The organism is Nocardiopsis sp. TRM 82005 (assembly GCF_056312425.1).
In genome coordinates this window covers 1-47,570 of sequence record NZ_JBWDTQ010000039.1, presented here as the reverse complement: position 1 = coordinate 47,570, position 47,570 = coordinate 1, and the positions used below count along the sequence as shown (strand labels likewise).

The 47,570-nt window shown below is 71.5% G+C and carries 42 protein-coding genes; 19 read left to right on the top strand and 23 right to left on the bottom strand.

Annotated elements, in window-relative coordinates; translation table 11 throughout:
- The first annotated feature begins 317 nt into the window (after positions 1 to 317).
- Entirely contained in the window at positions 318 to 1,043 is a 726-nt protein-coding gene (locus tag AC0T5L_RS25535) for a polyamine aminopropyltransferase (RefSeq protein WP_476168035.1), read from the top strand.
- A gap of 33 nt (positions 1,044 to 1,076) precedes the next feature.
- Here AC0T5L_RS25535 and AC0T5L_RS25530 read toward each other — a convergent pair whose 3' ends face one another.
- Complete coding sequence (locus AC0T5L_RS25530) at positions 1,077 to 1,787, bottom strand: HAD family hydrolase (RefSeq protein ID WP_476168034.1); 711 nt, start codon at positions 1,785 to 1,787, stop codon at positions 1,077 to 1,079.
- 267 nt (positions 1,788 to 2,054) lie between these two features.
- Entirely contained in the window at positions 2,055 to 2,909 is an 855-nt protein-coding gene (locus tag AC0T5L_RS25525) for a universal stress protein (protein ID WP_476168033.1), read from the bottom strand.
- Between the two features lie 376 nt (positions 2,910 to 3,285).
- Between AC0T5L_RS25525 and AC0T5L_RS25520 the strand changes: the two genes are divergently transcribed.
- From AC0T5L_RS25520 to AC0T5L_RS25510, 3 genes are all read left to right on the top strand, one after another.
- Positions 3,286 to 4,200: a VTC domain-containing protein gene (locus tag AC0T5L_RS25520; protein ID WP_476168032.1), complete on the top strand. Its 915-nt coding sequence runs from the start codon at positions 3,286 to 3,288 to the stop codon at positions 4,198 to 4,200.
- A 55-nt stretch (positions 4,201 to 4,255) separates the two neighbouring features.
- The gene (locus AC0T5L_RS25515; protein WP_476168031.1) at positions 4,256 to 4,942 is read left to right on the top strand and encodes a DUF4956 domain-containing protein; all 687 of its coding nucleotides are present in this window, start codon (positions 4,256 to 4,258) and stop codon (positions 4,940 to 4,942) included.
- Between the two features lie 79 nt (positions 4,943 to 5,021).
- A complete protein-coding gene (locus tag AC0T5L_RS25510) occupies positions 5,022 to 6,554 on the top strand; it encodes a CotH kinase family protein (protein ID WP_476168030.1) in 1,533 nt (510 codons plus the stop codon).
- 58 nt (positions 6,555 to 6,612) lie between these two features.
- Here AC0T5L_RS25510 and AC0T5L_RS25505 read toward each other — a convergent pair whose 3' ends face one another.
- From AC0T5L_RS25505 to AC0T5L_RS25485, 5 genes are all read right to left on the bottom strand, one after another.
- Positions 6,613 to 8,079, bottom strand: a complete 1,467-nt coding sequence (locus AC0T5L_RS25505) for a sensor histidine kinase (protein ID WP_476168029.1) — start codon at positions 8,077 to 8,079, stop codon at positions 6,613 to 6,615.
- Entirely contained in the window at positions 8,076 to 8,807 is a 732-nt protein-coding gene (locus AC0T5L_RS25500; RefSeq protein ID WP_476168028.1) for a response regulator transcription factor, read from the bottom strand. The genes AC0T5L_RS25505 and AC0T5L_RS25500 overlap by 4 nt, the downstream gene beginning before the upstream one ends.
- A gap of 179 nt (positions 8,808 to 8,986) precedes the next feature.
- A complete protein-coding gene (locus AC0T5L_RS25495; protein ID WP_476168027.1) occupies positions 8,987 to 9,196 on the bottom strand; it encodes a hypothetical protein in 210 nt (69 codons plus the stop codon).
- 215 nt (positions 9,197 to 9,411) lie between these two features.
- Positions 9,412 to 9,924: a pyridoxamine 5'-phosphate oxidase family protein gene (locus AC0T5L_RS25490; protein WP_476168026.1), complete on the bottom strand. Its 513-nt coding sequence runs from the start codon at positions 9,922 to 9,924 to the stop codon at positions 9,412 to 9,414.
- Positions 9,925 to 9,984: 60 nt separating this feature from the next.
- Positions 9,985 to 11,244 carry a multidrug effflux MFS transporter gene (locus AC0T5L_RS25485; RefSeq protein WP_476168038.1) on the bottom strand — a complete coding sequence of 420 codons (1,260 nt, stop codon included), beginning with the start codon at positions 11,242 to 11,244 and terminating at the stop codon, positions 9,985 to 9,987.
- A 522-nt stretch (positions 11,245 to 11,766) separates the two neighbouring features.
- Between AC0T5L_RS25485 and AC0T5L_RS25480 the strand changes: the two genes are divergently transcribed.
- Complete coding sequence (locus AC0T5L_RS25480; protein ID WP_476168025.1) at positions 11,767 to 12,099, top strand: hypothetical protein; 333 nt, start codon at positions 11,767 to 11,769, stop codon at positions 12,097 to 12,099.
- A 119-nt stretch (positions 12,100 to 12,218) separates the two neighbouring features.
- A complete protein-coding gene (locus AC0T5L_RS25475; RefSeq protein WP_476168024.1) occupies positions 12,219 to 12,836 on the top strand; it encodes a YHS domain protein in 618 nt (205 codons plus the stop codon).
- 21 nt (positions 12,837 to 12,857) lie between these two features.
- Here AC0T5L_RS25475 and AC0T5L_RS25470 read toward each other — a convergent pair whose 3' ends face one another.
- Positions 12,858 to 15,896 (bottom strand): ATP-binding protein, encoded by a 3,039-nt coding sequence (locus AC0T5L_RS25470; protein WP_476168023.1) that lies wholly within the window; start codon positions 15,894 to 15,896, stop codon positions 12,858 to 12,860.
- A gap of 208 nt (positions 15,897 to 16,104) precedes the next feature.
- Here AC0T5L_RS25470 and AC0T5L_RS25465 point away from each other — a divergent pair, with 208 nt between their 5' ends.
- Complete coding sequence (locus tag AC0T5L_RS25465) at positions 16,105 to 17,178, top strand: hypothetical protein (protein WP_476168022.1); 1,074 nt, start codon at positions 16,105 to 16,107, stop codon at positions 17,176 to 17,178.
- 93 nt (positions 17,179 to 17,271) lie between these two features.
- Here the strand turns inward: AC0T5L_RS25465 and AC0T5L_RS25460 are convergent, their stop codons facing one another.
- From AC0T5L_RS25460 to AC0T5L_RS25445, 4 genes are all read right to left on the bottom strand, one after another.
- Positions 17,272 to 17,904 (bottom strand): MBL fold metallo-hydrolase, encoded by a 633-nt coding sequence (locus tag AC0T5L_RS25460; RefSeq protein WP_476168021.1) that lies wholly within the window; start codon positions 17,902 to 17,904, stop codon positions 17,272 to 17,274.
- Positions 17,901 to 18,986: an S-(hydroxymethyl)mycothiol dehydrogenase gene (locus AC0T5L_RS25455; RefSeq protein WP_476168020.1), complete on the bottom strand. Its 1,086-nt coding sequence runs from the start codon at positions 18,984 to 18,986 to the stop codon at positions 17,901 to 17,903. Before AC0T5L_RS25455 ends, AC0T5L_RS25460 begins: the two co-directional genes overlap by 4 nt.
- A 102-nt stretch (positions 18,987 to 19,088) precedes the next feature.
- Entirely contained in the window at positions 19,089 to 19,964 is an 876-nt protein-coding gene (locus tag AC0T5L_RS25450; protein WP_476168019.1) for a LysR family transcriptional regulator, read from the bottom strand.
- 85 nt (positions 19,965 to 20,049) lie between these two features.
- Positions 20,050 to 20,811, bottom strand: coding sequence for an SDR family oxidoreductase (locus tag AC0T5L_RS25445; RefSeq protein WP_476168037.1), 762 nt, complete (start codon positions 20,809 to 20,811; stop codon positions 20,050 to 20,052).
- A gap of 101 nt (positions 20,812 to 20,912) precedes the next feature.
- Between AC0T5L_RS25445 and AC0T5L_RS25440 the strand changes: the two genes are divergently transcribed.
- On the top strand, positions 20,913 to 24,092 hold the full coding sequence (locus tag AC0T5L_RS25440) for an ATP-binding protein (protein ID WP_476168018.1): 3,180 nt from the start codon (positions 20,913 to 20,915) through the stop codon (positions 24,090 to 24,092).
- 47 nt (positions 24,093 to 24,139) lie between these two features.
- Here AC0T5L_RS25440 and AC0T5L_RS25435 read toward each other — a convergent pair whose 3' ends face one another.
- From AC0T5L_RS25435 to bla, 6 genes are all read right to left on the bottom strand, one after another.
- Entirely contained in the window at positions 24,140 to 24,628 is a 489-nt protein-coding gene (locus AC0T5L_RS25435; RefSeq protein ID WP_476168017.1) for a hypothetical protein, read from the bottom strand.
- A gap of 111 nt (positions 24,629 to 24,739) precedes the next feature.
- The gene (locus AC0T5L_RS25430) at positions 24,740 to 25,186 is read right to left on the bottom strand and encodes a MarR family winged helix-turn-helix transcriptional regulator (protein ID WP_476168016.1); all 447 of its coding nucleotides are present in this window, start codon (positions 25,184 to 25,186) and stop codon (positions 24,740 to 24,742) included.
- Between the two features lie 121 nt (positions 25,187 to 25,307).
- Positions 25,308 to 26,117 carry a peptidoglycan recognition protein family protein gene (locus AC0T5L_RS25425; protein ID WP_476168015.1) on the bottom strand — a complete coding sequence of 270 codons (810 nt, stop codon included), beginning with the start codon at positions 26,115 to 26,117 and terminating at the stop codon, positions 25,308 to 25,310.
- Between the two features lie 324 nt (positions 26,118 to 26,441).
- Positions 26,442 to 27,473 (bottom strand): phosphatidylinositol-specific phospholipase C domain-containing protein, encoded by a 1,032-nt coding sequence (locus AC0T5L_RS25420; RefSeq protein ID WP_476168014.1) that lies wholly within the window; start codon positions 27,471 to 27,473, stop codon positions 26,442 to 26,444.
- 140 nt (positions 27,474 to 27,613) lie between these two features.
- Positions 27,614 to 27,964: a DUF3817 domain-containing protein gene (locus AC0T5L_RS25415; RefSeq protein ID WP_476168013.1), complete on the bottom strand. Its 351-nt coding sequence runs from the start codon at positions 27,962 to 27,964 to the stop codon at positions 27,614 to 27,616.
- A gap of 152 nt (positions 27,965 to 28,116) precedes the next feature.
- On the bottom strand, positions 28,117 to 29,037 hold the full coding sequence (gene bla / locus AC0T5L_RS25410) for a class A beta-lactamase (RefSeq protein WP_476168012.1): 921 nt from the start codon (positions 29,035 to 29,037) through the stop codon (positions 28,117 to 28,119).
- A gap of 200 nt (positions 29,038 to 29,237) precedes the next feature.
- Here bla and AC0T5L_RS25405 point away from each other — a divergent pair, with 200 nt between their 5' ends.
- Together AC0T5L_RS25405 and AC0T5L_RS25400 are read left to right on the top strand one after the other, a co-directional pair.
- Positions 29,238 to 30,128, top strand: a complete 891-nt coding sequence (locus AC0T5L_RS25405) for a LysR family transcriptional regulator (protein ID WP_476168011.1) — start codon at positions 29,238 to 29,240, stop codon at positions 30,126 to 30,128.
- Entirely contained in the window at positions 30,125 to 31,033 is a 909-nt protein-coding gene (locus AC0T5L_RS25400) for a serine hydrolase (protein WP_476168010.1), read from the top strand. The genes AC0T5L_RS25405 and AC0T5L_RS25400 overlap by 4 nt, the downstream gene beginning before the upstream one ends.
- 73 nt (positions 31,034 to 31,106) lie before the next feature.
- Here the strand turns inward: AC0T5L_RS25400 and AC0T5L_RS25395 are convergent, their stop codons facing one another.
- A complete protein-coding gene (locus AC0T5L_RS25395) occupies positions 31,107 to 31,973 on the bottom strand; it encodes a TIGR03620 family F420-dependent LLM class oxidoreductase (RefSeq protein ID WP_476168009.1) in 867 nt (288 codons plus the stop codon).
- 94 nt (positions 31,974 to 32,067) lie between these two features.
- The gene (locus AC0T5L_RS25390) at positions 32,068 to 33,036 is read right to left on the bottom strand and encodes a LysR family transcriptional regulator ArgP (protein ID WP_476168008.1); all 969 of its coding nucleotides are present in this window, start codon (positions 33,034 to 33,036) and stop codon (positions 32,068 to 32,070) included.
- A gap of 73 nt (positions 33,037 to 33,109) precedes the next feature.
- On the opposite strand from AC0T5L_RS25390, the gene AC0T5L_RS25385 reads away from it, so the two are divergent.
- From AC0T5L_RS25385 to AC0T5L_RS25370, 4 genes are all read left to right on the top strand, one after another.
- Positions 33,110 to 33,733 carry a LysE/ArgO family amino acid transporter gene (locus tag AC0T5L_RS25385; protein ID WP_476168007.1) on the top strand — a complete coding sequence of 208 codons (624 nt, stop codon included), beginning with the start codon at positions 33,110 to 33,112 and terminating at the stop codon, positions 33,731 to 33,733.
- Positions 33,734 to 33,960: 227 nt separating this feature from the next.
- Complete coding sequence (gene rhaI, locus AC0T5L_RS25380; RefSeq protein WP_476168006.1) at positions 33,961 to 35,139, top strand: L-rhamnose isomerase; 1,179 nt, start codon at positions 33,961 to 33,963, stop codon at positions 35,137 to 35,139.
- Positions 35,127 to 37,226 (top strand): bifunctional aldolase/short-chain dehydrogenase, encoded by a 2,100-nt coding sequence (locus AC0T5L_RS25375; protein ID WP_476168005.1) that lies wholly within the window; start codon positions 35,127 to 35,129, stop codon positions 37,224 to 37,226. The genes rhaI and AC0T5L_RS25375 overlap by 13 nt, the downstream gene beginning before the upstream one ends.
- Positions 37,223 to 38,734: a rhamnulokinase gene (locus AC0T5L_RS25370; RefSeq protein WP_476168004.1), complete on the top strand. Its 1,512-nt coding sequence runs from the start codon at positions 37,223 to 37,225 to the stop codon at positions 38,732 to 38,734. Before AC0T5L_RS25375 ends, AC0T5L_RS25370 begins: the two co-directional genes overlap by 4 nt.
- Before the next feature lie 364 nt (positions 38,735 to 39,098).
- On the opposite strand, the gene AC0T5L_RS25365 is transcribed toward AC0T5L_RS25370, so the two are convergent.
- The gene (locus AC0T5L_RS25365) at positions 39,099 to 39,884 is read right to left on the bottom strand and encodes a hypothetical protein (RefSeq protein ID WP_476168003.1); all 786 of its coding nucleotides are present in this window, start codon (positions 39,882 to 39,884) and stop codon (positions 39,099 to 39,101) included.
- A 211-nt stretch (positions 39,885 to 40,095) separates the two neighbouring features.
- On the opposite strand from AC0T5L_RS25365, the gene AC0T5L_RS25360 reads away from it, so the two are divergent.
- Complete coding sequence (locus tag AC0T5L_RS25360; RefSeq protein WP_476168002.1) at positions 40,096 to 41,340, top strand: PP2C family protein-serine/threonine phosphatase; 1,245 nt, start codon at positions 40,096 to 40,098, stop codon at positions 41,338 to 41,340.
- A gap of 94 nt (positions 41,341 to 41,434) precedes the next feature.
- Here the strand turns inward: AC0T5L_RS25360 and AC0T5L_RS25355 are convergent, their stop codons facing one another.
- Positions 41,435 to 42,238: an SAM-dependent methyltransferase gene (locus tag AC0T5L_RS25355; RefSeq protein ID WP_476168001.1), complete on the bottom strand. Its 804-nt coding sequence runs from the start codon at positions 42,236 to 42,238 to the stop codon at positions 41,435 to 41,437.
- Positions 42,239 to 42,431: 193 nt separating this feature from the next.
- Complete coding sequence (locus tag AC0T5L_RS25350) at positions 42,432 to 43,988, bottom strand: MDR family MFS transporter (RefSeq protein ID WP_476168036.1); 1,557 nt, start codon at positions 43,986 to 43,988, stop codon at positions 42,432 to 42,434.
- Positions 43,989 to 44,151: 163 nt separating this feature from the next.
- Between AC0T5L_RS25350 and AC0T5L_RS25345 the strand changes: the two genes are divergently transcribed.
- The 4 genes from AC0T5L_RS25345 (at position 44,152) to AC0T5L_RS25330 (ending at position 47,230) form a co-directional block, all read left to right on the top strand.
- On the top strand, positions 44,152 to 44,742 hold the full coding sequence (locus tag AC0T5L_RS25345; RefSeq protein ID WP_476168000.1) for a TetR/AcrR family transcriptional regulator: 591 nt from the start codon (positions 44,152 to 44,154) through the stop codon (positions 44,740 to 44,742).
- 29 nt (positions 44,743 to 44,771) lie between these two features.
- Positions 44,772 to 45,389: a creatininase family protein gene (locus AC0T5L_RS25340; RefSeq protein ID WP_476167999.1), complete on the top strand. Its 618-nt coding sequence runs from the start codon at positions 44,772 to 44,774 to the stop codon at positions 45,387 to 45,389.
- A 77-nt stretch (positions 45,390 to 45,466) separates the two neighbouring features.
- Positions 45,467 to 46,123, top strand: coding sequence for a hypothetical protein (locus AC0T5L_RS25335; RefSeq protein ID WP_476167998.1), 657 nt, complete (start codon positions 45,467 to 45,469; stop codon positions 46,121 to 46,123).
- A gap of 648 nt (positions 46,124 to 46,771) precedes the next feature.
- Positions 46,772 to 47,230, top strand: coding sequence for a transposase family protein (locus AC0T5L_RS25330; protein WP_476167997.1), 459 nt, complete (start codon positions 46,772 to 46,774; stop codon positions 47,228 to 47,230).
- The last annotated feature ends 340 nt before the right edge of the window (positions 47,231 to 47,570 follow it).

Below are 47,570 nucleotides of genomic sequence, written 5' to 3'. Positions count from 1 at the left end.
ATCACCGGCCTCAACGAGCCCAGCGCGCATCTGCACCAGGAGCTGTCGGGCACCCTCACCGGCGGACACTGACCCCGTGGACTCCGGAAAGCACCGGATCGTCACCGAGCGGCCCGTCGGTGCTCCGACGGGCCGCTCCCGTCCTCGGGGCCGCCCATAGGCTCCTTCTCGGACGCCGGAGGCCGCGGTGCGTCGGTGACGAGGAGTCACGGAGACCCTCGCGCGACGTTAGGGTGGGCGCGGAGTTCTCAGGGCCCCGGACGACGTGTACGGCCATGGTCAGCGCGTCCCGAGCGAATCGACCAGGGAGTATACGGATGGGTCTTCATTTCCAGGAGCTGGACTGGCGGGCGACTCCCATGGGGGAGCTCAGCCTGCGCCGCCGCCATGACCCCCTCTTCCGCAAGGAGGTCCACGAGATCAAGCTCGACGACGACTTCCTGATGTCGAGCCTGTTCACCGCGGCCGAGGTCGAGCTGGCCCGGTTGGCCCTGGCCGAGCTCACCGGAACCGGCCTGCGCGTGGCCGTGGGCGGCCTGGGACTGGGATACACGGCGCAGACGGTGCTGGAGAACCCCGGTGTGGGCTCCCTCGTCGTGGTCGAGGCACTGGCCGAGGTCATCGACTGGCATCGCGAGGGGCTGATCCCCGCGGGTACGGAGCTGGTGGCCGACCCCCGCTGCCGCCTGGCGCACGGAGACTTCTTCGCCACGGTCGGCGCCGGTTCGGGACCCGCACCGCAGATGGGGGCGGACCGGTTCCACGCCGTGGTCGTCGACATCGACCACTCGCCGAGCCACCTGCTCCACCCCGCCCACGCGGGCCTCTACACACGTGAGGGGCTGAGCCACCTCGCCGAGCGTCTTCTCCTGCCCGGAGGCGTCTTCGCCCTGTGGTCCAACGACGCGCCGGACGAGGAGTTCACCGCCCTGCTCGGGGAGGTGTTCGAGAGCGCGCGGGCAGAGGTCGTGAGCTTTCCCAACCCCCTGCAAGAGGACGACGCATCCAACACCGTCTACGTCGCGGTGTCCGCACGGCCGTGATGACGGGCGGGCCGGGCACCTGCCTGGTGCCCGTCACCGGTCCGGTCGCAGCATCTCCACGAGCTCGGACAGAGAGGTGACCTCGGCGTCGGCCCGCTGACCGGAAGGCAGGGGCCTGCCAGCGCGGTTGACGTGGACCGTTCTCATCCCCGCACGTCCGGCGGCGGCGACGTCCTCCTCGGGATGGTCCCCGATGTGCAGGACGGACGCGGGCGGCAGGCCGAGGAGCCGGGCCGCGTGGGCGTAGATGCGGGGGTCGGGTTTGAACAACCCGCACTCGGCCGAGACCACGCGGTGGGCGAAGTAGCCGCCGATGCCCAGCCGCGCGGGGTCGCTGTTGCCGTTGGTCACCAGAACGCAGTGGTAACCGCGGTGCAGTTTCCCCAACACGTCCGCTGTCTCCGGGTAGAGCCGCATCGCGCCGAACCGCTTGCGCATGTACGTGTCGTAGACCTCCGTGACGAGATCCCGGTCGTCTCGCCCGCAGCGCCGGACCGCGCGTACGAAGGACTCGCGGCGGATCTCCTCCATGGTGCCGCGTGCGAACCCGGGTTCACCGGCGACCTCGTCGCGCAACGTCGCCAACCACTCCGCTGATACCGCTCCCGCCTCATGGGCCAGGCCCTCGCCGTGGAGGAGGGCGGCGGCGTCGACGAGTGCTTGGCGCATCGCCGCACGAAAGTCCCACAGTGTCTGGTCGCCGTCGAAGGAGAGGGCACGGATCGAGGAGGGGGCGAAGGCCATGCGGCTGAACTCTCCGGTCTCGTTCGCTGCTTGCGGTACGGACCACTCTGGCAGGGAGGAGGGGCGGGGCCCTCACGGGGCCCGCACCCGCTCCCGTGCGCCCTCGGCCTCATCCCCGGGGACGCGATGCCACCGTGGTGGCCGTGGGCGTGAGGGCACCCGTCCACTCGTCACGGAGCGTGCACATGAGGCACGTGCCCGGACGGGAACAGCGAACGCGGGGGACCAGCGCGTCCAACACCGTTCGGGAGTGATGGCGGCCGTCCGTCAACGGGCGTGAACGACCGTGACCGGGCAGGGAGCGTGGTGCAGTACGCCGTGTGCCGTCGATCCGAGCGCGAAGCGCGCCAGCCCGTGCCTGCCGCCTGCTCCCACCACGACCAGTCGTGCGTTCTCCGCGGCCCGTACCAGCGCCGGAACGGGCCGGGACTCGACCACCTCGGTGTGGACCGGTACCGAAGGGTACCTGGTGCGCAATGGGTCGACCGTTCGCTCCAGGAGATCCTCCTCAGCCGAGAGAACCGAACTGACACCCGAGGACCACGAGAACATTCCCGACACGGGCGGAAATGGCGGATCCCACGCCCGCACGGCGTACACGCGGCCCGGACCGGCGCTCGCGGCCTCGAAGGCCGCGGTGAGGGCGTCCGCGCCGTGCGCCGACTCGTCCACACCCACGACGACGTCCGCGCGGTCGCCGGTCACCGGCCCGGGGCCCACCACGGTGACCGGCGTCGGGGAGTGCGCGGCCACACGGTAGGCGACCGAACCCACCTTCATCCCCGGGAAACCTCCCCGGCCCCGCATGCCGACGACCACCATGGCCGCGTCTCGGGCGTGGTGAAGCAGTGCGTGCGTCGGGCTCTCCACGACCACGACCCTGTCGACGCCGACTTCGGGGGCGACAGCGTTCACCCGTTCCTCCGCTCCGTCCAGGACGACACGGGCGTGCTTCCTGATCTCCTCCTCCGGCCAGACGAAGGCCGACTCGGGCGAGGGCGCGGGGTAGGCCATCAGCATGGAGAGGCGGCAGCCGCGCCGGTGCGCCTCCGCCGCGGCCCAGTCCACCGCCGTCGAACCCGTCTCGGAACCGTCTACACCCACCAGGACGGAGCGCTCCATGACAACCTCCTCGTGTCGCCGTACCGCCGTCGTGTCCACCATCGTTCCCGATGCGTTCGGCACCGTCACGAACAGCAGGACTCCGAGACGTCCGCGCAGGTCTCTCCGCGGCGGCCGTAAGCGGGTCGGACGCTCCCCGGTCGGGGGCGCGGGCTCCCCCTCCGCATGCCCGGAGGCCTGTCGGTTCGTTCCCCGTGGTGCCGCGTTCCGCGCCGGGGCCCCGCGTTCTCACCGAACTCTCACCTGAGCCGGTAACCGGCCGCACACCTGGCGTTCTCCTCCTTCCTCTCAGGAAGCTCTCAGGAACCTCTTCGCCTCTTCACACACTCGTCGGCTTGTGTCCTCTGTGTCGTCATCACCGAGGGAAGGAGACGGCTTGGCACCGACACGGTCCATGGAGGCGGCCCGGGCGGGCAGCACCGGCGGGGAAACCGCGGAACCCGGCGGGAACGGTTCGGGCAGCCGGTTGAGGGCGCCGGGCAAGCTGCACGCGTTCAACCGTTACGAGCTCAAGTACCTGGTCCCCGTGTCACGGGCGGCCGACGTGCGCGCCGAGCTGACCGCGCGCATGCGCTCCGACGACAACGCCGGGGCCGGCGGGTACGGCGTATGGAGCCTGTACTACGACACCCAGCGGCTCCGCTTCTACTACGAGAAGATCGAGGGCCTCAGATTCCGCCGCAAGCTGCGCATCCGCCGCTACGGCGAGGTCGGTCCGGCACCGGAGGACACGCTCGTGTCCGTCGAGATCAAGCAGCGTGTGAACCGTGTGACCCAGAAGCGCCGCGTCCTGCTGCCCTACCGCCTGGCCCGGGACCTGTGTGACCGGCGCGTTCGCGTGGAGCACCCCGACGCCGACCAGGGCTTCGTCAACGAGGTCCTCGACCTCGTCCACCGCCTGGACCTGCGGCCGACCGCCATGACCGGGTACCGCCGCGAGCCCTACGTCGGAGTCGACTCCGACCTGGGGCTGCGCGTGACGCTGGACCACCGGGTGCGCGGGCGCGACCGAGACTTCGACCTGCGCGCCGAGGCGGAGAGCCGCTACATCATCAACCCGAACTACGTGGTCATGGAGGTCAAGGCCAACGAACGCGTGCCCTACTGGGTCACCGACACGGCCGCCCGCCTCGACCTGCAAGTACAGCGGATCTCCAAGTACTGCCAGAGCGTGGAGGCCTTCGGCAAGGCGCCCCGGTCGGTCTTCCACCTGCCCGAGGAGGACGCGGCGGCCGAAGTCCGACCCCTCCCGAGGGGCGCCGGAGACGCGCCCACGGCGCCGCGCCGCTGACGCCCACCGCTCCCCGAAGCCTTTCCACCAGACACCGAAAGACGCGGAACCGCGCATGAACCTCGACTTCGCGATCACCGACCTGTCCGGCACCTTCAGTGTCATGGACGTGGTCCTGTCCCTGTCCCTGGCCTTCGTCACCAGCATCGTGGTGGCCTGGACCTACCGGGCCACCCACCGCAACATCTCCTACAGCCAGAGCTACGTCCACACCCTCATCATCCTGGGCATGCTCATCGCCCTGATCATGCTGGTGGTGGGCTCCAACATAGCCCGTGCCTTCGCCCTGGTGGGCGCCCTGTCGGTGGTGCGCTTCCGCAACGCCATCAAGGAGACCCGAGACGTCGGGTTCATCTTCCTGGTCATGGGCGTGGGAATGGCCTGCGGTACGCGTTTCTACACACTGGCGGTGCTGGCCACCCTCCTCATCTGCGCCGTCATCCTGATCATGCACCGCTTCAACTGGTTCGCCCTCAACGTGCAGCGCCAGGTGGTCAAGGTCCAGGTTCCCGCGGACGGCGACGACTACGGGCCCGTGGTCGACGACGTCCTCATCCGCTTCACCGACGAGTACGAGCTGATCAGCACCGAGACCGTGCGCGGGGGCTCCCTGCTGGAGATGGCCTACACCGCCCGGTTGAAGAAGGGGGTCAAGCCCGGTGACGTGGTCCGGAAGCTGCGTGAGGCCAACGCCGGACAGAAGACGACCGTCCTGACCGGATACGACCAGACGGACGTGTGAGATGCGCGGTTTCCCTGACGAGACGGACGGCGAACGCTCCGGCACCAGACGTCGTGTTCCCCTGAGGCACCGAGTCCCCGTGCGCGTACGCCAGCACTGGAGGACCGTCGTGGTCGTGTGCGTCGTTCTGCTGGCCGTGGTGCTGCTGTTCGGCGAGGCCCGGGTGCGTCCCTACATCACCTCCGAGCTGGTGTCGGAGGACGCCGTCACCGAGGACATCGGGGGTGGGGGCGACCTCTTCGACGGCGGCGACCACACCATCGAGGTGACCTTCAACGAGGCCGAGTACGCCGACATGATGCGCATCTTCCGCGAGGAGGGTGAGAAGCAGTTCATCAGTGCGGACCTCACCATCGACGGCACCGTCGTCAACGACGTCGGGCTGAGGTTGAAGGGCAACTCGACCCTGTCGAGCCTGCGCGGTGGGAACGGCATGCCCGGCGCGGAGGGTATGGAGGCCATGCCGGGGGCCGAAGGGGGAGACCAGGGGCGGCGGGGGGCCGCTCAGGGCCGGGACGGCGCTCAGCAGAGCGCCCTCGGAGCGGGCGGCGGTCCGGGCACGGTCACCCTGTCCGAGGACGAACCCGAGAACCTTCCCTGGCTGATCAGCTTCGAGGAGTTCTCCTCCGGCCGCGCCTACCAGGGGCATACCGAGATCACCCTGCGTCCGGCGACCGCGAGCTCCGACACCGCCCTCAACGAGGCACTGGCACTGGAACTGACGGCGGCCGACGGGCAGACCACGCAGGACTACACGTTCACCTCCTTCTCCGTCAACGACGACGACGCGGTGCCGCGCCTGCTCCTGGACTCGCCCGACGCCGCATGGGCGTCCGAATTCGGTGAGGGCGTGCTCTACAAGGCGCGCGCGGAGGGATCGTTCGACTACCTGGGCGGGGACCCCACCGACTACGAGGAGAGCTTCAACCAGATCAACGGGGAGGGGTCCAACGACCTGCAACCGGTCATGGACCTTCTGCGGTTCGTCGAGGAGTCCGACGACGAGGAGTTCGCCCGCGGGCTCGACGACCACGTCGACGTCGGGTCCTTCGCCCGCTACCTGGCCTTGCAGAGCCTGATGTCCAACGGGGACGGTATGGACGGGCCCGGAAACAACTACTACCTCTGGTACGACACCGGACAGGAGCGGTTCACCGTCCTGTCCTGGGACCTGAACCTGTCCTTCTCGGGTATGGGGGGCATGACGGGCGACCCGGGCGGGGACGGCCAGGACTCCGAGGACACGGGAACGCCCGGTGGCGGCTTCCCCGAGGGCGCGGAGCCGCCCGAGGGCATGGGGGTGCCCGAAGGGGCGGAGGGGATGTCCATGGGCGGCAGCGGGGCCCTCAAGGACCGCTTCCTCGACGACGAGGACTTCCAGCAGCTCTACGAGGACGCCTACGCCGACCTCTACCAGGAGCTGGTCGAGAGCGGCACCGCCGACGCCCTCCGGGAGTCCGCGGTCTCCCGCGCCGAGGCGGCCGGGGACGAGGACGCCCCGACGGCGGGCCGGGACCTCGCCGAGGCGGTCGCCGGCATCAGCGACGTCCCGCAGGAGGGCCTCGGCACGCCCCCTCCGGGTACACGGGGTACCGAGCAGGAAGGGTCCTGAACCCGAACGGGCCGGTGCGGACGGCGGAAGCGCCGTCCGCACCGGCCTTCCGCGCGTGTCATCCCAGGGGGAGGACGACAGTGAAGGCCGACCCCCGCCCCGGCTGCGACTCGACCGTGACGTAGCCGTCGTGGGCGGCGACGAACGCAGCGCTGATCGCCAGGCCCAGCCCCGCACCGGCCTGCTCGCGGGGGCCGTCCGCACGGTAGAAGCGGTCGAACACATGGGACAGCTCTTCGGCGGGGATACCGGGGCCCTCGTCACAGACCCTGATGACGGCGACCTCGTGGACGCCGGCGGGCAGCTCGCCCGCCCGGGCCGGCCCCGGAGGCGGCGGGTCCGGGGCCCGGACCACCGACACCCGGACCGGTGTGCCCCCGGGTGTGTGGGTGAGCGCGTTGCCGACGAGGTTCTCCAGCACCTGGCGGATCCTGTCGCCGTCTCCCACCGCCCGTACCGGCCCGTCGGCCTCCAGCTCCACGGGCGTGCGCGGCGCTCTGGCCCGGGCGCCCAGGACCACACGCTCCGCGATCGAGACCAGTTCCATGTCGGAGTGCTCCAGCAGCGGAGCCTCGTCGAACCGGGACAGCATCAGCAGGTCGTCCACCATGCTCCCCATCCGTCCGGCCTCGTCCTCGATCCGCGACATCCACCGGTCCGCGCGGGCGTCCTCCGCGACCAGCCCCTGCCTCCTGCCCTGGCGGTACAGCTCGGCGAACCCCCGGATGGAGGACAGCGGGGTGCGCAACTCGTGGGAGGCGTCCGCCACGAAGCGCCGCGTCGCGTCGACGGCGCGGTCCCTCTCGTGCAGGGCCCGGGAGAGCTCGCCCAGCATGGTGTTCAGGGCGCTGCCCAACCGCCCCGTCTCGGTGGCGGGATCGTGGCTCGGGATCCGCCGGTCCAGGTCGCCCGCGGCGATGGTCTGCGCGGTGGACTCGATCTCGCGCAGGGGACGTAGCTGGAAGCGCACGATCGCCGCCGCACCGAACCCCACGGCTGACAACACCACCAGCCCCGCCACGGCCTCGATGAGTACGAGACGGTCGAGCGTGTCCTCGATCCCGGCCAAGGACTGTGCGGTCATGAGGACGGTGCCGTCGTCTCGGACGCTGGTCAGCACCCGCCAGCTGTCCCCGCCCGAGGTCCCGGGCAGGGTGAACGGCGCTCCGGACCGCTTGCCCAGCTCCTCGGCCGGAACCGCCGAGACGTCCGGTAGGCCGTCGTCGGAGTCGGTCTGTCCCACGCTCTCCAGTACACGGCCGTCGGTGTCCACGACCAGGGTGCGCAGGTCGGTGGGCAGCGGCGGAGGCTGCGCTCCGGCGGGCGGCGGCGGTGGCTCGCCCTCCCGCCCGGGACGCAGGAGGGTGTGGAGCTGGTGGTCGACCTCCTCGGTCAGCCAACGTTCGAGCAGGAGCGTGCCCGCTGCGCCGAAGGCGGCCAGGCACACGGTGGTCAGGCACAGCACCGCCAGGGTGAGCCTGCCCCCCAGACTCCTGGGCCACGGGCGCGGGCGGCGGCCGCTCACCGGTTCCCCCCGGAGGCCAGACGCAGGCTGTACCCGATGCCCCGCACCGTGTGGATGAGGGCGGGGCGGCCCGCGTCCACCTTGCGCCGCAGGTAGCTGACGTAGGTCTCCACCACCCGGATGTCGTCGCTCTCCCCGTCCCAGACCCGGTCCAGGATCTGGGTCTTGCTGACGACCTTGCCCGCGTTGAGCAGCAGGTAGCGCAGGAGCGCGAACTCGGTGGGAGAGAGCTGGATCGGCGCTGCCGCGCGGCGGACCTCGTGTGCCTCCTCGTCCAGTTCCAGGTCGGCGTAGCGCAGGGGCTCGGCGCCGCCGGACCCCAGTCCGACCGACCGGCGCAGGATCGCGTTCAACCGCAGGACGACCTCCTCCAGGCTGAAGGGCTTGGTCACGTAGTCGTCGGCTCCGGCACGGAAACCGGCCACGCGGTCCTGGACCGTGTCGTGTGCGGTGAGGAACAGTACCGGAAGCCCTGGCACGATCCCGCGCAGGTCCCCGGCCAGGTCCAGGCCACTGCGACCGGGCAGGGTCACGTCCACGACGGCGATGTCGGGGGTGAAGCCGCCCAGTTCCGCCAGGGCGGCCCCGGCGTCGGGCGCGCCGCGCGTGGTGAAGCCGCTCAGCTCGAGGGAGGCGGTGAGCAGTTCGAGGATGTTGGGCTCGTCCTCGACGATGAGGGCGCGGGCCGCCTGGCCGCGGGAGGCGGTACCTGGGAGTTCTTCGGGCATCGTGGTGTCCTGGGCGGTGGTGTGGTGTGTGAACAGGACAGGTTACGGGGAGCGCACAAGAGTTCGGTGAGAGCCGGGTCGGAGCCGTTTGGGAATCCGGGAGGGGCCGGACACGGGCCCAGCGGGTACGGGTCGGCGCCGTGCCCCGGCGGGGCACGGCGCCGAAGGTCCGGGAGCCGTTATTCGGAGGGTTCGGGCAGGGGCGGGCACTCGATGGTCGGATTGACCCCCACGTAGTTCAACGGACCGACGAAGACGGTTCCGACGGTGTGCCCCAGGGTCGAGCACGAGGCCTCGTCGCTGGTGAACAGGCCGCGCTGGAACGCGGCGGTCAAACCGACGAGCAGCCACAGGACGACGAGGGTAGAAAGAACGATCCGTACGCGCACTCTCTGCCTCCAGGGGGTTGAGGAGGTGGCGTTGACTTCTCGTCCGAGACCTACCCGCGAGACGAGGCGTTGCACCCGGGCCACCAGCCGGCGGCCCGGAGCCGCGGACCGGTTGGAAACGCCGGTGCCTCCCAGGTCCTACGCGCCGGTCCGGCCCACGCACCGGTCCGGTAGCAGCCCGCGCGCCCGTCGGTGCGCGAACCCGGCCTCCCCTCTCAGGGCCACACGTCGAACCGCCACCGGGTGGGGCCGTGCGGCAGTTCGCCGACGGGAAACGCGTACACCGTCGACGGGGAGACCGTGAACACCTGGTAGGGCGGGGGACCGGCGGTCGGCGCACCCTCCAGGCCGGTCAGCTCACCGTCTCCGGGGGCCGGAGCCCATCCGTGGTGCTCGGCGTAGGCAGCGGCGACCCGCCCCAGCCGGTCAGGGTCCAGCACCCGCTCGGCCGTACCCTCCACCACCACGTCCATCCGCCCGGTGGTGAAGGCCAGGCTCACCTGCGGGGCGAGGGCCAGCAGTCGCGACTTGGCGGTGTCCTCGCCCGAGGCGAAGCACGGCTGGCCGTCCACCCACACCGCCAGCAGCGGCCGGGTGTGCGGGCGCTCGTCCGCGCGCGTCACGGTCAGCCAGCACGTACCGGCGGACTCCGCCAGGTGGGGGAGTATCTCCTCCCACGCGCCGGGTGCCTGGTCTGTCAGGGACTGGGCCCGGGGATCCGGAAACACGATGCACTCCTAAGCCTCACCGTTGTGTGGGCGCATCACTCTAGCCGCCCGCACCGACACTCAGGCGGCGACCAGCGAGGTGCGCCGGACGCGCAGGGCGAACCCCGTGAACACCACCGTCGCGCCGACTGCCGCCGCGAACATGACCGCGGTCATGCTGGACATGGTGACCGGGCCGGTCAGACCGGGGGTCGAGGCCAGGCCGGAGCCGATGGAGAACTGGAGCGTGCCCAGCAGGGCCGAGCCGCTTCCGGCGATCTTCGGCGGCTGCCCGTCCAGGGCCAGCGCGGTCGCGTTCGGCGACACCAGGCCGGTGAACACCATCATCACGAACAGCGCGGCGGTCACCGTCACCAGAGTCGCGTTGCCCGAGGCGTCCAGAGCGGCCATCAGGGCCACGGACACGATCGATCCGGCCAGTCCCAGGAACAGGCGGCGGTAGATCTCGACGTGGCGGATCAGGAGTACGTTCACCTGGTTGCCGAGGATCATCCCGAGCGTGGTCACGGCGAACACCAGGCTGAACTCCTGGGCGCTGGCCTCGAAGCGGGAGTGGGACACGAACGAGAAGGTCGAGATGTAGGTGAAGCTCATCCCGAAGCTCAGCGCGAGCGTGAGTGTCGGGCCGATGAAGCGGACGTCGCGCAGCAGGCGACCGAACACCTGCATCTGCGCCCGCGGGCTGACCCGCTCACGCTGCTCGACCGACAGGCTCTCGGGCAGGCCGAACAGGACCAGGGCGAAGGTCGCCAGCCCGGTCACGCCGAGCACGGAGAAGAGCAGCTGCCAGGGACCCAGGACGAGCAGCTGACCGCCCAGGATCGGGCCGAGCATGGGAGCCAGCCCGGAGAGCAGGACCAGCCGGGAGAAGAAGGTGGCGGCGGCGTCGCCGTCGAACACGTCCCGCACGATCGCGCGGGAGATCACCAGCCCGGACGCGGCCGACACCCCCTGAAGGAAGCGCAGCAGGCTGAACATCTCCACGCTGCTCACCATCGCGATGGCGAAGGTGGTGGCGGTGAACATGCCGATCCCGATCAGCAGCGGCATGCGGCGTCCCCACCGGTCGCTGAGCGGGCCGATGACGAGCTGGCCCAGGGACAGTCCGGCCATCACCGAGGTCAGGGTGAGCTTGACGCTGGCCTCGCTGGTGCCCAGGTCCGAGGAGATCTGCGGCAGCGCGGGCAGGTACAGGTCGGTGGCGAGCGGGCCGATCGCGGACAGCACGCCGAGAACGAACACGAGCAGCAGTGAGCGGCGACGCGTCTTGGACGTTTCTTTACGGCTGGCCGCTTTGTTGTGCTCGGGCGCTTCGGTCAGCGGCGCGTCGTTGAGCTGAGGGGTGGTCGGGACGTTCTGCTCGTCCTGGACGATTTGGGCGTCCACAGTGGTCTGGGCACGACGGTCAGGGCGTGCGGTAGCAAGGGTCACCAGGGGCTCCAGCGCAAGGAGAAGGACAGACAAGGCGGTGCGTGGGGGCGCCGTGAACCGCCTTCGGGCGGGGCGCCGACAGAAGTCCCGTGAGGGATCTCCTGCGCCAACGCGAGGCCAGGTGTGGACCATCCCGGCTTTACCCAGAGATCCGCGTGATCCGAATTACGGTGCGGAAAGGCCCTGCTGACAGGGGTTTTCGCCCTCCTGTGACGACGCCCATGCGGACGGATCCACGCTCCGCTCCCCGGGCGCTGCTAGGCCGTGTTCACGGTTTTCACCGCTGGACGTCTTGTCGGCAAAGGTGCGTATCGGTAGGAAAAGGAGGAGCCCCCCAGAGGGAGCCCCCGGGCACCAGCCCCACACCCACGCCGCTCCGCCCTCACCGCCGCGCTCGCCGCTGTCGTGGCCGTGACCGGTGGGAACGGTGTGCTCTCCGAGACGGGTGGGCACTCGTTCGTGTACTCGCCGGGCTGGTTCACCGACCTGGGAAACGGCGTCGCGGTCGAACAGTCCTATGCCGGGGAGGGGCCGCTGGTGGCGGGGCACTGGCGGCCGGAGCGAAGCGGTACCGGCGGTCAGGACGCCGCGGCCGGGCAGGCGTCGGTGGTCAGCGGCGCGGCCGGCCGGGGGACGCACGTGGTGCTGTTCGGCACCGAGCCGCTTTCCCGCAACCACCCCAAGGGCCTCTTCGGGCAGGTCGCTCAGGCCCTGTACTGGAGTTCGTCGGTCCGGGAGGGCTGAGCCGACCGGGCCGGGCCGCCCCGGGAACCGTCTCCCGCGCCACTCCTCCTCCCTGACAGCCGATTGGCAGCCTCCTGACAGGGCGGTGCGACACCGTTCGTGGTGGAGGTGGTTTTCCGATGATGTTCATCGAGTTGTTCGTCGCCAAAGGCACCCTCGACGCGGAGCGACTCCGCCGTCTGGCCGAGCGCCTGGGGAACGTGAACGAGCTGACCGGGGGAGAGCAGATCCAGGCCGGTTGGGAACAGGTCCTCGGTTCCCTGTTCCAGGTGGTGGTACACGAGCCGCAGGTGTGGGTGGTCGACCAGCACGCCCTCGGCGCCGACGCCGCGCCCCGGTACGTGGTGCGCTTCCACGTGCCGGGCCCGTGGCGCAAGGCCATGAGCGAGCCCCTGGTCACCTACGCCACCAAGGCCATCGCCGACGTCGGGGCCGACTCCGAGCGGCCCTACCGGGAGCCGGTGGTCCAGGTGCAGGTCGTGGGGATCACCGAGGGCAGCATGGGCGTGCTCGGCAGGGCGGTCGACTCCGAAGCGATCGTGGAGCTGATGAGCGACCCCTACCGTGAGGACCTGGCCGAGGGCCGCGCCGTACGGGATCCGCTGTGCGGGGTGATCGTTCCGTTGAACGACACCGCCGCCACCCTGGAGTGGGAGGGAACGCTACACGCGTTCTGCTGCGCCGACTGCCGCGAGGAGTTCCTGAGGAAGCAGAGGAAGAAGACTGCCCCCGCGTAGGAGTCCGGTCCGGAAGCCGTCCTAACCGGCGGCGGAGCCGTGGTGTTCCTCGCGGACCATAGCCAGGGCCTCCTCGGGTGCCAGCGTGCTGCCGCGGTCGTAGGCGTCGCGGTGGGCGCGCAGGTCACGGGCCAGCCGGGCGACGTCGGGGTGGCGGGGGTCGGGGCCGCCGCGCAGTGCGTGAGCGGTCCCCAGGAGCAACGCCGCCCGCTCCGGCTCACCCCGTCGGTGGAGCAGGTCCGCGGTGCCGACGGCGACCTGGGCGACCATCGGCATGTCGGGCATGGCGGCGGCCAGGGCCAGGGCCTCGTCCAGGTGGCGGGCGGCAGTGCCGAGGTCGCCGACGGCCACGGCCAGGTACCCGGCCGCGGTCGAGTACAGGGCCCGGTCGGGTGGCTCCCCGTCCCGGCCCACCCGTCGGGCGAGGGCGAGCAGCTGTTCGGCGCGGACCAGGTCACCGTCGTGGCGGGCCAGGTCGGCGAGACAGACCCGGGCCAGGGCCACCTGGCGGGTGGAGGCGGCCTCGGCGACCACATCCTCCAGCTGGGTACGTGCCACGTCGGTGTTCCCGGTGTCGACGTGCGCCATCGCCAGCCACACCCGCTGCCCGTGGTGGGTTCCCAGCTCCCGGGTCAGGGACTGGGCCTCCTCCAGCATGGCGACGGCACCGTCGGTGTCGCCGGTCGCGGAGCGGGCATAGGCCAGGGACATCAGCAGCATCGACAGCCCCCACCGTTCACCGGCCTCGCGGAAGGCGGCCACGGCGCACTCCACGTCCTTCGGGCCGCGGGTGGTATCACCAGCGGTACCTTCCAGGAAGGAGCGGGCCAGCCAGAGCATCGCCCGCGTCCAGGGGTCGGGGTGGGCCAGGTGCGGTTCCAGGGCGGCCGTCCCGTCGGATGCCCGGCCCTCGGCCATGGCCAGCAGCGCCGCCACGAACGCCCCGACGGGGTCCGACGTGTCCGGCGGCGGGCCGACGACGGACCGGGCGTCGGTGAGTTCGCCCGCGAACGTGGCGTTGAGCAGATAGGCGGCGGCCGCGTGCAGCCGCGCCTTCCGTCCCGGGACGGACCGGCCCGGGGATCCGGACTCGGAGCACGGCGCCGACGCGCGCAGAACCGGCCGGAGGTGAACCACGGCGCTGGCGTGGTTGCCGTGGACGGCCCAGAACAGGCCCAGCGCCGCACCCAGGCGCACGGCTGTTTCGGTGTCCCCGGAGCCGCGGGCGAACCCCAGGGCGGAGAGCAGGTTGTCGCGGTCGGCGGACAACAGGGCCAGCCACCGTGTCTGCTCCGGTCCCCGCAGGTGCGGCTCGGCCCGTTCGGCCAGCTCCAGGAAGCACGCGGCGTGGGCGGAGCGGGCGGTGTGCAGCCGACCGCTCTCGGCCAGGCGCTCCAGCCCGTACTCGCGGATGGTGTCCAGCATCCGGTACCGGTCCCCGTCCGGTTCCAGCAGCGACCGGTCCACCAGGCCGTACAGGGTCTCTGCGGTGACCCCGACCCGTTCGGCGGCCGACACGGTGAGTGTGGAGGCGAATACGCACACCCGCTCGGCCGCCTCGCGTTCGGTGGCGTCGAGCAGGTCCCAGCTCCACGCGACCACCCCGCGCAGGGTCCGGTGCCGGGGCGGAGCAGTGCGGCTGCCGTTGCTCAGCATCTGGAACCGGTCGTCCAGGCCCGCGGCGAGCGCCTCCAGAGGCATCGAGCGCAGACGCGCGGCGGCCAGTTCGATGGCCAGGGGAAGGCCGTCCAGGCGGTGGCAGATCCGGGCCACCTCGCCGGTGGGGGAGAACCCGGGGCGCACCGCACCGGCCCGGTCGGTGAACAGCCGCTCCGCGGCCTCCGGCACGAGCGGGGGCACCGGGCACAGGGCCTCTCCGGGGATGCCGAGCGGCTCGCGGCTGGTGGCCAGGACACGCAGCCACGGGCAGCGTCCCAGCAGCTCCTCGGCCAGCCGGGCGGCCGCGTCGACGACGTGCTCGCAGCAGTCCAGGACCAACAGGGTTTCGGTGGCGGACAGGGCCTCCACCAGGCGGGCCACGGGGTCGGTGGACACACGCAGGCCCAGAGCCCCGGCCACCGCGTGGGGAACGTCGCGGGGTTCGGTGACGGCTCCCAGTTCCACCAGCCACGCCCGGTCGGTGGTGTCGGCCGCGGCGACCGACGCCAGGCGGGTCTTGCCCACCCCGCCCGGGCCGACCAGGGTGACCAGTCTGTGGTCGGCCAGGCGCTCCCCGAGGAGCCGGAGCTCGGCCTCGCGGCCGACGAAGGTGGTCAGGGCGGCGCGCAGGTTGCCGCGCGGCGCCGGGCCGAGAGCGCGGTCCTCACGCAGGATCCGCAGGTGGAGCTCACGCAGCTCGGGGCCCGGGTCGGTACCCAGCTCCTCGGCCAGCCGGGCACGGTAGTCCTCGTACGCGGTCAGGGCCTCGGCGCGCCTGCCCTCGGCGTCGAGCGCCGCGACGAGCAGCGTGCGCAGGCGCTCGCGCAGGGGGTGTACGGCGGCCAGCTGCTCCAGCTCGGCGGCGCGCGTAGCCCTGTCGGGAAGGGCCAGCTCGGCCTCGATCCGGTCCTCCACCGCGCCCAGGCGGACCTCCCGCAGCCGTACCGCGGCAGCCTCGGCGTAGGGCAGGGGGCCGACGTCGGCCAGCGGATCGCCCCGCCACAGGTCCAGGGCCCGGGAGAGGTGCTCGGCGGCCGCCCCGTGCCGCCCGGTCCGCAGGGCCTCGTGTCCCCGGCGGGCCAGGTGTTCCAGGAGCAGGGCGTCGACGTCCTCGGCTGACAGGTCCAGGCGGTATCCGGCCGGTTCGGAGCCGAGTGCGTCGGGTTCGGGCAGGGCCCGGCGCAGCCGGGAAACCAGCGAGTGCAGTGCGGAGACGGGGTTCTCCGGTCCTTCCGCGTCCCCGGCCTCCGGCCAGAGGGCGTCGGTCAGGGCGCGGTGGCCGACCGTGCGGCCCGCGTCCAGCGCGAGCCGGGCCAGCAGAGCGCGCAGGCGGGGCCCGCCGACTTCCGTGGTCCGGCCGTCGGCGACCACTCGCAGGGGGCCCAGGATCCTGACACGCATACCGGTATTCTCCCCGGGACCAGAGCCGGATCCACCCCGGGCCGCCCCGGCCGGAGCCTCCTCCCTCAGAATACCGCCCCGGGGCCCGGAAAAGTGAATTGAATCATCGAATGCCCGCATGCTAATCTGGCCGGGTAGGGAATTTCGGGGGAATGGATGATTTCTCCGATCGGCTTGTTTTCTGTGATTTCCTGGTTATTCTGGAAATATGCCTAACCCCTTTCCCCACGTTGTGCTGTCCGCGTCCGTCATGGCCCATCCCCGCAGGAGCGGGTCCGCCCGCCAGGTGCTGGACTCCCTGCTGATCGAGGGCGGCGAGCCGGTGCTGGACCCCGAGCCCGACGGGCCGCCCAGTTCCCTGCGCGCCTCGCGGGCCGCCTTCTCCGAAGCGGCCCGCTTCGACTCCACCCACCACCTGGTCCTACAGGACGACGTGCGCGTGTGCGCGGACTTCCCCGACTCCGTGCGCGGATTGGTGGAAAGGCATCCCGAATCCGCACTCTCCTTTTTCGTGGAATGGGGTTCGCGCACCGCCTACCTGGCACGGTGGGCGGTTCTCACCGGATCCGGAGCGGTCCCGGTGATCAACCCGTACATGCCGACGCTGGCGCTGCTCCTGCCACGGGACCTGGCGATCGACATGGGTCGCTTCATGCGGGACGCCGGGGGCCGCTCCGACGACCGCGCCGCGCTGCGGTTCCTGCGGGAGCGCGGAGTACCCGCCCTGGCCGCGGCGCCCAACCTGGTGGAGCACCGTGGACTGCCCAGCCTCAAGGGCAACGACGGCCACGGGATCCGGCGCTCGGTCTGCTTCGCCGGGGAGGGCGCCCGCTTCGACGGAACGGTCCTGGAGGTTCCCCCGCTGCTGCCGTTCCTGCGCTGGAACACCGGCGACGCCGTGGTCATCGACACCGCAAACGACGTGCCCGGGGCCCACCGGCCCACCCTGGAGGTACTGGAGGGGTGGGGTGCGACGCCGCGGAAGCTGCGCCGGGCGTGCGCCGACCACCTGGGTGCCGACTCCGGTCCGCTGTTCGCGCTCTGGCTCACCGCCGTGGCCTTGGGCGCCGTCCAGGAACGGCACTGGCCGGGTACCGCGGCCGGGTTGCGCGACCGCGTGGACGAGCCCCTGGTCCGGCGCGCGCTGGCCACCCTCGCGCCGGGGGCGCTGCGCGTCTTCCTCGACCCCGACCGGCTCGCGGAGCGCGCTGGGGAACTGGTACCCGCGCTGGTCACCGCCATGGAGCACGGCGGCGGCCTCGCCGCCGACCGGCCCGCCTGAGCGGGCGCACCGCTCACCCCGCACGGCGCGTCCGCCGGGACGCGCGGTGCGTCCCGGCGGACGCCGGCCTCCGGACGGCCCGAGGGAAGCGCCTCAGTGACCCCGGTCGATCCACTCCTGTAGGTGGGGCGCCTCGGCGCCGATCGTGGTGGACGGGCCGTGCCCGGTGTTGACCACCGTGTCCTCCGGCAGGCTGAGCAGCCGGTCACGGATGGAGTCCACGATCGTCGGGAAGTCCGAGTAGGACTTGCCCGTCGCCCCGGGACCGCCCTGGAACAGGGTGTCACCGCTGAACAGCACACCCAGCTCAGGGGCGTACAGGCACACCGCGCCCGGGGCGTGCCCCGGGGTGTGCAGAACGGTCAGCTCGGTCCCGGCGATCTTGATCGTCTGCCCCTGGGACAGCTCGGCGTCGGGAGCCCGGTCGGGATGGGTCATGTCCCACAGCACCCGGTCGGCCGGGTGCAACAGGATGGGCGCGCCGGTGGCGTCGGCGAGCGCCGGCGCGGCGTTGACGTGGTCGTTGTGCCCGTGCGTGCACACCACCGCCACCAGCTCGCGGTCGCCCACCGCGCCGAGGATCGCGTTCGCGTCGTGCGCCGCGTCGATGACCAGGGCCTGGTCGCGGTCGCCCACGATCCAGACGTTGTTGTCGACCTCCCACTCGCCGCCGTCCAGGGCGAAGGTTCCCGACGTGGTCAGGTGCTCCACTCGTTCGTTGCTCACAGCATCACCACCGATCGTAGGACGTCGCCGCGTTCCATGCTGGCGAAGGCTTCCTCGATGTCGCCCAGGCCCACCTTCTCAGTGACGAAGCCGTCCAGGTCCAGTCGACCTTGCAAGTACAGGTCGACGAGCATGGGGAAGTCGCGCGAGGGCAGGCAGTCGCCGTACCAGGAGGACTTCAGTGCGCCGCCGCGGCCGAAGACGTCCAGCAGCGGCAGCTCCAGGCGCATCTCCGGAGTCGGCACGCCCACCAGGACGACGGTTCCCGCCAGGTCGCGGGCGTAGAAGGCCTGCTCGTAGGTCTTGGGCGTGCCCACGGCCTCAATGACCACGTCAGCGCCGAAACCGCCGGTCAGGTCGCGGATGGTCTCGACCGGGTCGGTGTAGGAGGCGTTGACGGTGTGCGTGGCGCCGAAGCTGCTCGCCCATTCGAGCTTGCGGTCCTCCAGGTCCACGGCGATGATCCGGTTGGCGCCGGCCAGGCGCGCACCGGCGACCGCCGCGCTCCCCACACCGCCGCAGCCGATGACGGCGACCGAGTCGCCGAGGTCCACGCCCCCGGTGTTGATGGCGGCGCCGATACCGGCCATGATCCCGCAGCCGAGCAGACCGGCCGCGGCGGGGGAGGCCTGCGGGTCGACCTTCGTGCACTGTCCGGCGGCGACCAGGGTCTTCTCGGCGAACGCGCCGATGCCCAGGGCGGGGGAGAGCTCGGTGCCGTCCTCCAGCGTCATCTTCTGCTCGGCGTTGTGCGTGTCGAAGCAGTACTGGTGCCGTCCCCGGCGGCAGGCGCGGCATTTTCCGCACACCGCCCGCCAGTTGAGGACCACGTGGTCACCGGGCTCGACGGTGGTCACCCCCTCGCCCACGGAGTCCACCACACCGGCGGCCTCATGGCCGAGCAGGAACGGGAACTCGTCGTTGACGCCGCCTTCGCGGTAGTGCAGGTCGGTGTGGCAGACCCCGCACGCCTGGATCCTGACCACGGCCTCCCCCGGCCCTGGATCGGGCACGACGATCGTGGTCAGTTCGACGGGTGCTCCCTTGGCACGAGAGATCACCCCTTGTACCCGTTCGGACATCCTTGCTCCCCACATGTGGCCGGAAGCAGCGCGGGTGCGCGCCGCTCCCGTCACCATGCCCCGCGGAGCTCACACATGTCCAACAGGTGATGCCTGTGGGATTCATGAGTCGGAGTCATCAATCGGGTGCTCCTCGCGCAACAGGTCGAGGAACGCCCGGGTGGCGGCGGAGGGTTTCGCACCCCTGGGCGTGGCCAGCGCGACCCTCCACCGTGTGCCGCTCGGCAACGGCACGCTCCACAGCCCCGCCGCCTGCGGCTTGTCCACGACCGGGCGCGGTACCACCGCCGCCCCCATCCGTCGATGTACCAGGTCCAGCAGGGTGTAGACGTCGTTGACCTGCAACGCCACACGGCGGGTGATGCCGAACTCGCCGAACGCCCTGTCCGCGCAGTCGCGCGCACCCCATCCCGGGTGCAGGTCCACGTAGTCCTCCCGGGCCAGCAGCGGCAGCACGTCCTCGCCGTCGAGCGCGTGGCCGGGGGCGGCCAGCAGCATCAGCGGCTCCTCGGTGATGTGCCGCAGGTCCACGCCCTCCTCCGCGAGCAGCGTCCCCGCCACCAGGGCGGCGTCCAGGCGTCCGGCACGCAACTGGCCCAACAGTTGCCCGGTGGCCGCCTGTTGGAGGTTGATGGCCACCTCGGGGTGGCGGGAGCGGTATCCGTGCAGTAGCGGAGCCGCCTCCACCACCCCCATGCACTGCTCGGTGCCCAGGGACAGGGTGCCGCGCACCCCGTGGTGGTCGGCGACCATCTCCCTGAGCCCGTCGGCGGCGGTGAGGATGCGTTGGGCCTCGGTGAGCAGCAGCCGCCCGGTCGGGGTGGGAATCACCCGCCGGGTGGTGCGCAGCAGCAGCTGTGCGCCCAGGTCCCGCTCCAGCGCGCGGACCGATGCCGAAAGACCCGACTGGGTGATGCCGAGGAACTCGGCGGCCCGGGTGAAATGCTGCTCCTCGCACACGGCGGCGAAGTGTCTCAACTGTCGAAGCTCCACCGCGTCAGCCTAGCCAGTCGGCCACACCGTCACGGCCGGGAGCGGCCCCTCCGTCGGTCGAGGCGGTGTTTCAGAGGCCCGGGGCAAGCCCCGCGCCCAGGCCGCCGTCCACGGGAAGCTCCGCACCTGAGGTGAAGGTGGCCCCGAAACCGAGGAAGAGCACGGCGCGGGCGACTTCGGTGACGGTGCCGTGGCGTCCCATGGGTGTGGCTTCGTCGCCCATCCGCACGAACTCCTCCCGCTCGGCGTCGGCCATGCCGGAGACCCCCATCGTGGGGGTGTCGGTGAAGCCGGGCGCGACCGTGTTCACCCGGACACCGCGAGGCAGCAGCTCCGAGGCGAGTACCCGGCTGAAGCCGAGCACCGCCGCCTTCGCGCCCGTGTACACGGCCATCCCCGGGGAACTGGTCACGTTCGTCACCGAGGTCGTGAACACGATCGCCCCGCCGTCGGCCACCAGCGGTGCCAGGCGCTGCACCGTGAAGAAGGCCCCCTTGGTGTTGACCTCGAACACCCGGTCATAGGAGTCCTCCGTGACCTGGTCGAACGGGGCGAACTCAGCGGTGCCCACGTTGACGTGCAGCAGGTCGATCCCGCCCGGCCCGGAGCGCACCGCCTCGGCCAGCGCGTCGGTGTCGGCAGGGACGGCCACGTCGGCGCGTACCGCGTGCGCCCTCGGCCCCAACCGGCCGCGCGCCTCCTCCAGGCTCTTCTCCCCGCGCCCGGTCAGCACCACCTCGGCCCCTCCGGCGATCAGCGCCTCGGCCACGCCCATCCCCATGCCGTGCGTGCCGCCGATCACCACGGCCCGCTTACCGCTGTAGTCGCCCATCGTGCCCACCTCGTTGTCGGAGGGCGGCCCCTCGCCGCCCTGCTGGAACCACGGTGGCGGCGGCCGCCACGGGTGTCCCACGGGACCGCTACGGTTGCCGCATGCGTTTCGGGGTGCTGGGTCCGCTGGCGGTGCGGACCGACGACGGTGAGCCCGTCCGGATCCGCGACACCAAGGTCCGCGCCCTGCTGGCCTCCCTGCTTCTGGCCCGGGGACGGCTAGTGTCCGCTGACCGCCTCGTACGCGATCTGTGGGGCGACACGCCGCCCGCGCGTCCTGCGGCCGTCCTCCAGGCCCGGGTCTCCCAGCTGCGCGGCGACCTGGAGCGCGCCGAATCCGGGGCCCGCTCCCTGGTCCGCCACCGCGCGCCCGGCTACCTGCTGGCGGCCGACGACGTCGACGCCACCCGGTTCGAGACTCTTCTGCTCAGGGCGGCACGGGGCGCGGACCCGCGCGAACGCGTCGACCTGCTCACCCGGGCCCTGGATCTGTGGCGCGGCCCCGTGCTGGCGGAGTTCGCCGAGACCGAACCGGCCCTGTCCGCCGCGGTTCGCTGGGAGGAGCTGAGGACGGCCGCCCTGGAGGACCGGGCCGAGGCCTGCCTGGACCTGGGCGAGCACGCCGCGCTGGCCGCCGAACTGGCCGACGTGGCAGCCCGCCACCCCTACCGCGAACGCCTGCACGCCGCCCGCATCCGCGCCCTCTACGGCGCGGGCCGCCAGAAGGAGGCGCTGGCCGCCTACGAGCGGCTGCGCTCCCGACTGGCCGACGAGATGGGTATCGACCCGGGGCCCGCGCTGGTGGCCCTGCACCGGGCGGTCCTGGCCCAGGACCCGGCTCTGGAACCCGTAACGGGCACCGCGCCTTCGACCGGTGCCACGGCGGTCGAGGGCCCGGACCTCGCCCCGGACACGGCCGCCCACGGGCGGACAGCCCGCCCGTACGGGATTCCGCCCCTTCCCGCTCCGGTCGGGGACCTGATCGGCCGGGACGAACAACTCCACGATCTGCGCTCCCTTGTGGGTGTGCGGCGGCTGGTCACCCTCACCGGTCCCGGCGGGGTCGGCAAGACACGTCTGGCCCTGGCGACGGCACGCGCCCTGGCCCCCGACAGGGCCCTGCTCGTGGAGCTGGCCGCTCTCGTGCCCGGCGGCGATCCCGTTCCCGCCCTGGCCGCCGCCTTGCGGATCCGCGACGACGATTCCGCGACCGGTTCCGGCCCGTCCGAACGGATCGCAGAACTCCTACAGGACAGGCACGTCCTGCTCGTCCTCGACAACTGCGAGCACGTGGCCGACCCCGTGGCGGACACAGTCTCCCGCTTCCTGAGGTCCGTGCCCGACCTGAGTGTCCTGGCCACCAGCCAGGCCCCCCTGAACGTGACGGACGAGTACCTGTACGCGGTACCTCCGCTGGACCTGCCCGAACCCGGCGCTGACGAGCCCGCGGTCATCGCCGCATCCGGGGCGGTGCGGCTCTTCGCCGAGCGCGCCCGGGCGGCCGCGGCCCCGTTCACCCTCGACGCCGGCACCGCCCCGGCCGTGGCCGCGGTCTGCCGACGCCTGGACGGCATCCCCCTCGCGCTCGAACTGGCCGCCGCCCGGCTGCGGCACATGCGCGTGTCCGATCTCGCCGCCCGCCTGGACGACCGCTTCGCGCTGCTCGGGGGCGGTCGCCGCGACGCCCCCGCCCGCCAGCGGACCCTGCGGGCGATGATCGACTGGAGCTGGGAGCCCCTCTCCGCGTCCGAGCGCGCCGTGCTCAGCCGTCTGGCGGTGCACGCCGACGGCTGCGACCTGTCCACCGCCGAGGCGGTGTGCTCCGACCCCGGTACCGTCCCGGCCGGGGAGGTGCTGGGTCTGGTCGGCGCGCTCGTGGACCGGTCGCTGGCCATGGCCGTCGACCACCCCACCGGGACCCGGTACCACCTGCTGGAGTCGGTGGCCGCCTACGCCCTCGAACGGCTGGAGGAATCCGGGTGCGCCCGCCGGGCCCGGGCCCGCCACGCCGCCCACTTCGCCGACTTGGCCGAGCACGCCGACGCGCGGCTGCGCGGCCCCGAGCAGGGCTACTGGCTCCGGTGCCTGGACGGTGAATCGGCGAACCTACGCGCGGCCCTGGCCTTCGCGGTGGAGGAGGGCGACGCCCGTTCGGCGCTACGCCTGGCCAACGCCCCGGTCTGGTACCGCTACCTGCGCGGGCGCGCCGGAGAGGCGCGCACCACTCTGGACGAGGCCCTGTCCGTGCCGGGAGGCCCTCCCGGAGCCGTGGCCGAGGCACGTGTGTGGCGGGCAGCCCTGGCCGTGCCCGCCTCCGAGGAGGGCCGGTACCGAAGCGCCGCCGTCCACGAGGACCTGGCCCGGGTGGAGGACCCGGCGACGCGCGCACGACTGGCCTGGTTCGTGGAGTTCGCCAGTTGGGGGCTCGGCGATCCGGCGCGTGCCACCGACCGGATGGAGCGGTCCCACGAGGACCTTCGACGGGCGGGCGACGGCTGGGGAGCGGCGGTCGCCCTGGTCGCCCTGGTCGGCCTGGCCCAGGCGGCGCTCGGGCGGGGCGACCTCGCCGGCGCCCGGAGCCGGGCGCGGGAGGCAGAACGTGCCCTGCGCGCACTCGGCGACCGGTGGGGGGTCCTTCAGGCGTCCGACGTCCTCGCCCAGGTCGCGGAGGCGTTCGGCGTCTTGGGGGAGACGGCTCGGCTCCATGAGGAGGGACTGCGCATCGCCGAGGAGTTTCGGCTGTGGCACACGGTCTCGCTGAAGCTGTCCGGACTGGGTCGGGTGGCCCTGCTCGGGGACGACCTGGAGCGCGCCGACGTCCTACACGAGCGGGCACTGCGTGTGGCGGAGGAGAACGCGGACGTGGTGGGTGAGCAGTTCGCGGACGCCGGGATCGTCCTGGCCGCCCGCCGCCGGGGCGATCTGGACCGGGCCGAGCGGTTGCTGCGCCGACACCTGGAGTGGAACCGGCACGCGGACGGCTGGATCGGTACCGCGTTCATCCTGACGCAGCTGGGATTCGTCGCGGAGCAGCGAGGCGACGCGGAACAGGCGTTGGAGCTGCACGGGCGGGCCCGGGTGGAGGCCGAACGCGGCGGAGACCCCCGAGCGGTCGCCCTGGCGTTGGAGGGGCTGGCCGGGGCGACCGCGCTGGCAGGCGAGCGCGGCCGTGCGGCGGGGCTGTTGGATCGGGCCGAGGCGCTGCGCGAGCAGACGGGGGCGCCGCTGGCGGTCGCGGAGCGGTGGGACGTCGACCGGATCACCGGGCGGCTGGCCGAGTGACCGGGCGGCCGCCCGGACGTGGAACCGGCGCAGGCCGAGCACGCCGGTCACTCCGCCGCTCCGGGGCGGACGATCATGAGCACGACGACGACCGACCACACCAGGTTGTAGATCCCGGCGAGCATCGACAGCGTGCGCAGCCCCTGGGGGTCGCCCGGCTCGCGGAGAGCGTCGCGCTGGCGCGGGTAGATCTGCGCGGCGAGCAGGACGCCTGCGGCGGCGGTCAGGAGCATTGCGACGGTGATCCAGAGCTCGCCCATCCGGCCCTGGAGGAGGGCCAGGGCGATCCCGGCCACGGGGACGATGACCCCGGCGATGGTGTAACCGCGGGTGATGCGGTGCAGTAGTGCGGCCACGGCGGGGTTGCGCTCACCGGAGGAGCGCGCTCCGGGCCGCGTGTCCGCGGCTGGGCCGACGGTGGCGGGGACGCCGTCGGCGATCGGCACGAACCGGGGGAAGAGGCTGGTCGCGACGGCCGAGCCGCCGACGAACACGATGGCGGCCAGTACGTGGACCGAGAGCAGCAAGTGTTCCATGGGGTCTCCCTCATCCTTCAGGTTGCCTGAAGCCTACCCCCTGCTTCAGGCAATCTGAAGCAGGGGGTGGTCCACGACCCGGAAGGGCCGCTGGAAGAGGGAAGGCGTCGGTCAGGAGGCGCCCGGGGCGCCGAACGCGGCGCGTATGGCGTCGCCTACCCGCCGCTGGACGGGATCGGCGTCCGGTCCGAACATCCCGATGTCCACCGCCGACACAGCCTCCTTCGACGCGTCGAGCAGGCGGGCGCCCTCGGGCGTGAGCTCGATCGCCGAGGCGGTCCCGGCGCGGGCCGTGTGGTCGCGCACCAGCCCGGCGGCGGCCAGCGACTTCACAGAGCCGTGCACGCTCTGGACCGTGACCCCCGACATCCGCGCCAGCTCGCTGAAGGAGGCACCCGGAACCCCGGCGATGTGGCCGAGCAGTCCGAGCCGGGCCACCGTGAGGTCCAGAGGCGCCAGCGCGGTGTTCAGTTCGGCTTCGACCCTGCGCGCCAGGGTCAGGATGATGATGGACGGACTGGTCACGGGCGGACCGGGGCGGTGGTTCTCGGTGCTCACCCTCCCAGTCTCTCCCACCGCGCGGGGCGGCCCCGCCTGCCCGGAGCACTCGGCCCGGTGCTGTGCCCGGAAGGTGCCGTGGAAGCGTCTGATGCCCACCAGCGACGTTTCCAGCCGGTTCCTAGCGGGTGAAGTCGTCGGGGCCCCGGGCGGGGCCGTGGTAGAACTCGCGCGTCGGCTCGTCGTCGGGCACAGGCGGGTAGGTGGGGCCCTCCTCGTCGGGCACATGGTGGGTGCCGATCTCCATGCCCCAGGTCCGCATCGCTCTGGCGACCGCGTTGCGCAGGTCGGGGAGCATCGCGTACAGCGCGTCGCCGGGGCAGGCGGTGGCGTTGAAGTCGCGGTGGCCGAGGATCGCGCTGTGCGGGTCCAACCTGTAGGCCCCGCACAGCCACGACAGTGTCTCCACCAGGGACTCGGTCAGGGCCGTGGTGGGCCTCTCGTGCGTGTAGAGGCCCTCGTTCTCGATGCCGACACAGGTGCTGTTGTTGTTGGCCACGTGAGCCCCCACGACGTGGCTGCCCTCGCGGATGGCGGGGAAGGAGCGGTTGCGGCCCTCCATGATGTGGCCACCGCGGCTGATGGTCAGCTGTTGCCCGGTGTCGGCCCAACCGTTGCTGTCCATGTGGAAGTTCTGGATCGACCGGGACAGGGCCCGGGCGTGGTCGAGCGAGTAGTCGGTGCTGTTGGCCGTCGCGGTGTGGTGGACCAGGATGTAGCGGGGCGGGACGGCCAGGATCTGGGTCGGACTCGACGGCGGCCGGGCGCCCCAGCTGGCTCTGGCGTACAGACGCGGTTCCGTCTCCCGGGCGGAGGCGCTCGTGGCGCCGACCGCGGTGAACGCCCCGCCGAGGATGGCGGCGCCCGAGGACACTGCCGCTCCGCGCAGGACGGTGCGTCTGTTCGGACCTGACCGGTGGGTGTTGGGCATGGGTGATCCTTTGGCTCGTGTGGTTACTTGCCAGCTGACAAAAGAACACGGACCACGCACGGTGCGTCAGCGGTTGCGCTGCGGATCTCCGTGTCCTCTTCCGGCCGGGACGTCGGTCCTCTGCCTCGTGGGCGGGGCCGGTCGATGGTGTACGGGCAGCGGGAAAACCATAGGGGCCGGAGGCGGGACCGCGAAGGTCCCGCCCCGGCCTTTGGTTCTCCTTTCCGCTGCCCGGGGCAAGTTTTTTCGAGCTCTCGCGGACGGCCCGCACGCGAAGGGGCCGCCGGATTCCCCACGCCCCTCGCCGGGGTGGTTTTGGCGGCGTTACCGCAGGCTGGCGCCGTGCGGAACGACCATGGAGAGCACCCGGGGCAGGCTCGCCCAGTCGCTGGTGACGGTGGTCGCCCCCGCCTCGGCGAGTTCGCGGACCCGGGCGGCGGCCTCCTCCTCGGAGGGAGCGCTCGGATCGATCGCCGGGGACACCGCGTGGGCGCCGGTCATCACCAGTAGGTAGTCGTTCCGGCCGTACCAGGATGTGTCGACTCCCTCGGTGTAGGAGGGGGCGCTTCCGTCGAAGACCACGAACCACGGGCGCAGATCCTCGGCGTAGCGCTCGCGCGGGTCCCCGCTTCGCGCGCCCAGCACGGCCGGGAACGTGGCCGCCTGGTCCAGGGCGTCCTCGGCGGCCAGGTCGCGCAGGCGCGTTGCCTGCTCCTCGTCCGTCCACAGGTCGTCGAAGGGGTTGCCCTGTTCGAGGGTTCCGGGGGTCAGGTAGACGATCACCCTTCCGGCCAGGGCGTCGCGGGAGGGCCAGCCGTCGGTGCGCACGGCCTCGTCCAGGGTGGTGTGGGTGTCAGCGAGCAGGTCGTCGGGGCGGAACAGGGCGTCGCCGAGGATCTGGTCGGTGAGCGCGTCGAATTCGGCGGGTCCCAGTCCGGAGGCGGCGTGGTAGCCCTTCTTCAGCTCGACCTTGAGAAGCAGCGGCCGGTGGCCGGGGTTGGCCTCGTGCCAGGTGCGCACGTCGCGCAGACAGTCGGTGAGGTCGCCGTCGACACCGCTGCGCAGCTGGTCGGGTGAGGTGGCTCCGGCGCAGTTGTTGTTCTGGCCGACCAGGTCGTGGTTGACCCGCCAGGAGCCGAACCACTCGTCGGCCCACACGTCCAGCTCCAGGAGCCCGGCACCGGAGTCGAGGGCGTCGGCGAAGTGGGGGAACGTGCCCTTGTCATAGGCGTTGTGCACACCCACGGAGGTGGTCTGGGAGAGGGCGCCCTCGGCGGCCGAGGCGCTGGCGGGGACGGCGGTCAGGGCGAGGGCGAACGCGGCGCAGGTGAGCGCGGCAGTACGAGCGGGGGGCATGGGGTCCTTCCGCGCAGGGGGTTACTGACTGGTTGTCAACCAAACACAGGTAACCGTCTGTGCGCAAAGGGTCATACGACGGAAAATGACGCGGGGCCCAACGGGACACGAAGTCCCGTCGGAGTCCATATGGGTTTCGGTCAGGCCGCGGGCTCGGCGGGCCGCTCCTTCTCCTTCGCACTGGGCGTCAGCCGCCCGGTGCGGTGCAGCCACCAGTCCGCGACCAGGGTGCCCGCGGGAGGTACGGACGCGGCCAGGGCCGCCAGGGTCGGCCACAGGCTCCAGCGCAGGTGGAGCGCGGCGACGATCGTGACGACCACGTAGAGCATGAAGGCTCCGCCGTGCAGGGGGCCGAAGAGGTGTACGCCCGCCTCGTCACCGCTGCCCAGGTACTTGACGTACATGCCGCCCAGGAGGCCGAACCAGGTCAGGGCCTCGATGACCGCCACCACGCGGAAGACGGTCGCTGTGACGCGGGGACTGATGCTCACGCTGTTCCTCAGACTCGTTCTGGCTCGACACCGGCGGTCCCGGGCCGGGCCCGGAACGATCCCAGGGTAGGACACGCTTCCGGGTGCCCCGCTTCGGGGCGGACGGTGCGGACACGCGGCGGGCGAGCCCGCGTACCCGCACCGGGTAGCCGCTAGGCCAGGGCTTCCACGACGGTCTCGGCGGCCTCGGCGACCAGGGCTTCGTCGTACTCGGCGTCCGCCTCGTCACGGCTGGACATGACCGCGAGGACGATGGGGTCGCCCTCCGGGGGCCACAGGACGGCGATGTCGTTACGCGTCCCGTACGCTCCGCCGCCCGTCTTGTCGCCGACCTCCCAGTTCTCGGGGACCCCGGCGCGGATCAGCTCGTCGCCGGTCGTGTTGTTGATGAGCATGTCGGTGAGTACGGCGCGCCGGTCCTCGGGCAGTGCGTCCCCGAGCGTGAACTTCTCCAGGCTCTCGGCCATGGCGCGCGGAGTACTCGTGTCCCGGGTGTCCCCGGGTGCCGCCTCGTTCAGCTCGGGCTCGATCCGGGCGGCCTCGATCACGTCGTCGCCGATCCCCTCCATCGCCTCGTCGAACCCCTGCGGGCCGCCCAGCTCATCGAACAGCAGGTTGGCGGCGGTGTTGTCGCTGTAGCGGACGGCGGCGTCGGTCACTTCCAGCAGGGTCATCCCGGTGTCCACGTGCTGCTCGGTGATCGGCGCGTAGCTGAGCAGGTCGTCCTCGGTGTAGGTGATGACCTCCTCCATCTCCTCGGGCGTGTTCTGCTGGAGTACCAGGCCCGCGGTGAAGGCCTTGTGGGCGGAGGCGTAGGCGAAACGCTCGTCGGGGCGCTGGACGACCTCCTCGCCGGTGCCGGTGTCCACCGCGTAGACGCCCAGCCGTGCGTCGAACTCCTCCTCCAGCCGCTCGAACTCGCCGGCGAGCTCGGCCGAGGCGTCGGCGGCGTTGGAAGCCGCCGACGCCTCCGACTCCGGGCCGGAACCGGAGGCCCCGCAGGCGGTGACGGGGATGAGGGTGAACGCGGCCAGGGCCGCGAGCCCGGTACGTCGGTCGGGTGAAAGCAGCATCTGTCTGTTCTTCCTGTCCTGGGCGATGTGTGTCGCGCGACTGTTATGGACTACTTGGTCCAGAATGTGATCCGGCGCGGAGCGCCATGCGCGCCGCCGCCCCTGTCGGGTCGGCATCTGTCAGCAGTCTGACCACCGACAACGATGCTGTCCAAGACAGAAACGGCTACTTCCATGCCGAAACGGCATAGTGTGAGGCTATGGACCTCGTCGGCGCCTGTAAGGCGTTCGTGAGCGTGGGCGAGAGGGGCAGCTTCACCCTCGGAGCCGCCGCCGCGCGCATACCCCAGCCCGTCGCCAGCAGACGTGTCGCCGCCCTGGAGGAACACCTGGGCGCGCGCCTTTTCGACCGCTCCACCCGCCGCGCCACCCTCACCCAGTTCGGCCGCGACATGCTGCCCTCGGCCAGGCGCCTGGTCCAGCTGGCCGAGGAGATGGAGCACGACGCCGAACGGGCGATGCTGCGGCCCCTGCGCCTGGCCGTCCCCGACACCTGTTCCGCGCGCGACCTCGCCCTCCTGGGCGCCGAAGCCCGGGAGGAGGGAATCCACCTGGACCTCCGTCCCGCCGCCCCCGCCGCGCGGGCCGAGCTCCTGGGTTCCCGGGAGGTCCGCGCCGCCCTCTCCAGCGTGCCGCCGGGGGAGGCCGCCTGGTCGGTCCCGCTGGGCCTGGGGAGCGCCGGAGAGCCCCGGGCCGGCGTCGTCTACGTCGAGACCCTGCGACTCGGCCGCGACAGCCTGTCCTCGCGCGGGCGACGTATCTGGCTCCAGCCCGAGGACGACGTCCCACACGTGCGCGACCCCCTGACCCGCCTGCGCGACGCCGTGGGCCTGCGACCCGCGCAGGTCTCGGTCGCCGCCTCACTGGCATCGGCCGCCGCGGAGGTCCTGAGCACGGACGACCTTCTGCTGTGCTCATCACGGCAGGCCGAGGACCTGGGGTTGTGCTGGCGGCCGACGGGTGAGATACGCCTGGCCCGGGGCTACGACGTGGTCGCCGAGACCGGGGACGAGAGCGAGCGCATGCGCACACTCCTGCGGCTGAGTATCGCCCGGTGCCTGGGCGCGCCGACCGAAGGGGGGAACGGATGAACACCACGGCCCTGATCCGCGGGCTGCGCGGCGAACTCGACGAGGCGGGCCTGCACGGATCGTTCCTCGTACGGGACCTGCACACGGGCGAGGAACTGGGCATCGAGCCGGATCTGGAGTTCTCCACGGCCTCGCTCGTCAAGGTCCCCCTCGCGATCGCCGTGCTCGAACGGATCCGGGCGGGGGAGATCGACGGCGGCGCACAGCTCCTCGTGCAGCCGGGCGGGAGCACCGTCCCGGGACCCACCGGGCTGAGCAGGTTCCGCCACCCGGCCCGGATCAGTGTCGAGGACCTGCTCTACCTCAGCATGTGCCTGAGCGACAACACCGCCACGGAGACCCTCTTCGGGCTCACACCGCCCGAACGGGTCGCCGCGTCGCTGCGCGCGGCCGGTCTGCGGGGCATCACCGTTCGGCACACGATGCGCGACCTCAACGAGACCCCCGCCGACCGGCTCGGCCCCGACGAGGTCCACCTCGCCCACTCCCTGGCCATCGGCGAGGGCACCGCCGGGCGCGGCCACCGGATCCCACAGCTCGACGTGACCCGCGCCAGCTCCGGTTCGGCCCGGGCGTTCACCGATCTTCTGGAGGCCCTGTGGACCCCCTCCCGGATCGCCCCGGACGTGGCCGCCCGGGTGCGGGAGCTGATGGGCGGCAACGTGCTGCGGCAGCGCCTGGCGCCCGACTTCACCTCCGACGCCTCCCAGTGGTCGTCCAAGACGGGGACCCTGCTCAACCTGCGCCACGAGTGCGGGGTGGTCGAGCACACCGACGGCCAGGCCTTCGCCGTCGCGGTGCTGACCGAGTCGCGGGTGCCCGCCTTGCACCAGCCGGGGGCCGAGGCGCTCATGGCGCGGGTGGCGCGTTCCCTGCGCGACCACCTGCGCGCGGGGCAAGGATGACCGGTGGTGACTGGTCCGGGGAAGCCGGGTCACGCTCCCGGGGTGGCGGAACCATCCCGGTGAGCCAGCGGACTCAGCTCCGTACGGGAAGGCCGAGCGCGGGGGCCAGCCGGGCCAGAACCCCCAGGAGATCGCCGTCGGCGGCCAGCGGCTGGATCGCGACGTGGTCCGCGCCCGCCTCCAGGTGTCCGTGCAGGTCCATTGTCGCGGACTCCGGGCCGCCCTGAGCGACCAGGGCGTCGACCAGCGCGTCGCTTCCGCCGTCGGCGAAGTCGGCGTCGGTGAAGCCGAGGCGCCGGAAGTTGGCGAGGTAGTTGACCAGGCCCGCGTCGAGGTAGGGGCGCAGCCCCTGCCTGCCGACCGCCCGCGTCTGCTCGCGGCCGCCGCCCAGGGCCACCTTGTGCTCGGGGGCCAGAAGCGGGCCGTCACCGAGTTCCTCCCTCGCGGCGCGCGTGAACTCGGGGTTGACCAGGTACGGGTGGCTGCCGACGGCGCGTTCGGCGGACATGCGGAGCATCCGCGGTCCCAGCGCGGCGACGACGCGCCGGTTCTCGGGGACACCCTCCCTGTCGAGGACGCGCAGGTAGTCCACCACCGCCTGGAAGGGTTTTGCCGCTTCGGGGCCGTTCGCCTCACGGTGTCCCGCGCCGATGCCGAGCAGGAACCGTCCGGGGTGCTCGGACTCGATCCGGCGGAAGGAGGCGGCCACCGCTGCGGCGTCCGCGCTCCAGATGTTGACGATGCCGGTCGTGACCGCGATCCGCGACGTCGCAGACAGGGCGGTGGCCACGGTCTCCAGGTCGGCGCCGGGAGACGCGCCGACCCAGATGGTTCCGTAGCCGAGGCGTTCGATCTCCGTGGCCGTCTCGGCGGTGAGGTCGGACTGCCGGATCCACACACCGTGGGTCCCCAGGTCTACGGATGTGGCGCTCAGGCTCATGGAAAGGCTCTCCTTGGTGGTGTGTCGGCGGGGACGCCGTTCCCGTCCGTCCCGCCGGTCGGGCCGTGCCCTGTCCTGCCCGGCCACATTACGCTCACCAGGGGTGTTTGCTCCACTTCGCTTCGGAGTGTCCGCCGGGTCGCCGTGAGCCGCTCCCGGAAGAGGCCCACAACGGGTGCAGGTGGGTGGCGGCGCCCGCGTGCACGGCCTCGGAGACCGCGTCCAGCACCGGTGAGCGCAGGTTCCACCGCTGCCAGTACAGGCGCACGTCCACCGGGCGGCCCGGGGCCAGCGCCACCAGCCGCCCGGCGTCGATGTCAGCCGAGCACTGGCGCTCGGGGACCACACCCCAACCGAACCCGAGCACGACCGTCCGGGCGAAGTCCTCCGAGGCCGGGATGTGGTGCCGGGGCCCGGAGGGCTCGCTTCCGGTGGCCTCGCGCAGGAACCGGTCCTGTAGGTCGTCCCTGCGGTCGAAGTTGACCACCGGGGCCTGTGGGAGCAGATCCGGGTCCGCCCGGCCACCCAGGTACTCCTCGTTGAAGTCGGGGCTGCACACGGCTTGGTAGCGCATCGAGCCGAGCCCGGCCACGGTGCACCCCTGGACCGCCTCGGGGGTGGAGGTCACGGCGGCCATCACCGTGCCCGAGCGCAGCAGTGACGTGGTGTGCTCCTCGTCCTCGCGGTGGATCTCGAAGACCGCGCCCAGGTCGGCGGGCAGGTCGGCCAGCGCCTCCAGGAACCAGGTGGACAGGCTGTCGGCGTTGACGGCCAACGGCACCGACACCCGGCCCCGCTCCTGGCCGCCCAGCCGGAGCTCGGCGGCGGTGTCCTGGTCCAGCAGCAGCACCTGGCGGGCGTAGCGCAGCACGGCGTCCCCGGCCGCGGTGGTCCGGACGGGGTTCGTGCGCTGCACCAGGACCTTGCCCGCCGCCTGTTCCATCGCCCTGACCCGCTGGGACACGGCCGAGGCCGTCACGTGCAGGCGCCGCGCGGCGGACTCGAAGGTGCCCTCGTCCACCAGGGTGGTCAGGGTGTTCAGGTGGTCGAACTGAAACGGCATATTAAGCCTCTCTCATGCTTCCTAAGAAAGTTTAGCTTTACTGCATGTGGTGCTCGGTCCTACCGTTCGGACGGTGAACGCGACATTTCTTCTTCCCGCCCTGCTCGGTTTCGGTACCGGACTGGCGCTCATCGTGGCCATCGGCGCCCAGAACGCCTACGTCCTGCGGATCGGCATCGAAGGCCGCACGAGCACCGTCCTACCGGTGGTGCTGGTCTGCGCCCTGTCCGACGCCGTACTCATCGCGGCCGGGGTCCTCGGTGTCGGCGCCGTCGTCGAGGCCGCTCCCGTCGCCGTCGTCGTGGTCCGCCTCCTCGGAGCGGGCTTCCTCATCGTCTACGGCCTGTCCGCGGCGCTCCGGGTCCTGCGTCCGGGCGCGCTCGTGGTCAGCGGTGCCCTGCGGGACGGCCGCCGGGCCGCCGTGGTGACCGCGCTGGTGCTCACCTGGCTCAACCCGCACGTGTATCTGGACACGGTGGTCTTCCTCGGTTCCCTCGCCAACCAGCAGGACGGTGGCGCCCGCTGGTGGTGGGCGGCGGGCGCCGTCACGGGCAGCTTCACGTGGTTCCTGGGCCTCGGTTTCGGCGCCCGGCTGCTGCGCCCCCTCTTCGCCAGGCCGGGTGCCTGGCGCGTCCTGGACGCGCTCATCGCCGCCGTCATGCTCACCCTGGGCGCGCGCATGGCCCTCGGAGCATGAGGCCCGCCCGTCCACGGCGCCGCCGTCCCCGTTCTGTCCGGCTGCGCACACCCTGGTCATAAAACGTTTCAAGCTCAGAGATGTCCGCTGACCAGGGGGCTCCATGGGTAGGTCTTGACATGCAGGAAGAGCTGGGGGTAGTTTCAGCGAAACCTGAGTGAAACGATTCAATTACCTCACTCGCCGGTCTCGCCGGCAGGTGTGCCCTCCCCGAACGGAGCCCCACCGTGGCAGCACTCCCCGAACGCCGCGCGGACGCCCTGGACGTCCTGCGGCGCCAGCACATCGAACTCCCCTCCTGGGCGTTCGGGAACTCCGGGACCCGGTTCAAGGTGTTCGCGCAGCCCGGTGTCCCCCGCGACCCCTGGGAGAAGGTCACCGACTCCGCCCAGGTGCACCGCCTCACCGGCGTCGCCCCCACGGTCGCCCTGCACATCCCCTGGGACAAGGTGGACGACTACGCCGCACTCGCCGCCCACGCCCGCGACCTGGGCATCGGCATCGGCACCATCAACGCCAACGTCTTCCAGGACGACGACTACAAACTCGGCAGCGTCACCAACGCCGACCCGGCCGTGCGCCGCAAGGCGATCGACCACCTGCTGGAGTGCGTGGACGTCATGGACGCCACCGGATCGCGCGACCTCAAGCTGTGGTTCGCCGACGGCACCAACTATCCCGGCCAGGACGACCTGCGCACCCGCCAGGACCTCCTCGCCGAGGCCCTGTCCGAGGTCTACGACAGGCTCGGCCCCGACCAGCGCATCCTGCTGGAGTACAAGCTCTTCGAGCCCGCCTTCTACGCCACCGACGTCCCCGACTGGGGCACCGCCTACGCCCACTGCCTGGAGTTGGGCGAGAAGGCCGTGGTCTGCGTCGACACCGGCCACCACGCCGCGCACACCAACATCGAGTTCATCGTCGCGTTCCTGCTGCGGGCCGGGAAGCTCGGCGCCTTCGACTTCAACTCGCGCTTCTACGCCGACGACGACCTCATGGTCGGCGCCGCCGACCCCTTCCAGCTCTTCCGCATCATGTACGAGGTCGTGCGCGGCGGCGGCCTGGCCGCCGACACCGGGGTCGCGTTCATGCTCGACCAGTGCCACAACATCGAGCCCAAGATCGCCGGGCAGATCCGCTCGGTCATGAACGTGCAGGAAGCCACCGCCAAGGCCCTGCTGGTGGACACCGACGCGCTCGCCGCCGCCCAGCGCGAGGGCGACGTCCTGGCCGCCAACGCCGCCCTGATGGACGCCTACAACACCGACGTGCGTCCCCTGCTCGCCGACCTGCGCCAGGACCAGGGGCTGGACCCCGACCCCATGGCCGCGCACGCCCGTTCCGGCTACGTGGAGCGTGCCGTCGAGGAGCGCAAGGGCGGCGCCCAGGCCGGGTGGGGCGCGTGAGCCAGCAGCCGACCACGCCAGAGCACAGCAGCACCGAACAGGGAGACACCGTGTCCGACTCCGTCGTCGAACAACTCCTCGCCCGCAGCAACACCCTCGGCTCGGATCCGCGCAACACCAACTTCGCGGGCGGCAACGCCTCCGCGTCGGGCACCCGTACCGACCCCGTCACCGGTCAGCCCGTCGACCTGCTGTGGGTCAAGGGTTCCGGCGGCGACCTGGGCACACTCACCGAGGACGGCCTGGCCGTGCTGCGCCTGGACCGTCTGCGCGCCCTCGTGGACGTCTACCCCGGCGAGGAGCGCGAGGACGAGATGGTCGCCGCCTTCGACCACTGCCTGTTCGGCAAGGGCGGCGCCGCACCCTCCATCGACACCGCCATGCACGGTCTGCTGAGCGCCGCGCACGTGGACCACCTGCACCCCGACTCCGGCATCGCCCTGGCCACCGCGGCCGACGGTGAGCGCCTGACCCGCGAGTGCTTCGGCGACCGCGTGGTGTGGGTGCCCTGGCGCCGCCCCGGCTTCCAGCTCGGCCTGGACATCGCCCAGGTCGCCGAGGAGAACCCGAACGCCATCGGCGCCGTCCTGGGCGGTCACGGCATCACCGCCTGGGCCGAGACCAGCGAGCAGTGCCAGGCCAACTCCCTGGAGATCATCCACACCGCCGAACGCTTCCTCGCCGAGCAGGGCCGGCCCGAACCCTTCGGCCCCGCCCTGGACGGCTACGGCGCGCTGCCCGCCGACGAGCGCCGCGAGCGCGCGGCCGCCCTGGCCCCCGTCATCCGCGGCCTGGCCTCCACCGACCACCCGCAGATCGGCCACTTCACCGACAGCGACGTGGTCCTGGACTTCCTGGCCTCGACGGAGCACCCGCGCCTGGCCGCGCTGGGCACCTCCTGCCCCGACCACTTCCTGCGCACCAAGGTCCGCCCCCTGGTGCTCGACCTGCCCGCCGGCACGCCGCTGGAACAGGCCGTCACCCGGCTGCGCGAGCTGCACGAGGAGTACCGGGCCGAGTACCGCGCCTACTACGAGCGCCACGCCGACCCCGACAGCCCCGCCATGCGCGGCGCCGACCCGGCGATCGTTCTGGTCCCGGGCGTGGGCATGTTCTCCTTCGGCAAGGACGCCAAGACCGCGCGCGTGGCGGGCGAGTTCTACGTCAACGCCATCAACGTCATGCGCGGCGCCGAGGCGGTCTCCACCTACCGGCCCATCGAGGAGTCGGAGAAGTTCCGCATCGAGTACTGGGCGCTGGAGGAGGCCAAACTGGCCCGCCTGCCCAAGCCCAAGCCTCTCGCCACGCGGGTCGCCCTGGTCACCGGCGCGGCCAGCGGCATCGGCAAGGCGATCGCCACCCGGCTGGCGTCCGAGGGCGCGTGCGTGGTCGTGGCCGACCTGGACGCCGACAAGGCCGCCGGGGCCGCCGCCGAGCTGGGCAACGCGGACAAGGCCGTGGGCGTGGCCTGCGACGTCAGTGACGCCGACGCGGTCGCCCGCGCCCTCAACGAGGCCGCGCTGGCCTTCGGCGGGGTGGACCTGGTGGTCAACAACGCCGGGCTGTCCATCTCCAAGCCGCTGCTGGAGACCACCGAACGCGACTGGGACCTGCAACACGACGTCATGGCCAAGGGGTCCTTCCTGGTCTCCCGCGAGGCCGCCCGCGTGATGACCGCCCAGGGCATGGGCGGCGACATCGTCTACATCGCCTCCAAGAACGCCGTGTTCGCCGGGCCCAACAACGTCGCCTACTCCGCGGTCAAGGCCGACCAGGCCCACCAGGTGCGGCTGCTCGCCGCCGAGCTGGGCGGCGAGGGTATCCGGGTCAACGGCGTCAACCCCGACGGGGTGGTGCGCGGCTCGGGCATCTTCGCCGGTGGCTGGGGAGCCCAACGGGCCAAGGTCTACGGTGTCAAGGAGGAGGACCTGGGTGCGTTCTACGCCAAGCGCACCATCCTGGGTCGCGAGGTGCTGCCCGAGAACGTCGCCAACGCGGTGTTCGCGCTGACGGCCGGGGAACTGTCGCACACCACCGGCCTGCACATCCCCGTGGACAGCGGCGTCGCCGCCGCGTTCCTGCGATGAGCGCCGCCAGCGACGCGGCCGCCGGGGGCACGGCGGTCCACGCGGCCGTCGACCTGGGCGCCTCCAGCGGACGGGTCATCACCGGACGGATCGAGGACGGCCGACTGCTCACCGAGGAGGTCGCCCGCTTCCCCAACGAGCCGGTCACCGTGCCCGCCGAAGGCCGCTCCACCCTGCACTGGGACGTGCTGTCCCTGTACGCGGGCGTGGTCGCGGGCCTGCGGCGGGCCGCCCGTCCCCACGGACTGGCCTCGGCGGGGGTGGACTCCTGGGCGGTGGACTACGGGCTGCTGGACGCCGACGGCGCCCTGCTCGGAAACCCCGTCCACTATCGCGACTCACGCACGGACGGGGCCTCCGCACGGGTGTTCGCACACCTGCCCGCCGACGAGATGTACGCGGTCAACGGTCTACAGGTACAGCCGTTCAACACGCTGTTCCAGCTCGCGGCGGCCTCCGGGGCCGCCCAGCTGGCGGCCGCCCGGGACCTGCTGCTGTTGCCCGACCTGCTCGGGTACTGGCTGACGGGGGAGCGAGTCGCCGAGCTGACCAACGCCTCCACCACCGGCATGGTGGACGTGCACGCGCGGCGATGGGCGGACGCGTGCCTGGACCTGCTCGGGGAGCGCTTCGGAGTTCCCGCGCGGGACCTGCTACCAGCGCTGGTCGAGCCCGGAAACGTCGTCGGGACCATCCGGGAGGCGGCCGGGGGAGCGGGACCCGCGGGCACGCCGCTGGTGGCGGTCGGATCCCACGACACCGCCTCCGCCGTGGTGGCCGTCCCCGCCGCCACACCCAACTTCGCCTACGTCTCCTCGGGGACGTGGTCGCTGGTCGGGGTGGAGCTGGAGGCCCCCGTGCGCACGGAGGCCGGACGGGCCGCCAACTTCACCAACGAGCTGGGCGTGGACGGTACCGTTCGCTACCTGCGCAACGTCACCGGCCTGTGGCTGCTCCAGGAGTCGCTGCGCACCTGGCGCGGGCAGGGACGCGAGGTGGACCTGCCCGACCTGCTGGAGCGGGCCGCCCGAGTGCCAGAGCTGTCGTGCGTGGTGGACGTGGACGATCCCCGGTTCCTGCCGCCGGGCGACATGCCCGCGCGGATCGCCGCGTTCGCCGCCGAGACCGGGCAGCGCCCGCCGCAGACCGACGCCGAGGTGGCGCGGTGCGTGGTGGACTCCCTCGCCCTGGCCTATCGGAGGGCGGTCCACCAGGCCGCCGAGCTGAGCGGAACCGACGTGGACGTGGTCCACGTGGTCGGCGGGGGGTCGCGCAACGCCCTGCTGTGCCAGCTCACCGCGGACGCCGTGGGCCTGCCGGTCGTCGCCGGGCCCACCGAGGGCGCCGCCATCGGCAACCTGCTGGTGCAGGCACGCGCGGTCGGGGCGGTGACGGGCGGTCTTGCCGACCTGCGCCGGATCGTCGCCGGCTCCACCGAGACCCGTCGCTTCGAGCCGACCGGACCGCAAGCCCCGTGGGAGGCCGCCGAGCGGCGGCTGTGGAGCTGAGGTTCAGTCCCCGGGGGACCGCCGGTGTTCCGCCCCGGCGGTCCCCCGGCAGTTGTATGTCCGGCGTCATCAGCCAGGCACCCGTAGAGCTTTCAGCGGTGAGCAACCAAGACTGTGGTTGTTCCTCAGCCCGGGCCCTACGGGTGCCTGGCTCAGGTCCACCGAACGCCCTACCAAAACCCCTGCGGCGGGCCACCGCTGCCAGCTCTACGGGCGCCCACGCAAGACGCTCGGCTGGAATACCCCAGCCGAGTGCCTCGCTAAGCTGCTCGCAGCGAGCAACTAGTCATTGGTGTCGCAACGGTCCCCGGAATCCGCCACCTGAGCACCGGCCCCGCCACCGCCGTGCGGTGGAGGTCGTGCGTCAGTGGGACGTGCGCGTGCTGCGTCGGCCGAAGCCGCGGAGCATGCCCTCCTGGTCCTCGGCGGTACGCGGACGCGGGGCCGTGGGCTGCGCCCCCTCCTCCGACTCCACGGCCGCTTCGGGCCGCGCCCCGGTCTGCACGGTCGTCCAGGCCACCGGCCAGAACGCCACGATCGCGGCGACGGCCATCACGTAGAAGGCCCAGAACGGCGGAGCCGCCATCGCCCGGGCTGTCACGACCAGCGCGACAGCCACCAGTGCCGTCAGCCGTCGGCCCATGATCGCGCCGCGGACGACACCCAACGCGAACGCCAGCGTCCCGAGCACGAAGGCCACGGAACCGCTGATCAGCAGCGTCATGAACCACGGGTTCACGGCCTCGATCAGCGCCGCGGGGTCGACACCCGTCTCGATCGCGCCCGCGATGGTCATCTCGATCGCGGGCAGCCCCGCGAGGAGCACGAAGCCCACGATGACCAGGGGGAAGGCCCACGAACTCCACCGCTCCTCGCCCACGTCCCTCAGACGCTCGCGCAGGGCATGAAAAGCGAGGGCGGCCAGTGCGAAGGCCACCAGCGTCAGCAGGTGCGCGGCGGCCCAGCGGGTGGTGTCGGCCTCGACTGCCTCCGCGACGACCTCCGGGGGCGGCGCGGCCGTCCACAGCGGGTGCGGGGGAAGGCTACCGGTCGGCCCGCATGGGCCTCGCGGGTTCCCCGGTTCCGGGGGGAGGGCGGGACCGGCTCCGGACTCCGCCCACGTCGTCTCGGGGACGGGTCTTTCCGGCATCCGCCGTGTTCAGTCGCGGCGTGTCCTGGGAAACCTTCTATGGCTTGATGTGAGGAGCACCGCACTGGTCCGGGTTCGAGCGGCTGTCCGCCGATCCCGCGCGAGGACTGCGTCGGAACGGACGTCTTCACCGTCCGCGCAGCTGAGCCTGGAGAGCCCCGGCGGAGCGCTGCGGACGCGCGACACCACCCGTGGAGAGGACGGACCCGCCATGAAGGAATCCAGTGCCGCGGAGCGGATGCTCGGCGGTCTTCTCGGCGCCAGCCACACGATGGCCATGGAGGACCTGCCGGGCCATGTGGTCGCCTACGCGGACCCCGCCGGGCTGTACCGGGTCCGGATCTACGTGGCCGACGTGCGCCAGGAGATGCTGCTCCTGCTGACCGGACGCGGATCGGATGCAGGCCAGGACCCCGGTGGGTATCCCACACCACTGCGCATCGACGGAACGCTGGCGGGGCGCTCCTTCCAGACCGAGAAGACCCTTCGGGCCTCCTCGGAGGAGGACGACCAATACCGCTGGTGGGTGCCGATGCTGGACGGGACCGAGCGCATGGGGCTCCTCTGGGTGGAGACCTCCGTCGAAGACGCACGGACCCACTGGCTCATGCACCAGCTGGCGTCCCTGATCGCGCTGCTGCTGGTCAGTAAACGGGTACACAGCGACTCCTACGCCAGGCTGATCCGCGTCCAAGAGATGAGCGTGGCGGCCGAGATGCAGTGGAACCTGATGCCGCCGCGTACCTACATCGACGAACACGTGACCATCGACGCCGCCCTGGAGCCCGCCTACCACGTCAGCGGCGACGCCTTCGACTACGCCATGGCGGACAGGAACGTCCACGTGGCCATCTTCGACGCGATGGGGCACGACACCGCCGCCGGGCTGACCGCGAACCTCGCCGTGGCGGCCTGCCGCAACCACCGCCGCCAGGGCGGCGACCTGGCCGAGGTCGCCGCGGGTATCGAACACACCCTGCTCGCCGAGTTCGGGCAGAAGTACAACACCTTCGCCGAGGACGGCCTCTTCGCGCACACACGCTACGTCACCGCCGTCCTGGTCAGCCTGGACACCCGCACCGGCATGCTCACCTGGACCAACCACGGCCATCTGACGCCCGTCATCATTCGGGAGGGGCGCTGGGTGAGCACTCTGGAGTGCGAGCCCTCCCACCCGCTGGGCTCGGACCTGGGCCTGCCGGTCACCACGTGCAGTGAACAGTTGCAGCCCGGCGACCGTGTCATCCTGTACACCGACGGCATCACGGAGGCACGCAACACGGACGGCCGCGAGTTCGGGCTGGACCGGTTCCTGGAGTTCATCCTCCGCCACCACGCCAGCAGCCTCCCCGTTCCGGAGACCCTGCGGCGCCTCATCCACAGCGTCATGGACTACCACGGCGGACATCTCCAGGACGACGCCACCGTCCTCCTCCTACAGTGGCACGGCCCCTGAGAGCCTGTTTCGTCCTGGCCCGGACCTTTGCCGGACGGCTGCACGCCCCGCCCGGAGCGGTCCCGGAAAGGACCCGCCCCGCGCGGAGCCGGGCTCAGGCCTTGCGTGCCAGGCCACAGTACTGGGGGATGTCCCGTGCCTCTCCCACCTCGGTGGGCTCGGGCCGCCAGCGCATGACGGAGACCACCCCGGGGTCGACCAGTTCGAACCCGTCGAAGAAGCGGGTGAAGTCCTCCACCGAGCGCATGTGGTACGGCTGAGCGACGCTCTCCTGCCAGCGCTTCATGGCCTCCAAGGCGCGTTCACCGGTGATCGCGTCCATGTGGGCGAAGACGCCGTCGCACACGGCCAGGAAGCTGCCCGGCGCCAGGGCGTCCATGTACGTGCGCACGATGCCCAGGGCTTCGTCGAGGTCGCCGAAGTGGCCCATCGTGCCCAGCAGGGTCAGGGCGACGGGGCGGCTCAGGTCCAGGGTCTGACGGGCGGCCTCCAGCACCGTGTCGGTCTCACGCAGGTCCGCTCCCACGAACCGGGTCCGGCCCTCGTCGGTACCCACCAGCAGGGCGCGCGCGTGCGCCAGCACCAGCGGGTCGTTGTCAACGTAGACCACGCGCGCGTCCGGGGCGTGGGCCTGGGCCACCTCGTGGGTGTTGTCGGCCGTGGGCAGGCCGGTGCCGATGTCCAGGAACTGGCGGATCCCCTTCTCCTGGACCAGATGGGTGACCGCGCGGCGCAGGAAGAGGCGGTCGCCCCGGGCGGTCTCGACCACCTGCGGTACGAGATCCCTGATGGTGTCGCCCACCTCGCGGTCCACGGGGTAGTTGTCCTTGCCGCCGAGCCAGTAGTTCCACACCCGAGCGGTGTGCGCGACGGTGGTGTCGATGGGGGTGTCCGTCATGGGGACCTTCCGTCTGAGGACGATGCGGGCGAAGTGGTACACGCAGTCTTGTGCGTCCGCCACACGCCCGCAACCTGAAAAGCCCTGCCGGAAGGCCCTGCTGTTGCGGGCTTTTCGCTCGGGACCCGTGACATGAGAAGTCCTCCCCCGGGGGGGGCGGTTCCGGGGAGGGCGCTCTCACGTGCGGAGATGGTCAGTCGGTGGCCGGCTCTGCCGGCGCCTTCGCCTCCGAGAGCGGGGCCTCCTCGGCGGACTCCCGCGGAGCGTTCGGCAGGTCGATGCTGTCGCGCAGCCGGACACGCGGTAGGAACAGCGCCGTGACCAGGCCGAAGACGGCTATCGCCGTGGCGACGAGGAACAGGTCGCCGGTGGCCGAACCGTAGGAGCTCTCGACGACCTCGCGCAGGAACGGCGGCATACCCGCCAGATCCAGGGTGTTGGCGTCCCCGCCTCCGGCGGTGGGGCTGATTCCGGCTTCGGACACGCCCTGGGTGATGTTCGATGCGACCCGGTTGGCCAGGAAGGCGCCCAGTACGGACACTCCCATGGTGCCGCCCAGGGTACGGAAGAAGGTCACCGTGCCGCTGGCCGCACCGATCTCGCGCAGCGGGACGGAGTTCTGCACCACCAGGACCAGGTTCTGCATGGACATGCCGACTCCGAGGCCCATCAGCAGCATCCCCCCGCAGACGATGGCCAGGGACGTGGACTCGTCGATGGTGGACAGGGCGAGGAAGCCCAGTGTCAGCAGCACCATGCCGGTGACCACGTAGGGCTTCACCCGGCCCGAGCGCGAGACCATGCGCCCGGACACGGTCGCCGAGACCATGGTGCCCAGCATGAGCGGAGCGGTCAGCAGACCGGCCTGGGTCGGGGAGTATCCGCGTGCCAGCTGGAAGTACTGCCCGAGGAAGACCGCGCCGCCGAACATCGCCATGCCGACCGCCGCGCTGGCCAGGATGGCGATGACCGTCTCCCGCCGCATGACCAGGTGCAGGGGCACGACCGGCTGGGCCACGCGCGACTCCACCCACACGGCCAGGGCGAGCAGCACGACGCTTCCACCGACCATGGCGCCGGACTGCCAGGAGACCCAGGCGAAGTCGCCGTCCACGAAGGTCACCCACAGCAGCAGGAGGCTGACACCCGAGGCGATGAGCGCGGCGCCCGCGTAGTCCACCCTGGTCTCGGGGCGGCGTACGTCGGGCAGCTTGAGCGTGCGGCTGAGCACTACCAGGGCGATGAGCATGAACGGCACACCGATGAGGAAGCACCAGCGCCATCCCAGGCCGGGCAGGTCTGTGAGGAGGCCGCCGATCAGCGGCCCGCCGACGGTCGCCACGGCCATCACCGCGCCGATGTAGCCGTTGAGGCGTCCACGTTCCTTGGGGCTGACCAGTGAGGCGATGATCACCTGGACCAGGACCTGGGAGGCGCCCATCCCCAGTCCCTGCACGACGCGGAACGCGATCAGCTGGCCGGTGGTCTGCGCGAAACCGCACAGCAGCGAGGAGGCGACGAACAGCACGATCGACAGTTGCAGCAGCCTCTTCTTGTCGAACAGGTCGGCGAGCTTGCCCCAGATCGGGGTGGAGGCGGTGGAGGCCAGCAGCGCCGCGGTCACCACCCAGGTGTACTGCGACTGGGTGCCCTCCAGGGCGCCGACGATCTGCGGCAGGGCGACCGACACGATCGTGCTGCTGAGCATGGTCACGCCCAGCACTGTGAGCAGCCCGCTCAGGGAACGCATGATCGGTGGCCGCCCGGTTTCGGGCAAGGGGCGTGAAGTGCTCAAGGACTGACCTCTGCGGGAAGGAAGGCGCGGCTCCGGTGGGCCGCGGAGACTGCTCGGAGGATGCTCACCAGGCAAAAATGCATATTCGGCATTTTTGCACTCCATGTAGAATAGCACCGTGGACAGGACCCAGGGACTCCGGGAACGCAAGAAGGACGACACCAGGCGGGCGGTGTACACCGCCGCCCTGCGGCTCACCGTGGAACACGGGTTCGACCAGGTCACCACCGAGGCCATCGCCGAGGCCGCCAACATCTCCCGGCGCACCTTCTCCAACTACTTCGCCTGCAAGGAGGACGCGGTCCTGTACGGAGAGCGGCTCTACATGCGGACCCTGGTGCGGTCCCTGCGCGAGCGCCCCGCCGACGAGGATGCCTGGGTCGCCCTGCGCGCCTCCGCGCGAGACCTCTACGCGTCCTGGAACCCCCAGCCCGACCGCGGATGGGCCCTGCGCACACGCCTGGCCCGCAAACACCCCTCACTCCTGGCCCAACAGCTCACCAACCACGCCACACTCGCCCGCGACCTGGAGCAGGCCCTGTCCGGAAGGGAGCATCCGGACGAGATACGCACCGAACTCCTGGTCGCCGTCTACCTCGCCGGTCTGCGCGTGGGCTTGAACACGTGGATCGACGAGGAGGAGCCCCGAGACCTGTCGGAGGTCGTCGAGGAGGTCCTGGACGAGGTCGAGGCGCCGTTCGACAGCTGAGGACCGGAACCGTGGGAATACTGGGGCCCATGGACGACCTGACACTGTCCTTGCTGCCGCCGGTCACCGTCGGCTGCTCCCACGAGCACGCCGCCTGGCCCGGGACCGTGAGCGTCTCCGCGACCACCCTCTACGCGGTCGTCAAGGACATCGCCTCCTCCCTCGGCGACACCAGGCTCGTACTGGTCAACGGGCACGGCGGCAACCACGTGCTGGCCAACCTCGTCCAGGAGTCGGACGGGCGTATGGCGCTCTTCCCCGGCCCCCACGACTGGGAGGCCGCCCGGACCGCCGCCGGGATGGCCACCGACAACGCCCGCGACATGCACGCCGGGGAACTGGAGACCTCCGTGCTCCTGCACACCCACCCGCACCTGGTCCGGCCCGGGTACGAGCACGCCGACCACACCACGGGCGGGCGCGACCACATGCTCACCGTGGGGCTGGCTCCCTACACCGCCTCGGGGGTGGTCGGCCCTCCCTCGCTGACCACGGCCGCCAAGGGTCGCGCCCTGCTCGCCGCGCTCGCCGACGCCTTCACCGGGTACCTGGCGGCGCTGGAGGAGCCGCCCCAGCAGTACCGCCGCGCCGGGCAGGGCGGCGTTCCTTCCTCCGAGCCCCAAGGCCCGAGGCGTCCGCGCGCATGACGCGAGCCCCTCCGGGCAGGCTCCAAGCAAAGATTTCGGGTAACTGACACCGCGTAAAACGAGCCGAAGGGTCACCGATGACCTCTTTCGTCTTCGCCGTGTTCTCGTTGGCGCACCTGTGCCTGACCGTCTGGCTGGTCAGACTGGCGCTCGTACGGCGCTCCTCGCACACCTGGCTGGTCGCGGCCGTGGCCGCCGGGCTCGTCTACGACAACGCGATCGTGGCACTGGGCTCCTCCGTTGGCGCCGGTGACCTCCTGCTCGTACTGAACCTGCCACGCTTCGTCGTGCACGCTCTGGTCACTCCGCTCCTGGTCGTCTTCGCGGTCGGGGCGGCCCGTGACCTCGGGCTCGCCTGGGCGCGCACGCGAGCGGTCCACGCAGGGTTCTCCGTGCTGGCGGCCACGCTGATCGTCTACGGTGTGGTGGCCGATCTCGTCGGGCTCACCCTGGTGCCGGGCCGCGAGGGCGACGCGCTGCGTTACTCGGCCGCCGAGCCGACCGTGCCGGTCCCGTCCGTGGTGACCATCGTGGTGCTGCTCCTGGTCGGTGTGGCGCTGCTCGTGCGGGCGCGCAGCGGATGGATGCTGCTGGGTGCCGCGACCATGCTCGCGGTCTCGGCCGTGCCCAACGCGCCGCTGGCGGTGGGCAACCTGGGCGAAGTGGCGCTCATCGCCGGGCTCGCCCTCACCGCGCGGAAGGCTGGTCACGCCTCTCCGTGCCCCTTGGCGTGACCTGGTTAAACTCCTGTCCCCGCGATGCGGGGCATTCCGTTGGGAGACCTCTGCGGCCGTTGAGGACCGTTGGGGGAGGTTCCCGTCTCCCAAAAATCTCCCACTCGCGGGTGGGAGACGCCCGTCTCCCACCCGGGCGGGCTGAGGGCCTTGTGCTCCGTGAAGGCTCCTCGGCCCGCCCGGGCGGGCCGGCCGCGAGACGGTCCCCTTCTTGACCACGGACGGTAATGGACCTGGGCGTCCAGTTGCGTCGACACATCGCGGTGGGGCCCTGCCCTCGCAGGCCTGGTCCTGCGGTGTGCCGCGACCGCCCCGGGCCGGGGGGGTGGACGTGCGGTTGCCGTGGCGCCGAGGAAGAACAGGGCCGAGACCCCCGCCCGGCAGGGGGCCACACGGTGGCCTTTGTATGACGTGGGGGCCCATATGGGAAAGCCTTCGCCGCATTCACGGGTGAGGGGGCCTGTTGTCCGGTTGTTCCAGCCGGTGGCCGCTCAGTGAGGTTTTCTCAGCGAAACGGGGGCCAGAAAACCGGATCAAGTGCACGAAAGAGACAGGAGCAGACATTGGATAATCACCCCACACAGACGTGAAGCCCCTGGTAGGACGGTTCTCTTCCACAAGATCGTCCACTGAACCAGAGGCCTCACGTTGGTCCCCTATGCTGCCATGCTCGACGTCCCCCGCCACGTAGCCGAGTTCCTCGCCCGGCACCTGGCCGCACACCGCCGCATGATCGGCACCCCGCAAGGCTCCCCAACCCTGAGCCCGTTCCGCCAAGCACTCTTCGCCCTGCGCTGGTTCCGCGAAGCCGGGTGCCTTCACCGCCTGGCCCGCGACGCGCACATCTCCCAGGCCACCGGCTACCGCTGCCTGCACGAGGCCATCGATGTCCTGGCCGACCAGGCCCCCGACCTGCACCACGCCCTCCCGCTGACCAGCGACAACCGTGCTCACAACCGGCTCCTGCGTAGCACCCGCGCTCTGGGCGAACGAGCCGCCGCCGAGCTGAAGCAGCGCTGGCGGTCCCTGAAGCACGTCACGCTGAGCCCGAGCCGGACCGGAGCGATCGCCCAGGCGGCCCTCATCCTCAACAACGCATGGCGATAGAATTCGCTGAGAAAACCTCACTGTCGGTCAGGTCACCACGTGCCATACCGACGTGCTATCAGTTCGGGTGCCCGCCCTGGAGGCGAACGCCCAAACTGTGACCAGAACTTAGAACACGCCCTAGCACGGGACTATGAGCGTGGCCAGGCGGTGTCCGAGGCGATGGTGCGCTGGGCCGAGATCGGTCAGATGGCTCGCCGCTTGGCGCGAGGACGTGATGTCGTTCGCCAGCGTGCTTGGACGAGCCAGGACCTCATTTCCTGACCCTTCTCAAACATGCTCTCAGCTTGTCGTTTAACCTGTCCGGTTTCTGTGTTCTGTCAGAGTCACAGCACGTTTG

What these genes read in the sequence shown, in the direction of transcription:
- AC0T5L_RS25535 (WP_476168035.1), top strand. Translation starts at nt 318, where the DNA reads ATGGGTCTTCATTTCCAGGAGCTGGACTGGCGGGCGACTCCCATGGGG.
- AC0T5L_RS25530 (WP_476168034.1), bottom strand. Translation starts at nt 1,787, where the DNA reads ATGGCCTTCGCCCCCTCCTCGATCCGTGCCCTCTCCTTCGACGGCGAC.
- AC0T5L_RS25525 (WP_476168033.1), bottom strand. Translation starts at nt 2,909, where the DNA reads ATGGAGCGCTCCGTCCTGGTGGGTGTAGACGGTTCCGAGACGGGTTCG.
- AC0T5L_RS25515 (WP_476168031.1), top strand. Translation starts at nt 4,256, where the DNA reads ATGAACCTCGACTTCGCGATCACCGACCTGTCCGGCACCTTCAGTGTC.
- AC0T5L_RS25500 (WP_476168028.1), bottom strand. Translation starts at nt 8,807, where the DNA reads ATGCCCGAAGAACTCCCAGGTACCGCCTCCCGCGGCCAGGCGGCCCGC.
- AC0T5L_RS25475 (WP_476168024.1), top strand. Translation starts at nt 12,219, where the DNA reads ATGATGTTCATCGAGTTGTTCGTCGCCAAAGGCACCCTCGACGCGGAG.
- AC0T5L_RS25470 (WP_476168023.1), bottom strand. Translation starts at nt 15,896, where the DNA reads ATGCGTGTCAGGATCCTGGGCCCCCTGCGAGTGGTCGCCGACGGCCGG.
- AC0T5L_RS25465 (WP_476168022.1), top strand. Translation starts at nt 16,105, where the DNA reads ATGCCTAACCCCTTTCCCCACGTTGTGCTGTCCGCGTCCGTCATGGCC.
- AC0T5L_RS25455 (WP_476168020.1), bottom strand. Translation starts at nt 18,986, where the DNA reads ATGTCCGAACGGGTACAAGGGGTGATCTCTCGTGCCAAGGGAGCACCC.
- AC0T5L_RS25445 (WP_476168037.1), bottom strand. Translation starts at nt 20,811, where the DNA reads ATGGGCGACTACAGCGGTAAGCGGGCCGTGGTGATCGGCGGCACGCAC.
- AC0T5L_RS25440 (WP_476168018.1), top strand. Translation starts at nt 20,913, where the DNA reads ATGCGTTTCGGGGTGCTGGGTCCGCTGGCGGTGCGGACCGACGACGGT.
- AC0T5L_RS25435 (WP_476168017.1), bottom strand. Translation starts at nt 24,628, where the DNA reads ATGGAACACTTGCTGCTCTCGGTCCACGTACTGGCCGCCATCGTGTTC.
- AC0T5L_RS25425 (WP_476168015.1), bottom strand. Translation starts at nt 26,117, where the DNA reads ATGCCCAACACCCACCGGTCAGGTCCGAACAGACGCACCGTCCTGCGC.
- AC0T5L_RS25420 (WP_476168014.1), bottom strand. Translation starts at nt 27,473, where the DNA reads ATGCCCCCCGCTCGTACTGCCGCGCTCACCTGCGCCGCGTTCGCCCTC.
- bla (WP_476168012.1), bottom strand. Translation starts at nt 29,037, where the DNA reads ATGCTGCTTTCACCCGACCGACGTACCGGGCTCGCGGCCCTGGCCGCG.
- AC0T5L_RS25405 (WP_476168011.1), top strand. Translation starts at nt 29,238, where the DNA reads ATGGACCTCGTCGGCGCCTGTAAGGCGTTCGTGAGCGTGGGCGAGAGG.
- AC0T5L_RS25400 (WP_476168010.1), top strand. Translation starts at nt 30,125, where the DNA reads ATGAACACCACGGCCCTGATCCGCGGGCTGCGCGGCGAACTCGACGAG.
- AC0T5L_RS25395 (WP_476168009.1), bottom strand. Translation starts at nt 31,973, where the DNA reads ATGAGCCTGAGCGCCACATCCGTAGACCTGGGGACCCACGGTGTGTGG.
- AC0T5L_RS25390 (WP_476168008.1), bottom strand. Translation starts at nt 33,036, where the DNA reads ATGCCGTTTCAGTTCGACCACCTGAACACCCTGACCACCCTGGTGGAC.
- AC0T5L_RS25370 (WP_476168004.1), top strand. Translation starts at nt 37,223, where the DNA reads ATGAGCGCCGCCAGCGACGCGGCCGCCGGGGGCACGGCGGTCCACGCG.
- AC0T5L_RS25365 (WP_476168003.1), bottom strand. Translation starts at nt 39,884, where the DNA reads ATGCCGGAAAGACCCGTCCCCGAGACGACGTGGGCGGAGTCCGGAGCC.
- AC0T5L_RS25360 (WP_476168002.1), top strand. Translation starts at nt 40,096, where the DNA reads ATGAAGGAATCCAGTGCCGCGGAGCGGATGCTCGGCGGTCTTCTCGGC.
- AC0T5L_RS25355 (WP_476168001.1), bottom strand. Translation starts at nt 42,238, where the DNA reads ATGACGGACACCCCCATCGACACCACCGTCGCGCACACCGCTCGGGTG.
- AC0T5L_RS25350 (WP_476168036.1), bottom strand. Translation starts at nt 43,988, where the DNA reads ATGCGTTCCCTGAGCGGGCTGCTCACAGTGCTGGGCGTGACCATGCTC.
- AC0T5L_RS25340 (WP_476167999.1), top strand. Translation starts at nt 44,772, where the DNA reads ATGGACGACCTGACACTGTCCTTGCTGCCGCCGGTCACCGTCGGCTGC.
- AC0T5L_RS25335 (WP_476167998.1), top strand. Translation starts at nt 45,467, where the DNA reads ATGACCTCTTTCGTCTTCGCCGTGTTCTCGTTGGCGCACCTGTGCCTG.